The sequence below is a fragment of the Staphylococcus sp. GDB20D11A genome, from assembly GCF_016893255.1.
Classification (GTDB): Bacteria; Bacillota; Bacilli; order Staphylococcales; family Staphylococcaceae; genus Staphylococcus; species Staphylococcus aureus.
Window position 1 is genome coordinate 1 of the sequence record NZ_JAFEPJ010000018.1, and the last position, 57,671, is coordinate 57,671.

Annotated in this window: 57 protein-coding genes, 3 pseudogenes and 1 riboswitch; of the genes and pseudogenes, 44 read left to right on the forward strand and 16 right to left on the reverse strand. The window is 32.3% G+C overall.

The genetic code is table 11. The annotated features are described in order from the left end of the window. Nucleotides 1-13: 13 nt before the first annotated feature. A pseudogene (locus JV528_RS10575) lies at nucleotides 14-1,966 on the forward strand (DUF1542 domain-containing protein); the annotation flags it as partial. Nucleotides 1,967-2,024: 58 nt separating this feature from the next. Here JV528_RS10575 and JV528_RS10580 read toward each other — a convergent pair. Further along, nucleotides 2,025-2,426 (reverse strand): ribonuclease HI family protein, encoded by a 402-nt coding sequence (locus JV528_RS10580; protein ID WP_001062939.1) that lies wholly within the window; start codon nucleotides 2,424-2,426, stop codon nucleotides 2,025-2,027. Nucleotides 2,427-2,666: 240 nt separating this feature from the next. Then, the gene (locus JV528_RS10585; RefSeq protein WP_000282171.1) at nucleotides 2,667-3,371 is read right to left on the reverse strand and encodes a queuosine precursor transporter; all 705 of its coding nucleotides are present in this window, start codon (nucleotides 3,369-3,371) and stop codon (nucleotides 2,667-2,669) included. Nucleotides 3,372-3,615: 244 nt separating this feature from the next. Here JV528_RS10585 and JV528_RS14800 point away from each other — a divergent pair, with 244 nt between their 5' ends. The 26 genes and pseudogenes from JV528_RS14800 (at nucleotide 3,616) to brnQ3 (ending at nucleotide 28,304) form a co-directional block, all read left to right on the forward strand. Next, nucleotides 3,616-3,810: a zinc-finger domain-containing protein gene (locus JV528_RS14800; protein ID WP_001824522.1), complete on the forward strand. Its 195-nt coding sequence runs from the start codon at nucleotides 3,616-3,618 to the stop codon at nucleotides 3,808-3,810. A gap of 11 nt (nucleotides 3,811-3,821) precedes the next feature. Further along, on the forward strand, nucleotides 3,822-4,073 hold the full coding sequence (locus JV528_RS10595) for a NifU N-terminal domain-containing protein (protein ID WP_001165814.1): 252 nt from the start codon (nucleotides 3,822-3,824) through the stop codon (nucleotides 4,071-4,073). A 37-nt stretch (nucleotides 4,074-4,110) separates the two neighbouring features. Beyond that, entirely contained in the window at nucleotides 4,111-5,235 is a 1,125-nt protein-coding gene (locus tag JV528_RS10600) for a virulence factor (protein WP_000404622.1), read from the forward strand. A gap of 15 nt (nucleotides 5,236-5,250) precedes the next feature. Continuing rightward, nucleotides 5,251-5,688 carry a bacilliredoxin BrxA gene (gene brxA, locus JV528_RS10605; RefSeq protein WP_000995280.1) on the forward strand — a complete coding sequence of 146 codons (438 nt, stop codon included), beginning with the start codon at nucleotides 5,251-5,253 and terminating at the stop codon, nucleotides 5,686-5,688. A 423-nt stretch (nucleotides 5,689-6,111) separates the two neighbouring features. Next, entirely contained in the window at nucleotides 6,112-7,068 is a 957-nt protein-coding gene (locus JV528_RS10610) for a thymidylate synthase (protein ID WP_000934891.1), read from the forward strand. A 199-nt stretch (nucleotides 7,069-7,267) separates the two neighbouring features. Beyond that, on the forward strand, nucleotides 7,268-7,747 hold the full coding sequence (locus tag JV528_RS10615; protein ID WP_000175746.1) for a dihydrofolate reductase: 480 nt from the start codon (nucleotides 7,268-7,270) through the stop codon (nucleotides 7,745-7,747). A 14-nt stretch (nucleotides 7,748-7,761) separates the two neighbouring features. After that, nucleotides 7,762-8,601, forward strand: a complete 840-nt coding sequence (fakB2, locus tag JV528_RS10620) for a fatty acid kinase binding subunit FakB2 (RefSeq protein WP_000166049.1) — start codon at nucleotides 7,762-7,764, stop codon at nucleotides 8,599-8,601. Between the two features lie 85 nt (nucleotides 8,602-8,686). Continuing rightward, a complete protein-coding gene (gene msrA, locus JV528_RS10625; RefSeq protein WP_000159902.1) occupies nucleotides 8,687-9,220 on the forward strand; it encodes a peptide-methionine (S)-S-oxide reductase MsrA in 534 nt (177 codons plus the stop codon). After that, complete coding sequence (msrB, locus tag JV528_RS10630) at nucleotides 9,213-9,641, forward strand: peptide-methionine (R)-S-oxide reductase MsrB (protein WP_000913315.1); 429 nt, start codon at nucleotides 9,213-9,215, stop codon at nucleotides 9,639-9,641. The genes msrA and msrB overlap by 8 nt, the downstream gene beginning before the upstream one ends. An 11-nt stretch (nucleotides 9,642-9,652) precedes the next feature. Continuing rightward, on the forward strand, nucleotides 9,653-10,153 hold the full coding sequence (locus JV528_RS10635) for a PTS sugar transporter subunit IIA (protein ID WP_000473654.1): 501 nt from the start codon (nucleotides 9,653-9,655) through the stop codon (nucleotides 10,151-10,153). After that, on the forward strand, nucleotides 10,153-10,374 hold the full coding sequence (locus JV528_RS10640) for a YozE family protein (RefSeq protein ID WP_000801007.1): 222 nt from the start codon (nucleotides 10,153-10,155) through the stop codon (nucleotides 10,372-10,374). Before JV528_RS10635 ends, JV528_RS10640 begins: the two co-directional genes overlap by 1 nt. A 181-nt stretch (nucleotides 10,375-10,555) precedes the next feature. Then, nucleotides 10,556-12,046 carry a S41 family peptidase gene (locus JV528_RS10645; protein ID WP_000342149.1) on the forward strand — a complete coding sequence of 497 codons (1,491 nt, stop codon included), beginning with the start codon at nucleotides 10,556-10,558 and terminating at the stop codon, nucleotides 12,044-12,046. Between the two features lie 399 nt (nucleotides 12,047-12,445). After that, on the forward strand, nucleotides 12,446-12,955 hold the full coding sequence (locus JV528_RS10650) for a GNAT family N-acetyltransferase (protein WP_000620194.1): 510 nt from the start codon (nucleotides 12,446-12,448) through the stop codon (nucleotides 12,953-12,955). 11 nt (nucleotides 12,956-12,966) lie between these two features. Continuing rightward, a complete protein-coding gene (locus JV528_RS10655; protein WP_000160907.1) occupies nucleotides 12,967-14,037 on the forward strand; it encodes an undecaprenyldiphospho-muramoylpentapeptide beta-N-acetylglucosaminyltransferase in 1,071 nt (356 codons plus the stop codon). Between the two features lie 16 nt (nucleotides 14,038-14,053). Further along, a complete protein-coding gene (locus tag JV528_RS10660; protein ID WP_000084773.1) occupies nucleotides 14,054-14,668 on the forward strand; it encodes a phosphatase PAP2 family protein in 615 nt (204 codons plus the stop codon). 116 nt (nucleotides 14,669-14,784) lie between these two features. Further along, nucleotides 14,785-14,985, forward strand: a complete 201-nt coding sequence (locus JV528_RS10665) for a hypothetical protein (RefSeq protein ID WP_000184337.1) — start codon at nucleotides 14,785-14,787, stop codon at nucleotides 14,983-14,985. 532 nt (nucleotides 14,986-15,517) lie between these two features. Continuing rightward, a pseudogene (locus JV528_RS14680) lies at nucleotides 15,518-15,607 on the forward strand (hypothetical protein); the annotation flags it as partial. A gap of 261 nt (nucleotides 15,608-15,868) precedes the next feature. After that, complete coding sequence (gene arlR, locus JV528_RS10670) at nucleotides 15,869-16,528, forward strand: response regulator transcription factor ArlR (RefSeq protein ID WP_000192137.1); 660 nt, start codon at nucleotides 15,869-15,871, stop codon at nucleotides 16,526-16,528. Then, nucleotides 16,525-17,880: a sensor histidine kinase ArlS gene (gene arlS, locus JV528_RS10675; protein ID WP_000166793.1), complete on the forward strand. Its 1,356-nt coding sequence runs from the start codon at nucleotides 16,525-16,527 to the stop codon at nucleotides 17,878-17,880. The genes arlR and arlS overlap by 4 nt, the downstream gene beginning before the upstream one ends. Nucleotides 17,881-18,162: 282 nt before the next feature. Beyond that, entirely contained in the window at nucleotides 18,163-20,961 is a 2,799-nt protein-coding gene (locus JV528_RS10680; RefSeq protein ID WP_204177677.1) for a 2-oxoglutarate dehydrogenase E1 component, read from the forward strand. A gap of 13 nt (nucleotides 20,962-20,974) precedes the next feature. Then, complete coding sequence (sucB, locus tag JV528_RS10685) at nucleotides 20,975-22,243, forward strand: dihydrolipoyllysine-residue succinyltransferase (RefSeq protein WP_001115454.1); 1,269 nt, start codon at nucleotides 20,975-20,977, stop codon at nucleotides 22,241-22,243. Between the two features lie 578 nt (nucleotides 22,244-22,821). Next, nucleotides 22,822-23,631 carry a VOC family protein gene (locus JV528_RS10690; RefSeq protein ID WP_000334507.1) on the forward strand — a complete coding sequence of 270 codons (810 nt, stop codon included), beginning with the start codon at nucleotides 22,822-22,824 and terminating at the stop codon, nucleotides 23,629-23,631. Between the two features lie 28 nt (nucleotides 23,632-23,659). Beyond that, nucleotides 23,660-23,863, forward strand: a complete 204-nt coding sequence (locus JV528_RS10695; protein WP_124779953.1) for a DUF6501 family protein — start codon at nucleotides 23,660-23,662, stop codon at nucleotides 23,861-23,863. Nucleotides 23,864-24,043: 180 nt separating this feature from the next. After that, on the forward strand, nucleotides 24,044-24,835 hold the full coding sequence (locus JV528_RS10700; RefSeq protein ID WP_001185421.1) for an ATP-binding protein: 792 nt from the start codon (nucleotides 24,044-24,046) through the stop codon (nucleotides 24,833-24,835). A gap of 13 nt (nucleotides 24,836-24,848) precedes the next feature. Continuing rightward, entirely contained in the window at nucleotides 24,849-26,735 is a 1,887-nt protein-coding gene (locus JV528_RS10705; protein ID WP_001283654.1) for a nitric oxide reductase activation protein NorD, read from the forward strand. Nucleotides 26,736-26,960: 225 nt separating this feature from the next. Further along, complete coding sequence (gene brnQ3, locus JV528_RS10710) at nucleotides 26,961-28,304, forward strand: branched-chain amino acid-like transporter carrier protein BrnQ3 (RefSeq protein WP_001039276.1); 1,344 nt, start codon at nucleotides 26,961-26,963, stop codon at nucleotides 28,302-28,304. Nucleotides 28,305-28,377: 73 nt separating this feature from the next. On the opposite strand, the gene JV528_RS10715 is transcribed toward brnQ3, so the two are convergent. Genes JV528_RS10715 through JV528_RS10725 form a run of 3 tightly spaced genes read right to left on the reverse strand, consistent with a single transcriptional unit; the run spans nucleotide 28,378 to nucleotide 30,463 of the window. Then, nucleotides 28,378-29,514: a toxic anion resistance protein gene (locus tag JV528_RS10715; RefSeq protein ID WP_000138410.1), complete on the reverse strand. Its 1,137-nt coding sequence runs from the start codon at nucleotides 29,512-29,514 to the stop codon at nucleotides 28,378-28,380. Nucleotides 29,515-29,545: 31 nt separating this feature from the next. Next, a complete protein-coding gene (locus JV528_RS10720) occupies nucleotides 29,546-30,175 on the reverse strand; it encodes a 5-bromo-4-chloroindolyl phosphate hydrolysis family protein (RefSeq protein WP_001788788.1) in 630 nt (209 codons plus the stop codon). Between the two features lie 18 nt (nucleotides 30,176-30,193). After that, entirely contained in the window at nucleotides 30,194-30,463 is a 270-nt protein-coding gene (locus tag JV528_RS10725; RefSeq protein ID WP_001215907.1) for an acylphosphatase, read from the reverse strand. A gap of 162 nt (nucleotides 30,464-30,625) precedes the next feature. Here JV528_RS10725 and msaA point away from each other — a divergent pair, with 162 nt between their 5' ends. From msaA to JV528_RS10745, 4 genes are all read left to right on the forward strand, one after another. Next, a complete protein-coding gene (msaA, locus tag JV528_RS10730) occupies nucleotides 30,626-30,934 on the forward strand; it encodes a DUF1033 family protein (protein WP_204254831.1) in 309 nt (102 codons plus the stop codon). Nucleotides 30,935-31,104: 170 nt separating this feature from the next. Then, a complete protein-coding gene (gene cspA, locus JV528_RS10735) occupies nucleotides 31,105-31,305 on the forward strand; it encodes a cold shock protein CspA (protein ID WP_000809131.1) in 201 nt (66 codons plus the stop codon). A 196-nt stretch (nucleotides 31,306-31,501) separates the two neighbouring features. Beyond that, nucleotides 31,502-31,903, forward strand: a complete 402-nt coding sequence (gene msaC, locus JV528_RS10740; protein WP_000876213.1) for a sarA expression modulator MsaC — start codon at nucleotides 31,502-31,504, stop codon at nucleotides 31,901-31,903. Nucleotides 31,904-32,036: 133 nt separating this feature from the next. Further along, a complete protein-coding gene (locus JV528_RS10745; protein ID WP_000558410.1) occupies nucleotides 32,037-32,654 on the forward strand; it encodes an FMN-binding negative transcriptional regulator in 618 nt (205 codons plus the stop codon). A gap of 93 nt (nucleotides 32,655-32,747) precedes the next feature. On the opposite strand, the gene lysA is transcribed toward JV528_RS10745, so the two are convergent. From lysA to JV528_RS10790, 9 genes are all read right to left on the reverse strand, one after another. Further along, complete coding sequence (gene lysA / locus JV528_RS10750) at nucleotides 32,748-34,013, reverse strand: diaminopimelate decarboxylase (RefSeq protein ID WP_204254832.1); 1,266 nt, start codon at nucleotides 34,011-34,013, stop codon at nucleotides 32,748-32,750. Continuing rightward, nucleotides 34,003-35,088, reverse strand: a complete 1,086-nt coding sequence (locus JV528_RS10755) for an alanine racemase (RefSeq protein ID WP_204177676.1) — start codon at nucleotides 35,086-35,088, stop codon at nucleotides 34,003-34,005. The genes lysA and JV528_RS10755 overlap by 11 nt, the downstream gene beginning before the upstream one ends. 4 nt (nucleotides 35,089-35,092) lie before the next feature. Then, on the reverse strand, nucleotides 35,093-36,244 hold the full coding sequence (locus tag JV528_RS10760) for an amidohydrolase (protein ID WP_001003796.1): 1,152 nt from the start codon (nucleotides 36,242-36,244) through the stop codon (nucleotides 35,093-35,095). A 142-nt stretch (nucleotides 36,245-36,386) separates the two neighbouring features. After that, nucleotides 36,387-37,106, reverse strand: a complete 720-nt coding sequence (dapD, locus tag JV528_RS10765) for a 2,3,4,5-tetrahydropyridine-2,6-dicarboxylate N-acetyltransferase (protein ID WP_000249845.1) — start codon at nucleotides 37,104-37,106, stop codon at nucleotides 36,387-36,389. A 26-nt stretch (nucleotides 37,107-37,132) separates the two neighbouring features. Then, complete coding sequence (dapB, locus tag JV528_RS10770; protein ID WP_000698239.1) at nucleotides 37,133-37,855, reverse strand: 4-hydroxy-tetrahydrodipicolinate reductase; 723 nt, start codon at nucleotides 37,853-37,855, stop codon at nucleotides 37,133-37,135. Further along, on the reverse strand, nucleotides 37,852-38,739 hold the full coding sequence (gene dapA, locus JV528_RS10775) for a 4-hydroxy-tetrahydrodipicolinate synthase (protein WP_000149268.1): 888 nt from the start codon (nucleotides 38,737-38,739) through the stop codon (nucleotides 37,852-37,854). The genes dapB and dapA overlap by 4 nt, the downstream gene beginning before the upstream one ends. Before the next feature lies 1 nt (nucleotide 38,740). Beyond that, nucleotides 38,741-39,730, reverse strand: coding sequence for an aspartate-semialdehyde dehydrogenase (locus JV528_RS10780; protein ID WP_000163539.1), 990 nt, complete (start codon nucleotides 39,728-39,730; stop codon nucleotides 38,741-38,743). Between the two features lie 63 nt (nucleotides 39,731-39,793). Continuing rightward, the gene (locus JV528_RS10785) at nucleotides 39,794-40,999 is read right to left on the reverse strand and encodes an aspartate kinase (protein WP_000258727.1); all 1,206 of its coding nucleotides are present in this window, start codon (nucleotides 40,997-40,999) and stop codon (nucleotides 39,794-39,796) included. Nucleotides 41,000-41,080: 81 nt separating this feature from the next. Further along, nucleotides 41,081-41,256: riboswitch (Lysine riboswitch) on the reverse strand. Nucleotides 41,257-42,061: 805 nt separating this feature from the next. Further along, entirely contained in the window at nucleotides 42,062-43,663 is a 1,602-nt protein-coding gene (locus tag JV528_RS10790) for an ABC-F family ATP-binding cassette domain-containing protein (protein ID WP_000942303.1), read from the reverse strand. Between the two features lie 146 nt (nucleotides 43,664-43,809). Here JV528_RS10790 and cvfB point away from each other — a divergent pair, with 146 nt between their 5' ends. The 6 genes from cvfB to phoU all read left to right on the forward strand — a co-directional run bounded on the left by cvfB (nucleotide 43,810) and on the right by phoU (nucleotide 49,589). Next, complete coding sequence (gene cvfB, locus JV528_RS10795) at nucleotides 43,810-44,712, forward strand: RNA-binding virulence regulatory protein CvfB (protein WP_001162363.1); 903 nt, start codon at nucleotides 43,810-43,812, stop codon at nucleotides 44,710-44,712. 311 nt (nucleotides 44,713-45,023) lie between these two features. After that, nucleotides 45,024-46,007 (forward strand): phosphate ABC transporter substrate-binding protein PstS, encoded by a 984-nt coding sequence (locus JV528_RS10800; RefSeq protein WP_000759232.1) that lies wholly within the window; start codon nucleotides 45,024-45,026, stop codon nucleotides 46,005-46,007. 190 nt (nucleotides 46,008-46,197) lie between these two features. Continuing rightward, a complete protein-coding gene (pstC, locus tag JV528_RS10805) occupies nucleotides 46,198-47,124 on the forward strand; it encodes a phosphate ABC transporter permease subunit PstC (RefSeq protein WP_204177675.1) in 927 nt (308 codons plus the stop codon). A 1-nt stretch (nucleotide 47,125) separates the two neighbouring features. Then, nucleotides 47,126-48,043: a phosphate ABC transporter permease PstA gene (gene pstA, locus JV528_RS10810; protein ID WP_000450304.1), complete on the forward strand. Its 918-nt coding sequence runs from the start codon at nucleotides 47,126-47,128 to the stop codon at nucleotides 48,041-48,043. Nucleotides 48,044-48,089: 46 nt separating this feature from the next. Continuing rightward, on the forward strand, nucleotides 48,090-48,941 hold the full coding sequence (pstB, locus tag JV528_RS10815) for a phosphate ABC transporter ATP-binding protein PstB (protein WP_000079452.1): 852 nt from the start codon (nucleotides 48,090-48,092) through the stop codon (nucleotides 48,939-48,941). 6 nt (nucleotides 48,942-48,947) lie between these two features. Continuing rightward, entirely contained in the window at nucleotides 48,948-49,589 is a 642-nt protein-coding gene (gene phoU, locus JV528_RS10820; protein WP_204254833.1) for a phosphate signaling complex protein PhoU, read from the forward strand. Nucleotides 49,590-49,730: 141 nt separating this feature from the next. On the opposite strand, the gene pepF is transcribed toward phoU, so the two are convergent. Further along, nucleotides 49,731-51,545 (reverse strand): oligoendopeptidase F, encoded by a 1,815-nt coding sequence (pepF, locus tag JV528_RS10825; protein ID WP_000077557.1) that lies wholly within the window; start codon nucleotides 51,543-51,545, stop codon nucleotides 49,731-49,733. A 204-nt stretch (nucleotides 51,546-51,749) separates the two neighbouring features. On the opposite strand from pepF, the gene JV528_RS10830 reads away from it, so the two are divergent. The 7 genes from JV528_RS10830 (at nucleotide 51,750) to JV528_RS10860 (ending at nucleotide 56,257) form a co-directional block, all read left to right on the forward strand. Beyond that, nucleotides 51,750-52,094 (forward strand): 6TM ABC transporter family protein, encoded by a 345-nt coding sequence (locus tag JV528_RS10830; protein WP_000171798.1) that lies wholly within the window; start codon nucleotides 51,750-51,752, stop codon nucleotides 52,092-52,094. Next, nucleotides 52,042-52,227 (forward strand): hypothetical protein, encoded by a 186-nt coding sequence (locus JV528_RS10835; protein WP_031927640.1) that lies wholly within the window; start codon nucleotides 52,042-52,044, stop codon nucleotides 52,225-52,227. The genes JV528_RS10830 and JV528_RS10835 overlap by 53 nt, the downstream gene beginning before the upstream one ends. A 170-nt stretch (nucleotides 52,228-52,397) precedes the next feature. After that, nucleotides 52,398-53,384, forward strand: coding sequence for a nickel ABC transporter permease (gene nikB / locus JV528_RS10840; protein WP_000469940.1), 987 nt, complete (start codon nucleotides 52,398-52,400; stop codon nucleotides 53,382-53,384). Then, nucleotides 53,377-54,207 (forward strand): nickel transporter permease, encoded by an 831-nt coding sequence (gene nikC, locus JV528_RS10845; protein WP_000548929.1) that lies wholly within the window; start codon nucleotides 53,377-53,379, stop codon nucleotides 54,205-54,207. The genes nikB and nikC overlap by 8 nt, the downstream gene beginning before the upstream one ends. After that, complete coding sequence (locus JV528_RS10850; RefSeq protein ID WP_000052326.1) at nucleotides 54,194-54,967, forward strand: ATP-binding cassette domain-containing protein; 774 nt, start codon at nucleotides 54,194-54,196, stop codon at nucleotides 54,965-54,967. The genes nikC and JV528_RS10850 overlap by 14 nt, the downstream gene beginning before the upstream one ends. Further along, on the forward strand, nucleotides 54,960-55,661 hold the full coding sequence (locus JV528_RS10855; protein ID WP_000571248.1) for an ABC transporter ATP-binding protein: 702 nt from the start codon (nucleotides 54,960-54,962) through the stop codon (nucleotides 55,659-55,661). The genes JV528_RS10850 and JV528_RS10855 overlap by 8 nt, the downstream gene beginning before the upstream one ends. A gap of 122 nt (nucleotides 55,662-55,783) precedes the next feature. After that, nucleotides 55,784-56,257, forward strand: a complete 474-nt coding sequence (locus JV528_RS10860) for an SWIM zinc finger family protein (RefSeq protein WP_000523666.1) — start codon at nucleotides 55,784-55,786, stop codon at nucleotides 56,255-56,257. Between the two features lie 47 nt (nucleotides 56,258-56,304). Here the strand turns inward: JV528_RS10860 and JV528_RS10865 are convergent. After that, nucleotides 56,305-57,072: pseudogene (locus tag JV528_RS10865) on the reverse strand (Cof-type HAD-IIB family hydrolase). Nucleotides 57,073-57,671: the final 599 nt, after the last annotated feature.

Below are 57,671 nucleotides of genomic sequence, written 5' to 3' on the forward strand. Positions count from 1 at the left end.
CTAGACTGGGTGCAGTTCAAAGCGTGATCAAATCAATTCAAATCCAGATTTAACACCTGAGCAAAAAGCAAAAGCGCTCAAAGAAATTGACGAAGCTGAAAAACGAGCACTACAAAACGTTGAGAATGCTCAAACTATAGATCAATTAAATCGAGGATTAAACTTAGGTTTAGATGACATTAGAAATACGCATGTATGGGAGGTTGACGATCAACCTGCTGTAAATGAAATTTCTGAAGCAACACCTGAACAATTGCTTGTTAATGGTGAACTAATCGTACATCGTGATGACATCATTACAGAGCAAGATGTTTTAGCACACATTAACTTAATAGATCAGCTTACAGCAGAAGTTATCGATACACCATCAACTGCAACGATTTCTGATAGCTTAACAGCAAAAGTTGAAGTTACATTGCTTGATGGATCAAAAGTGATTGTTAATGTTCCTGTAAAAGTTGTAGAAAAAGAATTGTCAGTAGTCAAACAACAGGCAATTGAATCAATTGAAAATGCGGCACAACAAAAGATTAATGAAATCAATAATAGTGTGACATTAACACTAGAACAAAAAGAAGCAGCAATTGCCGAAGTTAATAAGCTTAAACAACAAGCAATTGATCATATTAACAATGCACCTGATGTTCATTCAGTTGAAGAAATTCAACAACAAGAACAAGCGCATATTGAACAATTTAATCCAGAACAATTTACGATTGAACAAGCAAAATCAAATGCAATTAAATCGATTGAAGATGCAATTCAACATATGATTGATGAAATCAAAGCTCGTACTGATCTAACAGATAAAGAGAAGCAAGAAGCAATTGCTAAGTTAAATCAATTAAAAGAACAAGCAATTCAAGCGATTCAACGTGCGCAAAGCATCGATGAAATAACTGGGCAATTGGAACAATTTAAAGCTCAAATGAAAGCAGCTAATCCAATAGCAAAAGAACTAGCTAAACGCAAGCAAGAAGCTATTAGTAGAATTAAAGACTTTTCAAATGAAAAAATGAATAGTATTCGAAATAGTGAAATTGGCTCATCTGATGAAAAACAAGCAGCAATGAATCGAATTAACGAAATTGTGCTTGAAACAATTAGAGATATTAATAATGCGCATACATTACAGCAAGTTGAGGCTGCATTGAACAATGGTATTGCTCGAATTTCAGCAGTACAAATTGTAACATCTGATCGTGCTAAACAATCATCAAGTACTGGAAATGAATCTAATAGCCATTTAACAATTGGTTATGGAACTGCAAATCATCCATTTAACAGTTCGACTATTGGACATAAAAAGAAACTTGATGAAGATGATGACATTGATCCACTTCATATGCGTCACTTTAGTAATAATTTCGGTAATGTTATTAAAAACGCTATTGGTGTGGTGGGTATCTCTGGCTTACTAGCTAGTTTCTGGTTCTTCATTGCCAAACGTCGTCGTAAAGAAGATGAAGAGGAAGAATTAGAAATAAGAGATAATAATAAAGATTCAATAAAAGAGACTTTAGACGATACAAAACATTTACCACTTTTATTTGCGAAACGTCGAAGAAAAGAAGATGAAGAAGATGTTACTGTTGAAGAAAAAGATTCGCTAAATAATGGCGAGTCACTCGATAAAGTTAAACATACGCCGTTCTTCTTACCAAAACGCCGTCGTAAAGAAGATGAAGAAGATGTGGAAGTTACAAATGAAAACACAGATGAAAAAGTGTTGAAAGATAACGAACATTCACCACTCTTAATCGCAAAACGACGCAAAGATAAAGAGGAAAATGTTGAAACAACAACTAGTATTGAATCTAAAGATGAGGACGTTCCTTTATTATTGGCTAAAAAGAAAAATCAAAAAGATAACCAATCCAAAGGGGAAAAGTCGGCATCAAAAAAACCTTCTAAAAAGGTAGCAGCTAAAAAGAAGAAAAAGAAATCTAAAAAAAATAAAAAATAATTTGTTTCTTCGATAAAAAGAGGAGCACCGATTGAAAATATATCAGTCGGTGCTCCTTTTATTTGTTCTTTTTAATTAATTTGTACAATGCTTGCTGTGCGTGTTGATTCGCTTCTTTGTTTTGTTCTCTCGGAATCCATTTAACAAATAATAAATCAAAATCTTGTTCAAATATTTCCAATTGATCAAAATAAGGTTTGAATTTGGCATTTTTTACATAACCAGCGTTAACACTATCCGCAATTAACTTAGAGTCAGTGTACAACAACGCATTACTAACATTTAATTCACGTGCATGTTCTAGTGCATAAATACATGCTGCCCATTCTGCTGTGTGATTATCCATTTCACCTAACTCATGTGTATATGTATAATGCTGCTCATCTTCTTTGATTACAATGGCACAAGTACTTATGCCTGGATTTCCTTTCGTCGCGGCATCAAAATTTATTTTCGCCATAATAAACCTACTTTCTATTCAATACTTAGTTAAAGTTACTATTACTGTAATACAAAATACGTTGGGTAATCCATAAAAAAACACGCATCACTTAAATAAGTAACACGTGTTTAAAATACTCGCTGAGTCAAAAATGATTTTCTAATACGTAGTACTGTAATATACTTCCTAAAAAAATCATCTTGATAAAATTTTCTCAAATATCAGCCTTAATACTTATTCTATTATGTAGTAAGTGCTTTAATAGCCTTGATCTAACTTATCAATCTTACCTTTACGATAAAATGATTTAGCAATATATCCAAATGGTACATTGAAAACTGTTGAAGCTAATTTTAGTACGTACGTTGTAATAAATATTTCAAATACAACTGTACCAGGTAAACTTCCGATGAATGCGATAGCTACAAATAAAGCTGTATCAATTATTGAGCTTAAAAATGTACTACCATATGCACGGATGAAAAATGTTTTATCAGAACTAAATACTTTTTTAATTAGTGAAAAGATAAATACATCAATATGTTGACCAATAATATATGCGACGATTGAGCCTAAAGCAATGCGTGGCACAACATCAAAGATTGCGTGTAATGCTTTTTGTGCCATATCTTCTGGTGCAGGAATAAAATGTAATGACAATTGCATAACAATAATCATAATTAATGTTGATGAGAAGCCTAACCAAACTGCTCTTTTTGCAACTCTACGCCCATAAATATCGTTTAATATATCTGTTGCTAAATAAATAGAAGCAAACATGACATTACCTAAAGTTGCTGAAATACCAAAGATTTCTACAGTTTTAATCACTTGTATGTTGGCAATGATTGTGCCAATTGCAACCCATGCAATTAAACCTTGTTTACCAAAAAAGCGATACATAAGTACCATAAGCACGAACGTTGCAATAAACGTAACTAGTCCTAAAATTTCATTATACATATTAAAATGTCCTCCTAAATTTTGATCATGCGGGTGTTTAGAAACCGCTCAATAAATAACTTACTCATTTTACTGAAAAATCGTTTGCGATGCAATAGTATTTGAATATAAATACATTTTACGTATAGAATTGTAAAAGGTTTCATTCAAATCTTAGGGTCAAAAATGTTATAATATTTTTATGTCAAATTTAAAACAGTAACACTTATTTACAAGGTTGCAATATTTTGAAGTAATAAAGGAAGTGTCGCGTATTTTAACTTTTTCAGAGCAAAATGCACTCGCGAAAATAGATAATTTAATGAATACTTATTGCAATCAATGTCCAATCAAAACTCGTCTGCGTAAATTAGAGGGGAAAACGAAGGCGCATCATTTTTGTATCAATGAGTGTTCAATAGGGAAAGAAATAAAACAATTAGGAAATGAACTTCAATAGGAGGAAGTCAAATGCAAATTATATCAATATCAGAAACACCGAACCACAACACAATGAAGATTACACTTAGTGAAAGCAGAGAAGGTATGACATCAGATACGTATACTAAAGTTGATGATTCACAGCCAGCATTTATTAATGACATCTTAAAGGTTGAAGGTGTTAAATCAATTTTCCATGTTATGGACTTTATTTCAGTTGATAAAGAAAATGACGCAAATTGGGAAACAGTATTGCCAAAAGTAGAGGCTGTATTCGAATAAATTTTTCATCAACTAGTATTCGGGGGGGATAAAGTATATGGAAATTTTACGTATAGAGCCAACGCCAAGTCCAAATACAATGAAAGTTGTTTTGTCATTTACAAGAGAAGACAAGTTATCTAATACTTATAAAAAAGTAGAAGAAACACAACCAAGATTTATAAATCAGTTGTTATCTATAGACGGTATCACTTCTATTTTTCATGTCATGAACTTCTTAGCTGTTGATAAGGCACCAAAAGCTGATTGGGAAGTCATATTACCTGATATTAAAGCTGTTTTTTCTGATGGGAATAAGGTTTTAGAATCTGTAAATGAACCTCAAATTGACAATCATTTTGGTGAAATTAAAGCTGAACTATTAACTTTTAAGGGGATACCGTATCAAATTAAGCTAACTTCTACTGACCAAGAATTAAGAGAACAATTACCACAAACATATGTTGATTATATGACTCAAGCGCAAACAGAACATGACAATATTGTTTTTATGCGTAAATGGCTAGATTTAGGAAATCGCTATGGAAATATTGAAGAAGTAATGGATGGTGTCCTAGAAGAAGTGCTAGCTACCTATCCAGAATCACAGTTACCTGTATTGGTAAAGCATGCTTTAGAAGAAAATCACGCAACTAATAATTATCATTTCTATCGACATGTCTCTTTGGATGAATATCATGCGACTGATAATTGGAAGACTCGATTACGAATGTTAAACCATTTTCCAAAGCCGACTTTTGAAGATATACCGCTGCTTGATTTAGCTTTATCTGATGAAAAAGTACCGGTTAGACGTCAAGCGATTGTATTATTAGGTATGATTGAAAGTAAAGAAATTTTACCGTATTTATATAAGGGGCTTCGTGATAAAAGTCCTGCTGTAAGAAGAACAGCAGGGGATTGCATAAGCGATTTAGGGTATCCAGAGGCACTACCAGAAATGGTGCTACTATTAGATGATCCACAGAAAATCGTTAGGTGGCGTGCTGCTATGTTTATCTTTGATGAAGGTAATGCAGAGCAGCTTCCTGCACTTAAAGCGCATATTAATGACAGTGCGTTTGAAGTTAAATTACAAATTGAAATGGCCATATCTCGTATTGAAAACGGAGATGAAGCACTTGGTTCAGTATGGAAACAAATGGCAAACAGAACAATTTAATTGGAGGAATTAAATATGAATGCATATGATGCTTATATGAAAGAAATTGCGCAACAAATGCGTGGCGAATTAACTCAAAATGGTTTTACAAGTTTAGAAACGAGCGAAGCAGTATTAGAGTATATGAACCAAGTAAATGCTGATGACACAACTTTTGTAGTTATTAACTCTACATGCGGCTGTGCAGCTGGATTAGCAAGACCAGCTGCAGTAGCAGTAGCAACACAAAATGAACATAGACCTACAAATACAGTTACAGTTTTTGCTGGGCAAGATAAAGAAGCAACTGCTACAATGCGAGAATTCATTCAGCAAGCACCATCTAGTCCTTCGTATGCTTTATTCAAAGGTCAAGATTTAGTTTATTTTATGCCTAGAGAATTTATCGAAGGCAGAGATATTAATGACATTGCAATGGACTTAAAGGATGCCTTTGACGAAAATTGTAAATAGTACACATAAATAAATATAAAGGTTAACACATTTTATAATATTAAAAATGGTGTCTGTCATTGAAAATAGAGAATATAGTTGTATTCCATTTGTTATATAAAGTCCGTTCTTACCAACTATATTTTTTAGAAATTCAACTGTTTTAATAGGACATCAAACATAATATTCAAATCATGTGTTAACCTCTTTTTTAAAATTTTTTAGCATTAAAGTTATAGATTTGGGTAAACAATTAGCAATTGGAAACATATATCACGTTACAATGTGGTAGGTACTTAATCAGCATTTTATAAATAAAGTAACGGAATCCATGATATTAATATCACATTCCTAAAATGAGTGATAACAAAATGCTACATAAAGTTAAATTATGTCGAACTAAATATACATACTATAAATAATGAAAATGAGGTGTTATCGCATATGTTGAATTCATTTGATGCAGCATATCACAGTCTTTGTGAAGAAGTTTTAGAAATAGGAAATACACGAAATGATCGCACAAATACAGGTACGATTTCGAAATTTGGTCATCAACTTCGCTTTGACTTATCTAAAGGATTTCCACTATTAACGACAAAGAAAGTTTCTTTTAAATTAGTAGCAACCGAATTATTATGGTTCATTAAAGGAGATACAAACATCCAATACTTATTAAAATATAATAATAATATTTGGAACGAATGGGCTTTTGAAAATTATATCAAATCAGACGAGTATAAAGGTCCAGATATGACAGATTTCGGGCATCGTGCATTGAGTGATCCTGAATTTAACGAACAATATAACGAACAAATGAAACAATTTAAGCAACGTATTCTTGAAGATGATACATTTGCGAAGCAATTCGGTGATTTAGGAAATGTTTATGGTAAACAATGGCGAGATTGGGTTGATAAAGATGGTAATCATTTTGATCAACTTAAAACAGTAATTGAGCAAATTAAGCATAATCCAGATTCAAGACGACACATCGTATCTGCATGGAATCCAACAGAAATTGACACAATGGCACTTCCGCCTTGTCATACCATGTTCCAGTTTTATGTCCAAGATGGTAAGTTAAGTTGCCAGTTATACCAACGTAGCGCAGATATCTTTTTAGGTGTGCCATTTAATATCGCAAGCTACGCTTTATTGACACACCTTATTGCCAAAGAATGTGGACTTGAAGTAGGAGAATTTGTGCATACTTTTGGAGATGCACATATTTATTCAAATCATATTGATGCGATTCAAACACAATTAGCACGTGAAAGCTTCAATCCTCCAACATTAAAAATTAACAGTGATAAGTCTATTTTCGACATAAATTATGAAGATTTGGAAATTGTTGGCTATGAATCACATCCAGCAATAAAAGCTCCAATAGCAGTGTAGTCGTTGCATAGTTAGCTAACCATATAGACATCAAAATGACATCATAGTATTTTCAAGTGCAAAAAAGTACTTTTTTGTGTTAAACGTTTTCATAAATTATGCAAAATCATTATTTCTATCACACTTTATGATAAAAATTGTGTTAAATTAAAGATAACTTAGTAATAAAAAATGAAATGATAGAAGAAGGAGGATAATCATGACTTTATCCATTCTAGTTGCACATGACTTGCAACGAGTAATTGGTTTTGAAAATCAATTACCTTGGCACCTACCAAATGATTTGAAGCATGTTAAAAAATTATCAACAGGTCATACTTTAGTAATGGGTCGTAAGACATTTGAATCGATTGGTAAACCACTACCGAATCGTCGAAATGTTGTACTTACTTCAGATACAAGTTTCAACGTAGAGGGCGTTGATGTAATTCATTCTATTGAAGATATTTACCAACTACCGGGCCATGTTTTCATATTTGGAGGGCAAACATTATTTGAAGAAATGATTGATAAAGTGGACGACATGTATATTACTGTTATTGAAGGTAAATTCCGTGGTGATACGTTCTTTCCACCTTATACATTTGAAGACTGGGAAGTTGCCTCTTCAGTTGAAGGTAAACTAGATGAAAAAAATACAATTCCACATACCTTTCTACATTTAATTCGTAAAAAATAAGGGGGAAAATGACCATGACAAAACAGATTATTGTGACAGACTCAACATCCGATTTATCTAAAGAATATTTAGAAGCAAACAACATACATGTAATTCCTTTAAGTTTAACTATTGAAGGAGCTTCATACGTTGACCAAGTAGATATTACATCAGAAGAATTTATTAATCATATTGAAAATGATGAAGATGTAAAGACAAGTCAACCAGCCATAGGCGAATTTATATCTGCTTATGAAGAACTAGGAAAAGATGGCGCTGAAATCATAAGTATTCATCTTTCTTCAGGATTAAGTGGTACATTTAACACTGCTTACCAAGCAAGTCAAATGGTAGATGCTAATGTAACTGTTATTGATTCAAAATCTATTTCTTTTGGTTTAGGGTATCAAATACAACACCTAGTAGAGCTTGTAAAAGAAGGTGTCTCAACTTCTGAAATAGTTAAAAAGTTAAATCATTTAAGAGAAAACATTAAATTATTTGTAGTTATAGGGCAATTGAATCAATTAATTAAAGGTGGCAGAATTAGTAAAACAAAAGGTTTGATTGGTAATCTTATGAAAATCAAACCAATTGGTACACTAGATGATGGTCGCTTAGAGCTTGTGCACAATGCGAGAACTCAAAATTCTAGTATCCAATACTTGAAAAAGGAAATTGCTGAATTTATAGGAGATCATGAAATCAAATCCGTTGGTGTCGCACATGCTAACGTTATTGAATATGTTGATAAATTGAAGAAAGTTTTTAATGAAGCTTTTCATGTGAATAATTACGATATAAATGTAACTACACCAGTTATTTCTGCACATACTGGTCAAGGTGCGATTGGCCTCGTAGTCCTTAAGAAGTAAATTTAATCTTTTCAGTGTTAATTACTTCCATTTCAATCCTTTATAGACTAAATTTATAATTAGATAGATAGAGGAGGTAATTCATATGACAAAAGAATATGCAACATTAGCAGGAGGATGTTTCTGGTGCATGGTTAAACCATTTACATCATATCCAGGCATCAAGTCAGTCGTATCTGGTTATAGTGGCGGTCATGTTGACAACCCAACTTATGAACAGGTATGTACGAATCAAACCGGCCATGTCGAAGCAGTACAAATTACGTTTGATCCAGAGGTTACTTCCTTTGAAAATATATTAGACATATATTTCAAAACATTTGACCCAACTGATGATCAAGGGCAATTTTTCGATAGAGGCGAAAGCTATCAACCAGTCATTTTCTATCATGATGAGCATCAGAAAAAGGCTGCTGAGTTTAAAAAGCAACAATTAAATGAACAAGGTATTTTCAAGAAACCAGTGATTACACCTATTAAACCATATAAAAATTTCTATCCAGCTGAAGACTACCATCAAGATTATTATAAAAAGAACCCGGTACATTATTACCAATATCAACGTGGTTCAGGTAGAAAAGCGTTTATAGAATCACATTGGGGGAATCAAAATGCTTAAAAAAGATAAAAGTGAACTAACAGACATAGAATATATTGTTACACAAGAAAATGGCACTGAACCACCATTTATGAATGAATATTGGAATCATTTTGCTAAAGGAATTTATGTAGATAAGATTTCTGGTAAACCTTTATTTACATCTGAAGAAAAGTTTCATTCTGAATGTGGATGGCCTAGCTTTTCCAAAGCGCTTGATGACGATGAAATTATAGAATTAGTCGACAAATCTTTTGGTATGTTGAGAACTGAAGTGCGTTCAGAAGAATCAAATAGTCATTTAGGACATGTCTTTAATGATGGACCTAAAGAAAGTGGCGGCTTAAGATACTGTATCAATTCCGCTGCAATTCAATTTATTCCATATGAAAAATTAGAAGAATTGGGTTATGGCGATTTAATATCACATTTTGATAAGTAGGAGTGGAAAGTATGTTTAAAAAATTATTCGGAAAAGGCAAAGAAGTTCAGAAAGATATCGCAATTTATGCACCATTAACTGGAGAATACGTGAAAATTGAAGATATTCCAGATCCTGTATTCGCACAAAAAATGATGGGCGAAGGTTTTGGTATTAATCCAACTGAAGGAGAGGTTGTGTCTCCAATTGCAGGACGTGTTGATAATGTCTTTCCAACTAAGCATGCGATTGGTTTAAAAGCAGATAACGGATTAGAATTATTAGTTCATATCGGTTTAGACACAGTTCAATTAGACGGTGAAGGATTTGAAGTGTTAGTTTCTAGTGGTGACGAAGTTAACGTCGGAGATCCATTAGTAAGATTCAACCTTGAATATATTAATAATAACGCTAAATCTGTTATTTCACCAATTATTATTACTAACACAGATCAAGCGGCATCAATTAATATTTATGATGAAAATGCTGTGATTAAAGGTGAAACAAAAGTGATTGATGTGACAATGAACTAATGAAAAACTATTCGTTTTATCAATTTGTCATGACAGTTCGTGGACGACACGACGATAAAGGTCGTCTAGCAGAAGAGATATTTGACGATCTTGCTTTCCCAAAACACGATGATGATTTTAACATACTGTCTGATTATATTGAGACACATGGTGATTTCACATTGCCAATGTCTGTATTTGATGATTTATATGAAGAATATACGGAATGGCTAAAATTTTAATATAATAATAGTTAGAACCAGGGTGATGCAAGTTGTTATCCTGGTTTTAATTTAAAATAAACTAAGTTGTGACTAAAAATTAATCAATTATAGTGAAATATGGTGCGCTATCTTGCATAAATTGATATGATTAACTACACAGAATTTAAAAGTACATAATACATAATAAGGAAGTGATACAATGGATGATAAGCAACACACATCTTCATCCAATGATGAACGCGCCGAAATTGCAACAAGCAATCAAGACCAACAAACTAATTCATCGAAACGCGTTCACTTAAAACGTTGGCAATTCATATCAATTTTAATTGGTACAATCCTAATAACAGCTGTCATCACAGTTGTTGCATATATTTTTATAAATCAAAAAATAAGTGGTTTAAACAAAACTGATCAAGCAAACTTAAATAAAATTGAAAATGTGTATAAAATCTTAAATAGTGATTATTATAAAAAACAGAACTCTGACAAGTTGAGTAAAGCTGCAATTGATGGCATGGTCAAAGAATTAAAAGATCCTTATTCTGAATATTTAACAAAAGAACAAACTAAATCCTTTAATGAAGGTGTTTCAGGTGATTTTGTAGGTATTGGTGCAGAAATGCAAAAGAAAAATGATCAAATTATGGTTACTAGCCCTATGAAGGGTTCTCCAGCAGAACGTGCTGGCATCCGTCCTAAAGATGTCATTACTAAAGTAAATGGAAAATCAATTAAAGGTAAAGCATTAGATGAAGTTGTCAAAGATGTTCGTGGTAAAGAAAACACTGAAGTAACTTTAACTGTTCAACGAGGCAGTGAAGAAAAAGACGTTAAGATTAAACGTGAAAAAATTCATGTTAAAAGTGTTGAGTATAAGAAAAAAGGTAATGTTGGAGTTATTACTATTAATAAATTCCAGAATGATACATCAGGTGAATTGAAAGATGCAGTTCTTAAAGCTCACAAAGATGGTTTGAAAAAGATTGTTTTAGATTTAAGAAATAATCCAGGTGGACTACTAGATGAAGCTGTTAAAATGGCAAATATTTTTATCGATAAAGGAAAAACTGTTGTTAAACTAGAAAAAGGTAAAGATACTGAAGCAATTCAAACTTCTAATGATGCGTTAAAAGAAGCGAAAGACATGGATATATCCATCTTAGTGAATGAAGGTTCAGCTAGCGCTTCTGAAGTGTTTACTGGTGCGCTAAAGGACTATCATAAAGCTAAAGTTTATGGGTCAAAAACATTCGGCAAAGGTGTCGTACAAACTACAAGAGAGTTTAAGGATGGTTCATTGTTAAAATATACTGAAATGAAATGGTTAACGCCAGATGGTCATTATATTCACGGTAAAGGCATTAAACCAGACGTAACTATTGACACACCTAAATATCAATCTTTAAATGTCATTCCTAATACGAAAACATTTAAAGTTGGAGACGATGATAAAAATATTAAAACTATTAAAATTGGTTTATCAGATTTAGGTTATAAAGTTGATAATGAAACAACGCAATTTGATCAAGCTTTAGAAAATCAAATTAAAGCTTTCCAACAAGCGAATAAACTCGAGGTAACTGGTGAATTTAATAAAGAAACGAATAATAAATTTACTGAGTTATTAGTTGAAAAAGCTAATAAACATGATGATGTTCTCGATAAATTGATTAATATTTTAAAATAAGCGATACACACTGCTAAAATTGTATTATTATTATGTTAATGACACGCTTCCTAAATTTGCAAAGATAGCAATTTAGGAGGCGTGTTTATTTTTATTGACGTCTAACTCTAAAAGATATAAATTAGACATTTACAAATGATGTAAATAAAGCAATTTCTATCATCGCTGTTAACAATTCATGCTTTAATATACTATGAGCATATACTTTTTAAATAGTATTATTCACTAGTTTTAACAATCAATTAATTGGTATATGATACTTTTATTGGTTATTTTTATCCCATAGTGTGATAATTACTATTTTTCATTCATAATAAAGGTTTAAAGCATGTTAATAGTGTGTAAGATTAACATGTACTGAAAAACATGTTTAACATAACGATATAAGGAGTGACGTACATGATCCGTCTAGGTAAAATGTCAGATTTAGATCAAATCTTAAATCTAGTAGAAGAAGCAAAAGAATTAATGAAAGAACACGACAACGAGCAATGGGACGATCAGTACCCTCTTTTAGAACATTTTGAAGAAGATATTGCTAAAGATTATTTGTACGTATTAGAGGAAAATGACAAAATTTATGGCTTTATTGTTGTCGACCAAGACCAAGCAGAATGGTATGATGACATTGACTGGCCAGTAAATAGAGAAGGTGCCTTTGTTATTCATCGATTAACTGGTTCGAAAGAATATAAAGGAGCTGCTACAGAATTATTCAATTATGTTATTGATGTAGTTAAAGCACGTGGTGCAGAAGTTATTTTAACGGACACCTTTGCGTTAAACAAACCTGCACAAGGTTTATTTGCCAAATTTGGATTTCATAAGGTCGGTGAACAATTAATGGAATATCCGCCATATGATAAAGGTGAACCATTTTATGCATATTATAAAAATTTAAAAGAATAGAGGTAATATTAATGACGAAAATCGCATTTACCGGAGGGGGAACAGTTGGACACGTATCAGTAAATTTAAGTTTAATTCCAACTGCATTATCACAAGGTTATGAAGCGCTTTATATTGGTTCTAAAAATGGTATTGAAAGAGAAATGATTGAATCACAACTACCAGAAATTAAGTATTATCCTATTTCGAGTGGTAAATTAAGAAGATATATTTCTTTAGAAAATGCCAAAGATGTATTTAAAGTATTGAAAGGTATTCTTGATGCTCGTAAAGTTTTGAAAAAAGAAAAACCTGATCTATTATTTTCAAAAGGTGGATTTGTATCTGTGCCTGTTGTTATTGCAGCCAAATCATTAAATATACCAACTATTATTCATGAATCTGACTTAACACCAGGATTAGCGAATAAGATAGCACTTAAATTTGCCAAGAAAATATATACAACATTTGAAGAAACGCTAAACTACCTACCTAAAGAGAAAGCTGATTTTATTGGAGCAACAATTCGAGAAGATTTAAAAAATGGTAATGCACATAATGGTTATCAATTAACAGGCTTTAATGAAAATAAAAAAGTTTTACTCGTTATGGGTGGAAGCTTAGGAAGTAAAAAATTAAATAGCATTATTCGCGAAAACTTAGATGCATTATTACAACAATATCAAGTGATACATTTAACTGGTAAAGGATTAAAAGATGCTCAAGTTAAAAAATCAGGATATATACAATATGAATTTGTTAAAGAAGATTTAACAGATTTATTAGCAATTACGGACACAGTAATAAGTAGAGCAGGGTCAAATGCGATATATGAGTTCTTAACATTACGTATACCAATGTTATTAGTACCATTAGGTTTAGATCAATCCCGAGGCGACCAAATTGACAATGCAAATCATTTTGCTGATAAAGGTTATGCTAAAACGATTGATGAAGAACAATTAACAGCACAAATTTTATTACAAGAGCTAAATAAAATGGAACAGGAAAGAACTCGAATTATCAATAATATGAAATCGTATGAACAAAGTTATACGAAAGAAGCTTTATTTGATAAGATGATTAAAGACGCATTGAATTAATGGGGGGTAATGCTTTATGAGTCAATGGAAACGTATCTCTTTGCTCATCGTTTTTACATTGGTTTTTGGAATTATCGCGTTTTTCCACGAATCAAGACTAGGGAAATGGATTGATAATGAAGTTTATGAATTTATATATTCATCAGAGAGCTTTATTACGACATCTATCATGCTTGGGGCTACTAAAGTAGGTGAAGTCTGGGCAATGTTATGTATTTCATTACTTCTTGTGGCATATCTCATGTTAAAGCGCCACAAAATTGAAGCATTATTTTTTGCATTAACAATGGCATTATCTGGAATTTTGAATCCAGCATTAAAAAATATATTCGATAGAGAAAGACCTACATTGCTGCGTTTAATTGATATAACAGGATTTAGTTTTCCTAGCGGTCATGCTATGGGATCAACTGCATATTTTGGAAGTGGTATCTATCTATTAAATCGATTAAATCAAGGTAATTCAAAAGGTATTCTTATAGGGTTATGTGCAGCTATGATTTTATTGATTTCCATATCACGTGTATATCTAGGTGTACATTATCCAACAGATATTATTGCCGGCATTATTGGTGGCGTATTTTGCATTATTTTATCAACGTTATTACTTAGAAATAAATTAATCAATTAAATAGTAAAAAAACAAAAGCAGTAAACCTAAAGTGTCGTAAGGGTTTACTGCTTTTATAAAACGTTGTTATAACGTATATTGTCTTTTACGGGCATATAAAAGGGGAATATTTGAAAATGACCAATCCAACAAGAACGAAACGTTGTGGGGGGGATGTTCTATGTGGTATTGATAATCATTTTCAACTACTATTATACATTAGTGAGAATCATTGTCAATTAGAAACTAAAACTTTTTTTGAATATTTTTTAAGAATAGTAAATAAAACGCATGATTACGCTATTTTAGAAAATAAAAAAATTTGTATTTCTCAGTAGAATTAGAATATTTAAAACTGATGAAGCTTAAAAATTATATTGTTTACATACTCCTTTTGAATTCATACATTAAGAAATGTTACTTGCAAGTTCAAACAGGCTGGGAAATAAATCAATGTTCTATGATCTACGAAGTTATATTGGCAGTAGTTGACTGAAAGAAAATGCGATTGTAACAAGCTTTTTTCAATTCTAGTCAGGGGCCCCAACACAGAGAATTTCGAAAAGAAATTCTACAGGCAATGCGAGTTGGGGCGGGGCCCCAACACTGAAGCTGACGAAAATCAGCTTACAATAATGTGCAAGTTGGCGGGGCCCCAACAAAGAGAAATTGGATTCCCAATTTCTACAGACAATGCAAGTTGGGGTGGGACGACGATAAAGAAATACTTTTTCTATAGAAATTAGTATTTCTTATGCATGAGTTTTACTCATGTATTCCTATTTTTAAGTACACATTAGCTGTGGCTAATGTGTAAGAACCACTACATAATAAATCATTAGTGGCTCTTTATCATTTCTGTCCCACTCCCAAATGTTTAAACTACGGTCATTTTGTGAAAATAAAGATAATAACTATTCATTTTACATTAGTGAAAAGTCAGTATACGACAACAATTGATATTGCGGTAAGACCTTGTGTTACAGTATTCTATATTTAAGTACTGCAATCAGAAATAACAGAATTCCATTAACTGATTATTAAATATTTGAGTTAATAAATAATTAATGATTGTAGCTTGAAAATTTTAAAACATGGTTATTGATTTGTGATAAAATTTAAACGTAAACAAACTAATTTAAAAAGCAACTATTGTATAGAAAAATACAAAATTTAAAATATATTACCTTATTAGAAAAAGTCGTAATATGAGGTGTACAAATGACGCAAATTTTAATAGTAGAAGATGAACAAAACTTAGCAAGATTTCTTGAATTGGAACTCACACATGAAAATTACAATGTGGACACAGAGTATGATGGACAAGACGGTTTAGATAAAGCGCTTAGCCATTACTATGATTTAATCATATTAGATTTAATGTTGCCGTCAATTAATGGCTTAGAAATTTGTCGCAAAATTAGACAACAACAATCTACACCTATCATTATAATTACAGCGAAAAGTGATACGTATGACAAAGTTGCTGGGCTTGATTACGGTGCAGACGATTATATAGTTAAACCATTTGATATTGAAGAACTTTTAGCAAGAATTCGTGCGATTTTACGTCGTCAGCCACAAAAAGATATCATCGATGTCAACGGTATTACAATTGATAAGAATGCTTTTAAAGTGACGGTAAATGGCGCAGAAATTGAATTAACAAAAACAGAGTATGATTTACTATATCTTCTAGCTGAAAATAAAAATCATGTTATGCAACGGGAACAAATTTTAAATCATGTATGGGGTTATAATAGTGAAGTAGAAACAAATGTCGTAGATGTTTATATAAGATATTTACGAAACAAGTTAAAACCATACGATCGTGATAAAATGATTGAAACAGTTCGTGGCGTTGGGTATGTGATACGATGACAAAACGTAAATTGCGCAATAACTGGATTATTGTTACCACGATGATTACGTTTGTCACGATATTTTTGTTTTGTTTAATTATTATCTTTTTCTTGAAAGATACACTGCATAATAGTGAGCTTGATGATGCAGAACGAAGCTCAAGCGATATTAATAATTTATTTCATTCTAAGCCTGTTAAAGATATATCTGCATTAGACTTGAATGCATCTTTAGGTAATTTTCAAGAGATTATTATTTATGATGAGCATAATAATAAATTATTTGAGACATCGAATGATAACACAGTGAGAGTTGAACCAGGTTATGAACACCGGTATTTTGACCGCGTAATAAAAAAACGTTATAAAGGCATTGATTATTTAATTATTAAAGAACCAATCACAACGCAAGATTTCAAAGGGTATAGCTTGTTAATTCATTCACTAGAAAATTATGATAACATCGTAAAATCATTGTATATCATTGCGCTCGCATTTGGAGTGATTGCAACAATTATAACTGCCACAATCAGTTATGTATTTTCAACTCAAATAACTAAACCGCTTGTCAGTTTATCAAATAAAATGATTGAGATTCGACGAGATGGTTTTCAAAATAAATTGCAATTAAATACAAATTATGAAGAAATAGATAATTTAGCAAATACGTTTAATGAGATGATGAGCCAAATTGAAGAATCATTTAATCAACAAAGACAATTTGTTGAAGATGCGTCACATGAATTACGAACACCATTACAAATTATTCAAGGTCATTTAAATTTGATTCAGCGATGGGGAAAAAAAGACCCGGCAGTATTAGAAGAATCGTTAAATATTTCTATTGAAGAAATGAATCGTATCATAAAATTAGTCGAAGAATTACTTGAATTGACTAAAGGAGATGTAAATGACATTTCTTCTGAAGCGCAGACCGTGCATATTAATGATGAAATTCGCTCGCGAATACACTCATTAAAACAATTGCATCCTGATTATCAATTTGATACGGATCTGACATCTAAAAATCTAGAAATCAAAATGAAACCTCATCAATTCGAACAATTATTTTTAATCTTTATTGATAATGCAATTAAATATGATGTGAAGAATAAGAAAATTAAAGTTAAGACAAGGTTAAAAAATAAGCAAAAAATAATTGAAATTACAGATCATGGAATTGGTATTCCAGAGGAAGATCAAGATTTCATTTTTGATCGCTTTTATCGAGTGGATAAATCTCGTTCAAGAAGTCAAGGCGGTAATGGACTCGGATTATCTATTGCGCAAAAAATCATTCAATTAAACGGTGGATCGATTAAAATTAAAAGTGAAATTAACAAAGGAACAACGTTTAAAATCATATTTTAATCATGTCTGAGACGTCAATTAAAGTCATAGGATCAATTTTTAAGTACACATTAGCTGTGACTAATGTATAAGAACGACTATAAAACAAATAAACAATGGTTCTTTATCATTTCTGTTGTACTCCCAAAATTTACAATAAAATACATCTATAAACCTAGAAGAATCAACGCTTTTGTTGATTCTTCTTTTTAGCAGATAAATAGGTGAATCTACTTTAACAAATAACTAAATAGTGATATTATTACATTGTAAGCGTTTCAACATTTTTGTGGAGGGTGTAAAATGACTAACGAAAGAAAAGAAGTTTCAGAGGCTCCTGTAAACTTCGGTGCGAATTTAGGTCTAATGTTAGATCTATATGATGACTTTTTACAAGATCCATCATCTGTACCAGAAGATTTACAAGTCTTATTCAGCACAATTAAGAATGATGACTCAATTGTACCAGCTTTAAAAAGTACAAGTAGTCAAAATAGCGACGGCACAATTAAGCGTGTCATGCGTTTAATTGATAATATTCGCCAATACGGGCATCTTAAAGCCGATATTTATCCTGTAAATCCTCCGAAAAGGAAACATGTACCTAAATTAGAGATTGAAGACTTTGATTTAGATCAACAGACTTTGGAAGGTATATCAGCAGGAATTGTTTCAGATCACTTTGCCGACATTTATGATAATGCTTATGAAGCAATTTTAAGAATGGAAAAACGTTACAAAGGACCGATTGCATTTGAGTATACGCATATTAATAACAATACCGAACGTGGTTGGTTAAAAAGAAGAATTGAAACGCCATATAAAGTAACGTTAAATAATAACGAAAAAAGGGCACTATTTAAACAATTAGCGTATGTTGAAGGGTTTGAAAAATATCTTCATAAAAACTTCGTTGGTGCAAAGCGTTTTTCAATTGAAGGGGTAGACGCACTTGTACCGATGTTACAACGTACTATTACGATTGCTGCGAAAGAAGGTATTAAAAATATACAAATAGGCATGGCTCACCGTGGACGTTTAAACGTTTTAACGCATGTCTTAGAAAAACCGTACGAAATGATGATTTCAGAATTTATGCATACAGATCCAATGAAATTCTTACCTGAAGATGGTAGTTTGCAGTTAACTGCTGGATGGACTGGTGATGTGAAATATCACCTTGGTGGCATTAAAACTACTGATTCATACGGTACAATGCAGCGTATTGCACTGGCTAACAATCCAAGTCACTTGGAAATTGTTGCACCTGTAGTTGAAGGGCGTACAAGAGCAGCACAAGATGATACACATCGTGCTGGGGCTCCGACGACTGATCATCATAAAGCAATGCCAATTATTATACACGGCGATGCTGCTTATCCTGGTCAAGGAATTAACTTCGAAACAATGAACTTAGGAAACTTGAAAGGCTATTCTACGGGTGGCTCATTGCATATTATTACTAACAATAGAATTGGATTTACTACAGAACCAATTGATGCACGTTCAACAACTTATTCTACAGATGTGGCCAAAGGTTATGATGTGCCAATATTCCATGTCAATGCTGATGACGTTGAAGCTACTATTGAAGCAATTGATATTGCAATGGAATTTAGAAAAGAGTTTCATAAAGACGTCGTTATTGATTTAGTAGGTTATCGTCGTTTCGGACATAACGAAATGGATGAACCATCAATTACTAATCCAGTTCCTTATCAGAATATTCGCAAACATGACTCTGTTGAATATGTGTTTGGTAAAAAGCTTGTTAATGAAGGTGTCATTTCAGAAGATGAAATGCATTCATTTATAGAACAAGTCCAAAAGGAACTAAGACAAGCTCATGATAAAATTAATAAAGCTGATAAAATGGATAATCCAGATATGGAAAAGCCTGCAGATCTTGCATTACCGTTACAAGCAGACGAACAATCATTTACGTTTGATCACTTGAAAGAAATAAATGATGCATTGTTAACATATCCGGATGGCTTTAACATTTTGAAAAAGTTAAACAAAGTTCTTGAGAAGCGCCATGAGCCGTTTAATAAAGAAGATGGTTTAGTTGATTGGGCACAAGCAGAACAACTTGCATTTGCGACAATTTTACAAGATGGTACACCGATTCGTTTAACTGGTCAAGATAGTGAACGTGGTACATTCAGTCATAGACATGCCGTGTTACATGATGAGCAAACAGGTGAAACATATACACCTTTACATCATGTTCCTGGTCAAAAAGCGACATTTGATATACACAATTCTCCGCTTTCAGAAGCAGCAGTAGTTGGTTTTGAATACGGCTATAATGTGGAAAACAAAAAAAGCTTCAATATTTGGGAAGCACAATATGGTGATTTTGCAAATATGTCACAAATGATTTTTGACAACTTCTTATTCAGTTCTCGCTCAAAATGGGGAGAACGTTCAGGATTAACATTATTCTTACCTCATGCATATGAGGGTCAAGGGCCTGAACATTCATCAGCAAGATTAGAGAGATTTTTACAATTAGCTGCTGAAAATAATTTCACAGTTGTCAACTTATCTAGTTCAAGTAATTATTTCCACTTATTGCGTGCACAAGCGGCTAGTTTAGATTCTGAACAAATGCGACCATTAGTTGTTATGTCACCAAAAAGCTTACTGAGAAATAAAACAGTTGCAAAACCAATTGATGAATTTACTTCTGGTGGATTTGAGCCAATTTTGACAGAATCATATCAAGCGGATAAGGTTACAAAGGTTATTTTGGCAACTGGTAAAATGTTCATTGATTTAAAAGAAGCATTAGCTAAAAATCCAGACGAATCAGTATTACTCGTTGCGATTGAAAGATTGTATCCATTCCCAGAGGAAGAGATTGAAGCATTACTAGCACAATTGCCAAACCTTGAAGAAGTGTCATGGGTACAAGAAGAACCTAAAAATCAAGGTGCCTGGTTATATGTTTATCCATATGTTAAAGTGCTAGTTGCAGATAAATATGATTTAAGTTATCATGGCAGAATTCAAAGGGCTGCTCCAGCTGAAGGCGATGGAGAAATTCATAAACTTGTTCAAAATAAAATTATAGAAAATGCATTAAAAAATAACTAGGGGGAAATAAGTCATGCCAGAGGTTAAAGTTCCAGAATTAGCAGAATCTATTACAGAAGGTACCATTGCAGAATGGTTGAAAAACGTAGGGGATAGCGTAGAAAAAGGTGAAGCTATTCTTGAATTAGAAACTGATAAAGTTAATGTCGAAGTTGTATCTGAAGAAGCAGGTGTATTATCTGAACAACTTGCCAGTGAAGGCGACACTGTAGAAGTTGGACAAGCAATTGCTGTCATCGGCGAAGGTAGTGGCAATGCTTCTAAAGAAAATAGTAACGACAATACTCCACAACAAAATGAAGAAACAAATAATAAAAAAGAAGAAACAACAAATAAATCGGCAGATAATGCTGAAGTCAATCAAACAAATGATGACAATCAGCAGCGTGTTAATGCTACACCTTCTGCGCGTCGATATGCTCGTGAAAATGGTGTGAATCTTGCTGAAGTAAGTCCGAAAACAAATGATGTTGTTCGTAAAGAAGATATTGATAAGAAACAACAGGCACCGGCATCAACACAAACAACACAACAAGCACCTGCAAAAGAAGAGAAAAAATACAATCAATATCCTACAAAACCAGTGATTCGTGAAAAAATGTCACGCAGAAAGAAAACAGCTGCTAAAAAATTATTAGAGGTATCTAATAATACAGCTATGTTAACAACTTTTAACGAAGTTGACATGACAAATGTTATGGAATTGCGTAAACGTAAGAAAGAACAATTTATGAAAGATCATGATGGTACTAAATTAGGATTTATGTCATTCTTTACTAAAGCTTCTGTAGCAGCTTTGAAAAAGTATCCAGAAGTTAATGCAGAAATCGACGGCGACGACATGATTACGAAACAATATTATGATATTGGTGTAGCTGTTTCTACAGATGATGGATTATTAGTACCATTCGTAAGAGATTGTGATAAAAAGAATTTTGCAGAAATCGAAGCAGAAATTGCTAATTTAGCAGTTAAAGCACGAGAGAAAAAACTTGGCTTAGATGATATGGTTAATGGTTCATTTACGATTACAAATGGCGGTATTTTTGGATCAATGATGAGTACGCCAATTATCAATGGTAATCAAGCTGCAATCTTAGGCATGCATTCAATTATTACAAGACCAATTGCGATTGATCAAGATACAATCGAAAATCGTCCAATGATGTATATTGCATTAAGCTATGATCATAGAATTATTGACGGTAAAGAAGCAGTTGGATTCTTAAAAACAATTAAAGAATTAATTGAAAACCCAGAAGACTTATTATTAGAATCTTAATCCACAACACAAAATAGTTTACTATTCCTAAAAAAGGGATTAAATCAATAACAAACAGCAGTAAGATTATTTTCTAGTCGAAATATCTTACTGCTGTACTTTATTTTTATAATGCTTCGTATTAAAATGTCAGTTTAATTTTGACTACTTAAAAAATATATCATTTCTATTGAAATAGACTCACAATAGAAATATAGGTAGAATAGCGTGTTTCAATATGCTAATGAAATCATTTTAGATAATAACAAGCGATGAAATTTATGAATTTTATAAGCGCCTTTAGTTAATTTAAAATCATCTGAACAAGATGTACATTCACTTTATGGACACGACATATATATGTTTTTATGTACTACAAAAAACGAAATATTCAATTGCTATATACAGATACTCATTAATGACACACTCAATAGCAACCATAACAATATTATGTTATCTATTCAAATGAAATAGTTCTTTTAAAGAAATACATTTTTCACATATTAATCTATAATCAAAATCAACTGACCGATATTCTATAATTTATGATTAAAATAAGTTATAATATAATAGTAAAGATAAAGATAGAGGTGGCTATAATGTGTGGACTTAGAAGTATAACATTAGGTACAACAAATATAGAACAGACAAAACATTTCATGGTTGACATATTAGGATTAAATTGTGAAGAACTTCTTGAAAACTCAATTCGTTTCGGCGATGCAGATATAAGCCCAGGAACAAGACTTCAATTTATACAAGTTCCAAGTGAGCAATTAGAAGAATCTCACTTTGTGGGTATTGGATTACGTACACCAACTGACTCAGGTTTAGAGGAGTATGCGGAAATATTATCGAGTAAGGATATTCCATTTACAACAGTTAAAGAATTAAATGGCAATAAATATTTCAGTCTCGAAGATAACAACGGTCATATTTTCTCAATATATTCAAATGAGAATAATTATGGCGTTGGTTTAGGCATGCCTTCTTTCGAAAGTGCGGTCAATCCGTTACATCAAGTGCAAGGTTTAGGGCCAGTGATTCTTAAAGTGAATCATGTAGATATTACAGGTCAAATTTTAACAAATATATTCGGACTTGAAGTATTTGCAGAATACCAACCCTTCGACAATGCTGATTATCATGTCCAAGTATTCAAAATCGGAACGGGTGGTCTAGGTGGCGAAATACATTTAATGCCTGTAGAAACCGAAATGACAATGCCGGAATATGGCGCAGTCGATCAAGTTGAGTTTGAAACGAAAGATGCAGATTTCTTTAATCAAGCGAAATCGCGCTTAGATGAAGTAGAAATACCATATCAAACACTTGAGCAAGATGATATTGAATCAATTAGAATTACTGAAAACAGTGGATTATCGTTTATATTCACTTTACAAAAATAATTTTTTTACGATAGTGAGGACAAAATTTATGTTACATGAAACTTGGAAAGAACATACACCAATCAAGAAAGTAGAAGTCATTAATACAGATGCAAAGAAATTTACAGTTTCTGACATGTTAACTGTAGGCAAACAATATGATGTTATCAACGAAACTGAAGAATATTATCAAATAATAGATAATTCAGGATTAGTTGGCGGTTACTATAAAACATATTTCAAAGAAGTTTAAACACATAATTATTGAAATGAAGCCTAATATGAGATTTTCAATTAGTAAATTTGGTAAAATATAAACAATTCGCATACTAAGCATTGCGTTTTATATCAGAATAGAATAGTAAACTAAGGCATTTGGAGAACTTATTCCATGTCTTAGTTTTTTAATTTATTTAAAGGAGAACGTTTTAAAATGGCACTAAAACATTATAAGAATTCAGATTCAACAGTTTTCAATGATGCGAAGGCATTATTTGATTTAAATAAAAATATTTTACTTAAAGGTCCAACAGGTTCAGGGAAAACGAAGTTGGCAGAAACATTAAGTGAAGTTGTTGATACACCCATGCATCAAGTCAACTGTTCTGTTGATTTAGATACAGAAAGCTTATTAGGCTTTAAAACAATTAAAACAAATGCGGAAGGACAACAAGAAATTGTCTTTGTAGATGGTCCAGTTATTAAAGCTATGAAAGAGGGGCATATTTTATATATAGATGAAATAAATATGGCTAAACCTGAAACATTGCCTGTATTAAATGGGGTCTTAGATTATCGTCGTCAAATTACGAATCCATACACTGGTGAAGTAATCAAAGCTGTACCAGGATTTAACGTTATTGCAGCGATAAATGAAGGTTATGTTGGTACATTGCCAATGAATGAAGCACTAAAAAATCGCTTTGTTGTTATTCACGTTGACTATATTGACGGGGACATTTTAAAAAATGTAATTAAAGAGCAAAGTTTATTACAAGATGATAAACAAATCGAACAAATTATTAAGTTTAACGAAGATTTACGTACTATGTCTAAGCAGGGACAAATTTCTGAAGAAGCCGCTAGTATCCGTGCATTATTAGACTTGTGTGATTTAATAACTGTAATGCCAGTTGAACGTGCAATTAAACGTACAATTATTGATAAATTGGAAGATGAACGTGAACAACAAGCAATATATAATGCTGTAGAACTAAACTTTTAAAGAGGGATAAAACATGAGTGATCGTTTCATAAAATTTAACGACGAACAGTTGGATGCCAAGCAAGTAATGATGTTGCAAGACTTAGCTCGACTCTTATTAAAAAATGAACAAACACAAGTTAAAATCCAAAAATTCCCTTACTATAATCCTGTTCAAAATATTTTGATTACGAGTTGGTTTTGGTCACATCGACCAAGCCATATCGAAATGGCTGGTTTAAAAACAGATGTTATGTTAGCTGCTTACGGTTATCATATGATGGATGTACAAATTGTAAATGAAGTAGTACAAGATAAAACTTTTAAACACCCTAAATTTTATCAACAACTTTTTAAATTATTAGAAGATATGCGCGTATTAAATTCTATTAAAATTGAGCGCCCAAGTACTGCTAAATTAATTGATCTTCGCTTAGATACACGGATATCATATACGGAATCTCAAATTAAAGTGTATCGTACTAAAACACAATATACAGATTTATTATTTTTGTATTTAGAACATGCATTTTTAAGTCAAGATTTCTTTGATATACCATCTATACATTCAGATTTAGATGATATTTTAGTTAATATGTTCTTATATTTACCTAATTTTTTCCAAAATCAAAATTCTGAAGATAATATGTATCTGGCTCAAAGAATTATGTATCAAGTAGATGATATTTTAAAAGAAGATATGCTAAACGAATATTATTACTTACCTAAAACACTATATAATACATTAGCTAGTTCAGAGTTTGAAGATTTAAAGAGAACTGATGCAAGTCAAGTTGATGGGGAAGATGATACTTCAGAAGATGATGATAACGAAAGTGAAAAAGCTGATTCTAAATCTGCAGATAGTGAGTCAAAAGGTGGCGCTTATTTAGAAATGGAGCTTCACGAAGGACAAAATAGTGAAACATTGGGTAATGATGAAGCACGTGAAGGCGATTCTACAGACGATATGACTGATATGATGACCAAAAAGGGCAAAGGATCAAACGATACGCTAAATCGTGAAGAAGGCGATGCTGTTGGTCAAAGCCAGGCATTTCAACTTGATGGTGTGAACAAAAATGTAGAAATAAAATGGCAAATTCCTGAAATTGAGCCACAATATGTTTTAGAATATCAAGAATCGAAACAAGACGTACAATATGAAATCAAAGACTTAATTCAAATTATAAAGAAAACGATTGAACGAGAACAACGAGATGCACGTTTTAATTTAACAAAAGGGCGATTACAAAAGGATTTAATTAATTGGTTTATCGACGATCAATATAAATTGTTTTACAAAAAACAAGATTTAAGTAAATCATTTGATGCGACGTTTACATTGTTAATTGATGCGTCAGCAAGTATGCATGATAAAATGGCTGAAACGAAGAAAGGTGTAGTGTTATTCCACGAGACGTTAAAAGCATTGAACATTAAACATGAAATTTTATCATTCAGTGAGGATGCCTTTGATTCAGACGAGCATGCACAACCAAATATCATTAATGAGATTATTAACTATGATTACTCAACCTTTGAAAAAGATGGCCCACGTATTATGGCGCTTGAACCTCAAGATGATAATCGTGATGGTGTTGCTATTAGAGTTGCAAGTGAACGATTACTGCGTCGAAATCAACATCAACGATTTTTAATCGTATTTTCTGACGGTGAACCGTCTGCATTTAATTATAGTCAAGATGGTATTATTGACACGTATGAAGCTGTAGAAATGTCACGTAAATTTGGCATTGAAGTATTTAATGTATTTTTGAGTCAAGATCCAATAACTGAAGATGTTGAACAAACAATTCATAATATTTATGGTCAATATGCTATTTTCGTTGAAGGTGTTGCGCATTTACCTGGACATCTCTCTCCATTATTAAAAAAATTACTACTTAAATCTTTATAAATAAGTTTAAAATATGAGTTTATATGAAATTGTGAATAAAAGTCATCAGTTACTATTTAAAAAGTAAATTTGAAGAATTTTATTTTCTGTCATAATTTGATTTAAACAACACATGTGTTTTGTTTCTGCTATGTACAACATATTTCATATAGACTCTTTATTATTTTTTGTGCTAAAATATTTACTTGTAAATTATTTCGTGTTTTAAAAAAAAGGAGTAACTCTATGAATAAAAATACATGGGTCATTGGGTTTACGCTCTTCGCTATGTTTTTTGGCGCAGGCAATCTAATTTTTCCTCCTAATCTCGGATTGGATAGTGGTCAATTTTTCTGGCCCGCCATTTTAGCGTTTGTTCTAACTGGGATTGGTTTACCATTATTAGGTGTGATTGTAGGTGCACTTGATAAAGAAGGATATATTGGCGCATTAAATAAAATTTCACCTAAATTTTCAATATTGTTCTTAATCATCATTTATTTGACTATAGGGCCACTTTTCGCAATACCTAGAACTGCATCTACATCTTTTGAAATGACAATTACACCAATTATACATAGCAATAGTAGTATCGCTTTATTTATATTTACGATTATCTACTTCATAGTCGTTTTGTATATTTGTTTAAATCCATCTAAGTTAATCGATCGTATTGGTTCATTATTAACACCATTATTATTGATTACTATTTTAGCGATGATTATTAAGGGATACTTAGACTTTAGCGGTAATAGTGCTGGAAAGGGCAATGAAGCACTATATCATTCTAATTTTTCAAGTTTTGCTGAAGGTTTTACACAAGGCTATTTAACAATGGATGCCATTGCAGCAATTGCTTTTTCAATGATTGTTGTTAATGCAGTAAAACTTACAGGTATTACTAAAACAAATCAAATATTCAAACAAACTTTGACTGCTGGTTTAATTGCAGCCGTTGCTTTAATTTTCATATATATTTCATTAGGTTATATTGGTAATCATATGCCAGTAAGTGATATGACGTTAGATCAATTGAAATCCAAAGATCGAAACATTGGGACATATTTATTAACGACAATGGCTTCAACAGGATTTGGTTCATTCGGAAAATATTTATTGGGCATCATTGTGGCGTTGGCATGTCTAACTACAGCATGCGGACTTATTGTTGCAGTTTCTGAATATTTCCATAGAATCGTACCTAAAGTATCATACAAAGCATTTGTATTAGTTTTCATTTTAATGAGTTTTATTATTGCTAACCAAGGTTTAAATGCTGTTATCTCAATGTCAATTCCGGTATTAAGCATTGTATACCCAGTAGCAATAACTGTTGTGTTATTAATTTTAATTGCCAAATTCATACCGACAAAACGCATTTCACAACAAATTCCAGTTATTATCGTATTTATATTGTCGATTTTCAGTGTTATGAGTAAGTTAGGTTGGCTGAAAATTAACTTTATAGAATCATTGCCTCTAAGAGCGTATTCTTTAGAGTGGTTCCCAGTAGCAATTATTGCAACGATATTAGGCTATCTAGTCGGCATATTTGTAAAACAAGATCCAATTAAATATCAACAGGAATAACGAATAATATAAAAGGAAGCATCTCCAATTTAATCTTAGGATGCTTCCTTTTTTGTTATATCTAATTCGTAATTTATGATTGTTTATTCGGTCCTTTGATGTTCACTAAATGTGACTTTAAATCTTGTTCTATTTGTTGTAATTCTTTTTCAGCTAATTGTCGTTCTTCGCGACCGTGTTGTTGAATAATTAATGTTTCTTCAATTGTTTCAATAATGTTACGCTGTGTACGTTTCAATGTATCAAGGTCAACAATGCCACGCTCATTTTCTGTTGCAGTTTCAATCGCATTTTGTTTCAACATTTCAGCATTTGCTGTTAATAAATCATTAGTTGTATCAGTGACAGCTCGCTGTGCAGCAACTGCATTACGCTGTCTCATTAATGTAAGCGCAATGGCCATTTGATTTTTCCATAGTGGAATACTTGTCAAAATTGAACTTTGTATCTTCTCGGCAAGGGCTTGATTAACATTTTGAATCATACGAATTTGTGGCGCAGTTTGCAACGCTATTTGTCTTGAAAGCTGTAAGTCATATATGCGTTTATCTAGTCTATCTATAAATTGCTGCATATCTGCAACTTGTTGAATATCCATTTGATTAGTGGATTGCTGCGCTTGCTGTTGCAATTGTGGTAGCTTTTCATTTTCTAATTGCAACTTTTTTTGCTGTGCAGCAATGATATGCAATGATAAGTCATCAAAGTATTGTTTGTTTTTATCATATAGCGTATCTAATAATTCAATATCTCTTGTTAAATGTGTTTGATGTTTCTGCAGTTGAATCGTTATGCGATCGACTTGAGCACTAACTGATTGCATTCTTGAAAAGATTTCATTGATAGACGACTTTGCTCTGCTAAAAATTCTTTTTAACATAGATGGTTTATCAGTATTTAACTCATTTGGATTAACTGACTTTAGTTTTGACATTAGATCTGACAAAGTATCTCCAATAGGACCAACATCTTTACTTTGTACTTCATCCAACATTTGATGTGAAAATTGAGACATTTGTTTCTGTAAATCAGAACCAAACGCTAATAAACCTTCATTGTCTAAAGGGTTAATTTGTTTACTGATTGTGTCTACCTGTTTTTGTTGTTCAATTGTTAACTTTTCTTTTTGAATAGTAGTATTCGATAATTCTTTATCGCTTATAAAATCATCTAGTGGATGGCTTTCTTTGAAACTTTTATTTTCAGTCATCAATCATCTCTCCAATAGTTGCTATTTTACATCAATCTTGATGATGCTTTTGATGTAACTTATTTAATTCCATTTCAATATCTAAACGTTCATAATCATCTTCGTTGAGACGTTTTAAATCAGCGATTAATGTTCGTTTGACCTCATCCAAAGTAATTCGTGTTTGTTCTAATTTTTGCTGTTCATTAATTGATTTTTTGGGCATTTTTGCTAGACGTGTATATGCATCAACCAAATTTAATGCATTATCAATATGAGAATAAAAAAAGCCTTCAACTTTATAAAATGATGCAGGTCTCTGTCTAACTGTCGTATAAATAGAACGTGAAATTTGGTATATATCATTAATCTGCCTAAAATCTTTAATTGATCTTATATTGACATATGTTTTTAAAATACCTCTAAGTTTTTGGTGTGTATGATTTAACTGATTTCGAATATAGCGATAGTCTTTTCTAGTCAAACCAATTTCGTTTAAATATTTGCGTGAAGTGAGTTTTTGTATCGGTAGGTATGTCATTAAAAAGCCAACAATACCAATAGACATATCAATTAAAAAAGATACATCAAGTGCAATCATCCCAAATATGCTTGTTAAAAACGCTACAGGAATTCCCACTAACACCCCAAATATATGAGAAATATTATATCTCACTGTCATCTTCCTTTATTTAGCATTTTATATTGATCGAAAATCCGATAATTTTTGATTTAGTTCTAACTCTTCAAGTTGATGGCTCGTTACATTTGATGCTGGTGAGGCACCTTCAATTACACCTTGAATAAATCTCTCTATATCTGCGTCATCCCCTTGTGCATATATCTCTACATAGTCATCTACATTTTGAACAGTACCGACAATGTTATAGTTCATTGCAATGCGTTGTGTAAAATATCTAAATCCGACGCCTTGAACGCGTCCGAATACTTGTAAATGTATATGTCTCATTTTTACCACCTCATAATGTTATTATACGTAGTTTTACTTAAAAAAACTAATAATTACTATAGTTGCTACTTTGTTTGTTTCAAGTCGTCAAACTTGATTTTCAGAGGATAAAGGTATAAAAATAAGTATAGAGTTTTTGAAGCATGGAAGGGGTCTTTAATAATGTGGACAGTTACCAAAATTAGAGCCGATTATGAGGGATGGTGGTTATTCAGTGACTGGCCAGAAAACATTGTTGAAAAATATCAATATCAAGATTTTGATGACATGTTTAAGCACTATCAACAATTGATTAATCAATATAAAGTTCAGTTCGATAATTATGTCACAGGCAAATATAATATTTATGCATTTTATAATAATTGTGACATGAACTATTGCGAAGATTGTGAAGAGGATTTACAAATATTTTATAGTTTCATTGTTTTACAAAATAATGAAGTATATTATAAACTACCAATAATTGATTAAATGAATATTTTTTATTATTGTATTGCAATTTGGTAATAACTGCACTATAATACAAGTTAAGCAGATGATTATTCCATATTGCAAAGAATATTTGAGTGAAATTTGCATGTATTTTTTGTAATATGCGAATAAGCATATTGAATGAATTTTAGTCTTGGAGGTTTCAGATTATGAAACAAGGTACAGTTAAATGGTTTAACGCTGAAAAAGGATTCGGCTTTATCGAAGTTGAAGGAGAAAATGACGTATTCGTACATTTTTCAGCAATTAACCAAGATGGTTACAAATCATTAGAAGAAGGTCAAGCTGTTGAGTTTGAAGTAGTTGAAGGCGACCGCGGTCCACAAGCTGCAAACGTTGTTAAACTATAATTCTTAGATTTGAATCATTGATTTTAACTAACACCTTACCAAGAAGTAAGGTGTTTTTATATGCTTATTACAAATACTTAACGCGATGAGTTTCTCAACCAAATTGAGAACTCTTTTTTTATATCACCAACATTGTTTGCAATAGAAAATTATATTTATATAATATAATTATGGTGTACAACGACGAGGTGATTTTATGAAATATCTTATCCTTAGTTTAGTTGCTAATTTATTAGTTTTCGGTGTATTATCTGCAATTGGTTTAAATATTAATATTTTAGCAGCAATGATGATGATTCTAGTTATTCCAATTACGATATCAGGAATATTATTCTTTAAAACTAATTTAGATAAGACATACATATTTTTTAACATACTTTTTATAGACTTTTATTACTATATTTACAATGTACATTTAATGGCCTTACCAAGATTTAACAGTTATATTAAAGCAGAGATGATGGAATTAGAACATATTGATGTATTAATTACAAGTAAAGATTTTGGATTTGATGAAATTTTATTTTTTACACTGTATTTGTTATTAATCCTTATCATTTTATATTATTTAAAAAAGCAAGTTAAAAGTAAAAGTTAAAGCCTAATTATTTTTGTTTCATAGTTTATTTTATAAACGAGTGATACTATGGCATTACTCTAACTTATTTATCCTTAGATTTTTTAATGATAAAATACATTAAAATGTATTGTTATTCACAGGGGGAGATTATATGCATGTGCCAAAGTATTTTCAAGTAGATGATTTTAAAGAAATCGAAAAGTTTATTCAAAGTAATTCTTTTGGAATGATTGTAACTGTGGATCAAGGAAAGCCTATAGCTACCCATGTACCATTAGTTTTAGATAAAAAAGGGGACGACTATTATATTAGTGGGCATCTAGCTAAAACTAATCCTCAATGTAATACATTAAAAGATAATCAAAATGTATTAATCATATATCAAGGTGCACATTCTTACGTTTCTTCAGCGTGGTATGAAAAAGAAAATGTACCTACATGGAATTATCAAGCAGTTCATTTATATGGTGAATCAAGTATATTAAGTGAGGAAGAAACAATAGATGACTTGAAAAGACTATTGGTAAAGTATGAAAGGCATCGTGAAGACCCAGTATTATGGGACAATATTTCTGAAAATACCAAAATGCAGGCCAAAGGTATTGTAGGCTTTAAAGTCAAGATACACAAGATAGAGGCTGCATACAAAATGAGTCAGAATCGTAATGAAAAGGATTATAATAATATAATTGAAAAGCTTGAAGATGAATCTAATGCAAGCAGTGTTGCTGTAGCTGAAGTAATGAAAAATATTCATCCATATTCATAAACCAACAAGCAATAAACTCTTAATTAAATAATCTTAAAAATTCCCCGAGTCACAGTATAATTTTCTGTTCTTCGGGGATTACTTTATTTATTTTTATTTTGTATCATTAATAATGAGTTGTCTTAACGATTGTCGCTTTATAACTTCACGTGCTTTGCCATCTTTTAAGAAAAACACAGAAGGCTTTTGCATTTGATTGTAATTGGATGCCATAGAGTAATGATATGCACCAGTTGATAATATAGCAAGATAGTCTCCACGTTTGACTGATGAAGGTAATTTAGCGTCTTTAATAATGATATCACCAGACTCACATAATTTTCCAGCTATAGTTACACTGTCATCTGCTTTTTCATTTCTATTAACAAGCAATGCTTGATACTTTGCGTCATAAAGTGCAGTTCTGATATGATCACTCATACCGCCATCGATTGAAACATATTTATTAATCTCTGGAATTTCTTTAATGGTTCCAACTTCATATAAAGTAACGCCAGCTTCACCTACAATAGATCGTCCCGGTTCAATACCTATTTCTGGTGCATCTATACCTAGAACTTTAATTTCAGATTTTATTGCGTCTGTAATATCTTTAATACCACTTTCGATAGGGAAACTTTCGTCACCTTCAACATATTTAATACCAAAGCCACCTCCAAGGTTTAATAATTCAACTTGAATATCTTGCTCTTTAAGCCAACGTAAAACAATTTTAGCAGTTTCAATAAATGCTTCTGTACCTTCAATCTGTGAACCAATATGACAATGTACACCTTTTAATTTAAGATATTTAGATTGTTGCACTTTGTCAATTGCTTTTTTAGCCAAGCCATATTGAATTGATAATCCAAACTTACTATCTTCTTGACCAGTTTGAATAAATTCGTGTGTATGTGCTTCAACACCTGGATTAACTCGTAATACAACTTGAACCGTATCATTAGCATAGCGGTCTATTAATTCAATTTCTTCTAATGAATCTATAACAAAATAACCGATATTATTTTCTAAAGCATACCTAATTTCATGTTTCGTTTTATTGTTACCATGGAAATGGATGCGACTCGATTCAAAACCTGCTTCTAAAGCTGTGTATAATTCACCTTCAGAAACAACATCTAACTGTAAATCTTCCTCAGCTACAAGTTTGACCATTTGAATGCAAGTAAATGCCTTTGAGGCGTATGAAATATTGTATTTTAATCCACTATCTTTAAATGCGCGATGGTAACGGCGCATCTGTTCTCTAATTTGCAGTTCATCATAAACAATGGTAGGTGTACCAAAGCTTTGCGCAATCGTTTTTAAACTAATACCATCCATTGTTAATTCGCCATTTTGATTATATTTAACAGTCATTTGAAATGTACTCCTTTTTTAAAGAATCATGATTCATAGCACTTAATTGTTCAGAATTTGCACCAACACCTTTAAAGGTATATTCATCGATGCGGATATCATTATTATAAAGAATAACTTCATCTTGTGCATGTACATTGCCATCTACTTCAACAAACATATGGCTCATCATTAATACACGTATCGGGTAGCGTTTACCATTGATAAGTGCTTCATGTTTAGCACGAGTTCTTAAAATTCCATCGCCATAACCGATATCAACTACAGCTAATTTTGTATTGTTTTTAGTCACTTCAAAGGCAAAGCTATAACCGCAATAATCACCAGCTTGTACTTCGCGCACTTGAATAACATGTGCTTTTACAGTCAATGACTGAACTATTTCATGTTGATTCAGTGAACTATATGGTCTTGAACCGTATAACGCAATACCTACACGGGCATGTGTATGGTGGGGTAGTAATATTTGTCCTTCCCGATAAAAACTCGCACTATTTTGAGCATGGATTAGGTCGAACTGATAACCTTCAGATAAGAGTGCTTCAACAATTTCCATCCATTGTGAACGTTCAATATTATAATCTGACACATCGAATTCATCAGCATATCCAAAATGGGTCCATAAACCACTAATAATCATTTTTGCATTTTGATTTTGATGGTGATCTTTCAATACTTCTTTAATTTCGTTTAAATCTTTAAATCCAGACCGATGTAATAAATTTTCAAATTCTAAGTGAACATGAATACCAGCTAAATCATTTTTATGGTTATAGTAATATGTCAACGACGGCAAAGTCATGTGTATTTGATGTTCACGGACTAAATCAAACTCGTAAACTGCATTCATTAAAAAGATTGTTGCATTTGGAGCAAGTTGTCTAATTTGAATTGCTTCTCGTAGTGATGTTGTGCTAAATGTATCTATACCTGCATGGATAAACTGAGTTACAGCAAATTCTAGGTCATAGTGATATGCATTATTTTTAACAACTGCCATTAATGGCTGATTGTTTTTGACTGTGATTGCATTTTGTAAAAATATTTTCTTATTTACAGACCATGTTGCTGTCAATGTATTACACCTCTTTGTAATTATTTAATAAATTTTCGTAAAAATTAGCCACGTTTATTAACACTTTTTCATCAAAATTTAAATGTGATGTGTGCAAACCAGTTACAAAACCTTTATCTTCATTTCGTGTTCCTATAAAAACAAAGTAAGCTGGAGCTAGTTGTTGACCATAAAAACTAAAATCTTCCCCAAATAAGAATGGCGTTGGTTTGTCATAGACATTTAAATCAGCTTTTATTAAGGCGTCCTCTATTTGAGTACGTAATTTCGGACTATTGATTGTAGGGGGATAACCTTCTGCAAATTTAACTTCACAGTCTACATTAAACAGAAGCTTGACACTTTCTGCTATCTTTTGCATTTGATTTTTAACGATTGTTAAATCATCAATATCATATGTACGAATTGTACCTTCTAAATAACCATTACTTGGTACAGTATTAATCGCTTCACCAGCTTTAAAATGACCAATATGAACAATATTTCGTTTCAAACCGTTAAGGTGAAATTGTTGAATTTGTGATATTTGAGTTAATACATGTTGTAATGCTTCACCACAAGAATGACCTTGTTCTTTATCAGCAACATGACTTGACAGGCCTGTTAAGAAAAAGCGATACTCTGTTGCACTGGCCGTAATTTCTTCATCTCTTATCACTGCAATGCCTTCATCAGCAAATGGGTTAACATGAATACCAAATACCGCTTCAATTGGATACTTATCAAAGGCACCGGCTTTTATTAATCGATTTGCACCGCCACCAGTTTCTTCTGCAGGTTGGAAAATGAAAACGACATTTTGCGGTAATTGACCCGCATCTTGCATGTCTTTGCAACGTTGTACAAAAAGCATTAATGCAGTTGTATGACCATCATGTCCACAAGCATGCATCACATGATCAGATTGACTGCGATAAGGCACATCATTTTCCTCTAAAATAGGTAATGCATCAATATCAGCTCTATACGCTATCGTATGTGAGCCATTACCTTCTAAGTATGCAATGACGCCAGTTTCCAATGGGCAATCGTATTTAATATTTAAACTATCTAAAAACGCTTTAATATAAGCAGTTGTTTCAAATTCATGTAAACTTAATTCAGGATGTTGATGTAAATGACGGCGATGTTTCGTAACAAATTCTAATTCATTCATAATTATCAATCCTTTGTGTTAAATTACTATATAAATAGTGTAACGTATTTCGAAATTTGTGATCATAAGTTTATTCAATGATAAACAATAAGGTTGAGACATAATCGTATCTCAACCTTGAAATTATTATACGTTGACGTCACTAGTCATTCAGTTTTCTTAATGCTGCTACAATCTCTTTTTTAGTATCTTGTACTTCAGAAGCTTGCTTAATCACTTTCGCAGGTGTACCAGCAACAACTGCACCAGCTGGTACATCTTGTGTCACAATCGCGCCAGCTGCAACAATAGCACCTTTACCAACACGTACACCTTCTAAAATAACTGCATTTGCACCGATTAATACATCATCCTCGATTATAACTGGTGAAGCACTAGGGGGTTCAATCACGCCTGCTAATACTGCGCCAGCCCCTACATGTACATTTTTACCAGTTGTAGCACGACCACCGAGAGTAGCATTCATATCAATCATCGTACCTTCGCCAACGACTGCGCCAATATTAATTGTTGCACCCATCATAACGACAGCACCATCTTCAATAATAGCTTGTTCTCTAATAAATGCACCTGGTTCAATACGTGCATTAGTATTTGTTAAGTCTTTTAATGGAATGGCAGAATTGCGACGATCCATTTCAATTTCTATATCTTCGAATTGACTACCATATGTTTCGTAAAAAGGTTTCCAATCATCTGCTTCACAAAAGATTACTTTAGATTGTTCTGAACCAAATACTTTAAAACTTTCTGGATATGTGATGCCTTCAAAATTACCATTTAAATATACTTTTATTGGTGTAGACTTTTTAGCATCACTTATATATTGAATAATTTCTTCAGCTGTTAAATGTTGTACCATAAAATAATCGATCTCCTTTAATATGTTTATAGGTTGTCAAACGTATAAAAGCCGTTTGGTTTATTAACTAAGCGTTCTGCTGCTTGTATTGCACCATTCGCAAAAATATCTTTTGATTGTGCACGATGCGTGATTTGAATCGTTTCATCAGTGCCGGCAAATAGAACTTCATGTTCACCGACAATCGTACCTCCACGAATAGAATGAATACCAATATCTTGTGGCTGGCGTTTTTCATTTAATTCATGTCTATCATAAACAGGAGTTACATTTTCTTTCAAAGATACAATCACGTCATATAATTTTTCTAACGTACCACTTGGTGCATCTACTTTTTTATTATGATGTGCCTCAGTCAATTCGATGTCGAAATCATCAAGTAGGGGAACAGCAGCTGCTAAAATTTTAGTCAGTGCATGAACGCCATAACTCATGTTCGCGCTGAAAAATACAGGCATATTTTGACTCAATTCATCTAACTTATTAAGTAGTTTTTCTTTCTCGCCAGTTGTTGCCACAACTAATGGCAAATGAAACTCTTCATCTAATAAAGGGAAAAGCAGATTTGGATTTGAAAAATCTATTGCAACATCGGCATCTTTAACATCAGCAATATGTTGGTATTGTTGATATGGCGTTGTTGCTTTCGGTGTAGGTTCGATTACCCCCACAATTTCATGGCCTTTTTCTTCTGCTAATCTAGCAACGCGTTGATTCATTGCGCCATAGCCAATTAGTAATATTTTCACTCATTTTCACCCGCTTTAAATATGTTATATGCTTCACGAAGCACTTTAGTATCTGTATCTTCTAGTGTAATTAATGGCAGACGTAATTCATAGTTTCCAAATCCTAAATAACTTGTTAAAGCTTTAATAGGAATTGGGTTAATATCAACTGATAGGGCTGATAACAGTATGCCGATTGGTTTAAATTGATCTTGAATATCTAATCCGCTTTGTTGAGCATCGTATAACGCTTGAAATTCTTTAGGAATGACATTGGCAATAACAGAGATAACCCCTTGACCACCACGTTCATAGTATTCTACAACATTGTCATCATTGCCACTATATAATGCAAATGAATTTGTATCAATGCGCTTTTTCACTTCTTCTAAATACTCAAAATCATTCGTAGCATCTTTTAAAGCTACAATAGAAGGATGTTGACTTAATATTTCTACAGTTTCTGGTTCAATTGTCATGTTCGTTCTTGAAGGAACATTGTACAGCACGACTGGTAATTTCACAGCATTTGCAATCGCTTCAAAATGTTTTACTAAACCACGTTGATTCGTTTTGTTGTAGTAGGGCGTAATTAACATAATTGCATCAGCCCCTAAGGCTTTAGCTTGGATTGAAGCTTGGATTGACTTTTCAGTATCATTAGTTCCAGTTCCTGCTATGACAGGAACACGTTTATCTACAAGATCAATAACTGTTTTTAGAATGAGTTCTTTTTCATCTGTTGTTAAAGTAGGGCTCTCAGCAGTAGTTCCATTAACGATGATTGCTTGGGCATTATTTTCTAGTAAAAAATTAACGTGTGCTTTCAAAGCTTCAAGATTAACTTTGTTATTTGTAAAAGGGGTTGTAAGTGCAACGCCAACACCCTCAAATAAATGTGTCATTTTAATTCGCTCCTTTTAAACGCATAACTTGTTCCAATACTTGTACAGCATTTAATGCAGCACCTTTTAATAAATTGTCTGATGTACACCATACATGGAAAGTATTTTCTAATGAATCATCTCTACGTATACGGCCAACAAATACTTCATCTTTATTAGTAGAATTGATTGCCATTGGATATTCATTGTTCTCTGGATTGTCTACTAAAACAACGCGGTCATCTTGATCAAATAATGCTTTAATATCTTCTGCAGTCGCTTCTTTTTCAAGCGTTACATCAATTTCAACACTATGACTATCTTGAACAGGAACACGTGCACATGTTGCTGTTACTTTTAAGTCTGGTACATTTAAAATCTTTCTAGTTTCATCAATCATCTTTTGCTCTTCTTTTGTATATCCATTTTCTAAAAACACATCAATATGCGGTAATACATTATTATAAATTGGATGTGGATATGCTTCAGGTGCCTTACCGTTAATGCCCTCAGCTAAATCTTTTTTACCTTTCATCCCTGAACCTGATACCGCCTGATATGTTGTATATGCCACTCGTTTTAATCCATAGGCATCTTGTAATACTTTTAGAGGTACAACAGATTGAATCGTAGAGCAGTTTGGATTGGCAATGATACCTCTTGTAAATGTAGGTTCATTGACTTCCGGAACGATTAAATCAATATCTTCTGCCATACGCCATTGACTTGAATTGTCTATAACGATTGCACCAGCTTTTTCAAAGAGTGGGGCAAAGTGTTCGCTTGTACCGCCACCAGCACTCATTAATACATAATCGAAATGTTCACTTGCACGAGCCTCAGTTAATTCTTGAACTGTATATGTTTTTCCTTGAAATTCAACTTCTTGCCCTGCAGAACGTGCTGATGAAAATAATACTAATTCATCGAAAGGAATATTTTTACGATTTAATGTCTCTAACATTTTTGTACCTACTAATCCTGTTGCACCCACAACTGCTAATTTTGTCATAACTTGTCACTCCATTTTATAATAATTTCCAATTTTTAGAATATTTTAACAATCATTTTACCATTAAATGTTAAATGCGTCATATAGTTTTTCTACCGCTTGTGGCCCATTAAAATCATCAATGACGTATGAAATACTTATTTCAGATGTTGTTGTTTGGTAGAAAGGTATATTATTTTCAATTAATGTCAAAAATGCTTTTGATGCCACACCTGACATATCACGCATGCCTGAGCCAATTAATGAAATTTTGACATAATGCTCATTGATTTTATAAGCTAATGCTTCATATTGATTCTTTAATGTTTCAAGAATCATAGAAATTTGATGAAAATCACAATCTTTAATCGTGAAGGATAGTTGTAGTCCATCCAAGTTGACGATTTGTGAAATCATATCAACATTTACAGCACCTTCTTCAAGTTCCGTAAATAGTTGTGTAAGTAGCTGATTGTCAGGTAGGGGATAACTAATTGTTACATGCATCATATGTTTATCCAAAGCCACACCAGTAACTGCTTTTTTCTCTAATATTTCTTCATTTGACATAATCCATGTTCCTTTCACGTTCGATAAAGTTTTTCCTAAATATAAAGGGATATTATAGTTTTTAGCTAATTCAACACTTCTTGTTTCAAGTACACCAGCACCTAAAGCGCTCATTTCCATCATTTCTTCATATGAGACGATGTCTAGTCGTTTAGCTTTTGGTAAAAGTCTTGGGTCAGTGGCATACACACCATCAACGTCGGTATAAATTTCACAAGGTATTTGATTACTAACAGCAAGTGCCACAGCGGTCGTATCAGAACCACCTCTGCCTAAAGTTGTTAATTCCTGATGTTCATTGATGCCTTGAAATCCAGCAACTACTAAAATATCGTTTTCTTGAAAGGCTTGTTCAAATGTTTGAGGATTAATTTGAGCAATTTTACTTTTTAAATGATGGCCAATGGTTTTAATACCCGCTTGATAGCCAGTCATTGCTTTGGCATTCACACCGATATCATTTAATACCATTGATAAATAAGATACAGTTTGTTGCTCTCCGGTTGTCAATAATAATGCCAGTTCTTGTTGTTTTGGTGTTTTAGTCAATGTCGATACATTCGTCATTAATTGATCTGTTGTGTTACCCATAGCACTTACAACGACAATTAATTGTTCATCTTGATTGACCCGCTCCTTTAACATTTCAGCGATCCTTTTTATTTTTGTAAAATCACTGACGGATGATCCGCCAAATTTCAACACACTTCTTGTTACCATATAATCCTCCTAATTGTTAGGAAGGGCACACAATAATAAAAAAAGAACAAGTTCGGAATGCGAACTTGCTCTTAATCTATATACAAGTGATGCACTCCATTATTTTTAAATAATGACAAACTCTCAGCTCTTAACCAAAAAGTCCAACAAATTATAACTGCTATTATAATCGCTTCGGCATCGCACCCTTTCAAATTTAGCTGTTAGCAGACAGTAATCTAAAGTTTACTCATGATTGATGCGCCTCATCAAAATATTATTAAATTGGTATGTGTTCATTATACATATGACAAATATGAATGTAAACCGATAATTTAGATTTTTTTGGAATAACCTGAAAATTCAAGTTATAGCGTTGCTTATATTATAAAAGGTGGTGATAATGAGACTTTTTGAAAAATAAAATCCAAAATACTTATAGCATACCCAATATGCACATTAAATAAATGTACTCTTTTAATGCGTTGATAACTGTATTTGTAATTTAGAGAAGGGGTGTTCACTGTGCTGATGTGTTAAAAAATAAAATAAAAAGGACACGAGGCTGGGACATTAAGTTCTTAGGCAATGTAAAAAGAGGCTGAAACGGCACCCTAGGAAGGGATCCGTCATCAAAAATTCTATTTATAGAATTTTACAGTAATGTGCCAGACGGGCAAAGTGAAGCCATTCAATACGTAGTATTGTATAAATAGAGAACAGCAGTAAGATATTTTCTAATTGAAAATTATCTTACTGCTGTTTTTTTAGGGATTTATGTCCCAGCCTCACGCCCAGTTAAAGTCTATTAAATTGAATATAGTCTCGGACATGAATCAATGCCCTAGACCCTGCAATGTTATATTGACAGTAGTTGACTGAATGAAAATGACTTTGTAGCTAGCTTTTTTCAACCCTTGTCGGCGCCACGCATAGAGAAATTGGATTCCTAATTTCTACAAACAATACGAGTTGGGGAATAAGTCCCAATATAGAAGGTGACAGTAAGTCAACTTACAAAAATGTGCAAGTTGGCCGGGCCTCAACACAGAGATTTTCGAAAAGAAATTCTACATATTATATTTATTTTAAAACGCCGATTTCTTGCAAGTATTCTTCATATGGAATTTCTTTTGAAACGCCGCCTTGTTTATTTAAATCGATAACACGGTTTGCAATCGTGTTGATAAATTCGAAGTCATAAGAAGTAAAGATGATAGAACCTTTAAATGATTTAAGACCATCATTGACAGCTGTAATACTTTCTAAGTCTAAGTGGTTAGTAGGTTCGTCAAGTAAAAGTACATTCGCACTTGATAACATCATTTTACTTAGCATACAACGTACTTTTTCTCCACCTGAAAGCACACTAGCTTTTTTCTTAACTTCTTCACCGCTAAATAACATACGACCTAAGAAACCACGTAAAAATGTTTCTGTTTGTTCATCTTCAGGAGCATATTGTCTTAACCAATCAACGAGATTCATATTTACACCCTCAAAGAACTCTGAGTTATCTTTAGGGAAGTAACTTAATGATGTAGTAACACCCCATTTAAATGAACCTTCGTCTGGTTCCATTTCGCCAGCTAATATTTTAAGTAATGTTGTTTTTGCAATTTCACTATCTCCAATTAAAATCGCTTTATCATTTGGATTCATTGTGAATGATACATTATCTAATACTTTTTCGCCGTCAATTGTTTTAGAGAGATTTTGAACTATTAATAAGTCGTTACCAATCTCACGCTCAGGCGTGAATTTAACGAAAGGATATCTTCTTGATGATGGTTGAATATCATCTAATTCAATTTTCTCAAGTTGTTTTTTACGACTTGTTGCTTGTTTAGATTTGGAAGCGTTAGCTGAGAAACGAGCAATAAAGTCCTGTAACTCTTTCATTTTTTCTTCTTTTTTCTTGTTTTGTTCTTGAGCCATCTTTTGAGCTAACTGACTAGATTGATACCAAAAATCATAGTTACCAACATAAACTTTAATTTTACCAAAGTCCAAATCAGCGATATGAGTACATACATTATTTAAGAAATGACGGTCATGTGATACTACGATAACAGTATTATCAAAGTTAATTAAGAAATCTTCTAACCAACTGATTGCTGGAATATCCAGACCGTTAGTAGGCTCATCCAGTAATAGTACGTCTGGTTCACCGAATAAACTTTGCGCTAATAATACTTTAATTTTTTGGTTGTTTTCTAATTCAGCCATTTTTTTATCGTGTAAAGTTGGATCGATACCTAAACCAGATAAGAGGTTAGCTGCATCAGCCTCAGCATTCCAACCATTCATTTCTGCAAATTCACCTTCAAGTTCAGCAGCACGGATACCATCTTCATCACTGAAATCTGGCTTCATATAGATTTCATCTTTTTCTTTCATAACCTCATAAAGACGTTCGTGACCTTTAATTACAACATCAAGCACGCGTTCATCTTCATAAGCATAGTGGTCCTGTTTTAAAACAGCTAGACGTTCATTTTTACCTAATGAAACATGTCCTGTTTGAGAATCTAATTCACCAGATAATATTTTTAAGAATGTTGATTTACCTGCACCATTCGCACCAATTAATCCATAACAATTACCTTCTGTAAATTTAATATTTACATCTTCAAATAGTTTACGATCTCCAAAACGTAAACTCACATCAGTTACTTGTAACATGCATTTTCTCCTTTTTTTCATTCGATATTCTAACGGAAGAATTATATCATATTATCGTCACAGTTTCGACCTCATATAAGTTGTAATGATAGAATGACTCACACATGTTATAATAATAAAGAATACAAGAATCGAAGGAGAATAACATGGCATTAGACAAAGATATAGTAGGTTCTATAGAATTCCTTGAAGTAGTAGGGTTACAAGGCTCAACTTACCTTTTAAAAGGACCAAACGGTGAAAACGTAAAGTTAAACCAATCAGAAATGAACGATGATGATGAATTAGAAGTAGGTGAAGAATATAGTTTCTTCATTTATCCAAACCGTTCAGGTGAATTACTTGCAACTCAAAATATGCCTGATATTACGAAAGATAAATATGATTTTGCTAAAGTACTTAAAACGGATCGCGATGGGGCACGTATAGATGTTGGATTACCCCGTGAAGTGTTAGTACCATGGGAAGATTTACCAAAAGTGAAATCACTATGGCCACAACCAGGTGATCATTTGCTAGTTACATTGCGAATTGACCGTGAGAATCATATGTATGGACGTTTAGCGAGTGAATCTGTTGTAGAAAATATGTTTACACCTGTACACGACGATAATTTAAAAAACGAAGTCATTGAAGCCAAACCTTACCGCGTATTACGAATTGGTAGCTTCTTATTAAGTGAATCAGGTTACAAAATATTCGTACATGAATCAGAACGTAAAGCTGAACCGAGACTAGGTGAATCTGTTCAAGTTAGAATTATCGGTCATAATGATAAAGGTGAGTTAAATGGTTCATTTTTACCACTTGCACATGAACGTTTAGACGATGACGGTCAAGTCATCTTTGATTTACTAGTTGAATATGACGGTGAATTACCATTCTGGGACAAATCAAGCCCTGAAGCGATTAAAGAAGTATTCAATATGAGTAAAGGTTCATTCAAACGTGCAATCGGTCACTTATATAAACAGAAGATTATTAATATAGAAACAGGTAAAATCACTTTAACTAAAAAAGGTTGGAGTCGAATTGACTCAAAAGAATAATCATTTTTACACGTATCGTAGGATGCGTGTTTTTTATATTCAATATTAAATCGGACAGATGAAGTAGTTTTTTAATTTCATCTGTCCATTTTTTGTGTTCATATTTAAATTTCGATAATTTTTCAGGAAGTATTTTACTTTTACTAATGAAGCAATATTTTTCAGATTAACAAAAAATAATATTTACACTTTCTTAACAAACATTTATGTAACATTTACAGTTTCTAAAAATGAGGTTAATAATTCAAGGTTAAGATAAAGATGTAATCAATACAAATACTATTTGTTGTTCATACAGGGAGGATATTTCAATGAAAAAATGGCAATTTGTTGGTACTACAGCTTTAGGTGCAACACTATTATTAGGTGCTTGTGGTGGCGGTAATGGTGGCAGTGGTAATAGTGATTTAAAAGGGGAAGCTAAAGGTGATGGCTCATCAACAGTAGCACCAATTGTGGAGAAATTAAATGAAAAATGGGCTCAAGATCACTCTGATGCTAAAATCTCAGCAGGACAAGCTGGTACAGGTGCTGGTTTCCAAAAATTCATTGCAGGTGATATCGACTTCGCTGATGCTTCTAGACCAATTAAAGATGAAGAGAAGCAAAAATTACAAGATAAGAATATTAAATACAAAGAATTCAAAATTGCGCAAGATGGTGTAACGGTTGCTGTAAATAAAGAAAATGATTTTGTAGATGAATTAGACAAACAGCAATTAAAAGCAATTTATTCTGGAAAAGCTAAAACATGGAAAGATGTTAATAGTAAATGGCCAGATAAAAAAATAAATGCTGTATCACCAAACTCAAGTCATGGTACTTATGACTTCTTCGAAAATGAAGTAATGAATAAAGAAGATATTAAAGCAGAAAAAAATGCTGATACAAATGCTATCGTTTCTTCTGTAACGAAAAACAAAGAGGGAATCGGATACTTTGGATATAACTTCTACGTACAAAATAAAGATAAATTAAAAGAAGTTAAAATCAAAGATGAAAATGGTAAAGCAACAGAGCCTACGAAAAAAACAATTCAAGATAACTCTTATGCATTAAGTAGACCATTATTCATTTATGTAAATGAAAAAGCATTGAAAGATAATAAAGTAATGTCAGAATTTATCAAATTCGTCTTAGAAGATAAAGGTAAAGCAGCTGAAGAAGCTGGATATGTAGCAGCACCAGAAAAAACATACAAATCACAATTAGATGATTTAAAAGCATTTATTGATAAAAATCAAAAATCAGACGACAAGAAATCTGATGATAAAAAGTCTGAAGACAAAAAATAATAAGACGCAATTTCAAATGTGTCTTGAAACATGATTTTGATGGTGAATCATTATTTAGAGTACAAAGCTTGATTTATCGAGACGCTGATTTTGACATTCAGTTAGTCTACAAGCTTATCAACTTAAAATAGTGGTTCATCATTATTTTACAAATCTAATTATTTTGGGAGTAATAGAAAGAGGTTTGATTATGACTTCATCTACTAATGTTAAAGATTTAATTGAAAAAAATAATAATAAAAAAGGGAAGCATAATGACAAAATTATACCAGTTATTTTAGCCGTAATTTCAGCGATTTCCATTTTAACAACACTAGGTATATTAATCACATTGCTTTTAGAAACCATCACTTTTTTCACCAGAATTCCAATAACTGAATTTCTATTTTCTACTACTTGGAATCCTACCGGTTCAGACCCTAAGTTTGGAATCTGGGCATTGATAATAGGGACTTTAAAAATCACAGTTATTGCGACTATATTTGCAGTTCCTGTCGGGCTTGGTGCAGCAATTTATTTAAGTGAATATGCAAGTGATCGTGCACGACGCATAATTAAACCGATATTAGAAATTTTAGCAGGAATACCAACAATTGTGTTTGGTTTCTTTGCATTGACCTTTGTTACACCAGTATTAAGATCTTTCATACCAGGTCTTGGAGAGTTTAATGCTATAAGTCCCGGCTTAGTTGTCGGTATTATGATTGTCCCTCTCATCACAAGTTTGAGTGAGGATGCAATGGCATCTGTACCAAATAAAATTCGAGAAGGTGCCTATGGACTTGGAGCAACTAAATTAGAAGTAGCAACTAAAGTCGTACTTCCTGCGGCAACATCAGGTATTGTAGCTTCAATCGTTCTCGCGATTTCAAGAGCAATTGGAGAAACGATGATTGTATCATTAGCGGCAGGTAGTTCGCCAACAGCTTCATTAAGTTTAACAAGTTCGATTCAAACAATGACTGGATATATTGTTGAGATAGCGACAGGTGATGCAACATTTGGATCAAATATTTATTACAGTATTTATGCTGTAGGATTCACACTATTTATCTTTACCTTAATCATGAATTTACTTTCTCAATGGATTTCTAAGCGTTTTAGGGAGGAGTATTAATATGGAAACGACAGATAGTAATAGACAATCACTCGTCGATCAACAACTTGTCCAAAAACATTTATCATCCAGAACGGTTAAAAACAAAGTGTTCAAACTCATATTTTTAGCATGTACATTATTAGGACTAGTCGTACTTATTGCGTTGTTAACTCAAACATTGATTAAAGGGGTAAGTCATTTAAATTTACAGTTTTTCACTAATTTTTCTTCTTCAACACCATCTATGGCTGGCGTTAAAGGCGCGTTAATCGGTTCACTTTGGTTAATGTTAAGTATCATTCCATTATCAATCATCCTAGGAATAGGTACAGCTATATACTTAGAAGAATATGCGAAAAACAACAAATTTACTCAGTTTGTTAAAATCAGTATTTCCAATTTAGCTGGTGTACCATCAGTTGTATTTGGGTTATTAGGTTACACTTTGTTCGTTGGTGGTGCAGGGATTGAAGCCTTGAAAATGGGTAACAGTATATTGGCAGCAGCGCTAACAATGACCTTACTGATATTACCAATTATTATTGTTTCAAGTCAGGAAGCAATTAGAGCTGTACCTAACTCAGTACGCGAAGCTTCTTACGGCTTAGGTGCTAATAAATGGCAAACGATAAGACGTGTTGTCTTACCAGCAGCGTTACCTGGTATTTTAACTGGATTCATTTTGTCTCTTTCAAGAGCACTGGGAGAAACAGCACCACTTGTGCTTATCGGTATACCGACTATATTATTGGCAACACCTAGAAGTATATTGGATCAATTTTCAGCATTACCTATCCAAATATTTACTTGGGCGAAAATGCCTCAAGAAGAATTCCAGAATGTTGCATCGGCAGGCATTATCGTTTTACTAGTTATCTTAATCTTAATGAATGGCGTTGCGATTATTTTACGTAACAAATTTAGTAAAAAATTCTAATTTAAACAATCAATCTCATTTATCTATTAAAAAGGGAGTTTTAAATATGGCGCAAACACTTGCACAAACTAAACAAATTTCTCAAAGTCATACGTTTGATGTCTCACAAAGTCATCATAAAACACCAAATGATACAAACTCACATTCTGTTATATATTCAACACAAAATTTAGACTTATGGTATGGCGAAAATCATGCATTGCAAAATATTAATTTAGATATTTATGAAAACCAAATTACTGCCATTATAGGTCCATCTGGTTGTGGCAAATCAACATATATTAAAACTTTGAATCGAATGGTTGAGTTAGTACCCACAGTCAAAACAGCTGGTAAAATACTATATCGCGATCAAGACATATTTGATCAAAAATATTCTAAAGAACAATTACGTACAAATGTGGGCATGGTCTTTCAACAACCTAATCCATTTCCAAAATCAATATACGATAATATTACTTACGGTCCAAAGATTCACGGTATTAAAAATAAAAAAGTTCTTGATGAAATCGTTGAGAAATCATTACGTGGCGCTGCAATTTGGGATGAATTAAAGGATAGGTTGCACACAAATGCATATAGTTTATCCGGTGGGCAACAACAGCGTGTTTGTATTGCGCGTTGTTTAGCAATTGAACCTGAAGTCATTTTAATGGATGAACCGACATCAGCATTAGACCCAATCTCAACATTAAGAGTAGAAGAGTTGGTCCAAGAACTAAAAGAAAAGTATACAATTATTATGGTTACACATAATATGCAACAAGCAGCTCGTGTATCAGATAAAACTGCATTTTTCTTAAATGGTTATGTCAATGAATATGATGACACTGATAAAATTTTCTCTAACCCATCAAACAAGAAAACAGAAGATTATATTTCAGGAAGGTTTGGTTGATATATAATGGCAATAATTAGACAACGATATCAGGAGCAACTTGATGATTTAATAAAAGAATTACGTCGGTTAGGTGCAAATGTCTATGTGAGTATTGAAAATGGTATAAAATCATTAAGTATTGACGATAGAGGCTTTGCACGACAAACAGTTAAAAACGATAAACATATCAATCAATTAAATTATAATATTAATGAGCGAGTTATCATGTTAATTACAAAGCAACAGCCCATTGCGAGTGATTTGCGTATGATGATTTCTTCATTAAAAATCGCCTCCGATTTAGAAAGAATAGGAGATAATGCATCGAGTATTGCCAATATTCGATTGCGTACGAAGATTACAGATGATTATGTGTTAACCTGTTTAAAGACAATGGGTAAATTAGCTATGTTAATGTTAAAGGACTTAGATCAAGCATTTAAAAAGAAAGATACCGTATTAATAAGAGAAATAATTGAGCGTGATGAAGATATCGATGACTTATATAGTCATATTATTAACGCAACGTATCTTATTGATAACGATCCATTTGTCGCTGCACAAGCACATTTAGCAGCAAGACATTTAGAACGTATTGGTGATCATATTATTAACATCGCTGAAAGTGTTTATTTTTATTTAACAGGTACACATTACGAACAATAACTTAAAGTTATTACTATAAAATCTCTTACGATAAATATATATATTTCTATTATTCATAAACCCTCAAAAAAAACAAGATTCTCACAATTAGTAATGTGAAAATCTTGGTTTATATTGTTCTACTATAAATTGTCTCGCATCTTAGTTATTTGTTTGCTCAATTTCATCTGTTAATTTTTCAACTTCATCCACTAAATCAGAAATATATTGAATTGTAGATTTAAGTGGCTGTTCTGTAGTAATGTCTACACCCGCAATGTTTGCAAGTTCGACAGGTGATACACTACCACCTTTTTTCAATGTTTCTAACCAAGCATCAACAGCTGGTTGGCCTTCATTTTTAATCTTTTGAGAAACGACAGTTCCGATTGTTAAGCCAGCAGAATACGTATACGAATATAATCCCATATAGTAATGAGGTTGACGCATCCATGTTAATTCAGCACCCTCAGTCATGTCTACTGCATCTCCGAAAAATTGTTTATAAACATTTAGCATTATTTCATTTAATGTCGGCGCATTTAAAGATTCACCTTGATCTACTTTGTGATACACTTCACGTTGATAAGCAGCTTCTAATAAATGGGTAACCATATTATGATAATATGTTCTAGATAAAATTGAGCCAATAACCCAACGCTTAAATCTTGGATTATCACTTGTGTTAAATAAATAATTGGCCATCAACATTTCATTCATTGTAGAAGGGGCTTCAACAAAGTACATTGATGCTTCTGATTCAAGATATGGTTGATGTTTTTGAGCTAATGTAAAATGACCTGCATGACCTAATTCATGTGCTAAGACAAATGCTTCAGCCATTTTACCAGTCCAAGAAATGAACACATATGAATGTGTAAAGTATGGACTTGCACAAAATGCGCCTGTATCTTTACCTTTATTTTGTGCAAAATCAATCCATCGCTGATCGTATGCTTCACGTAACATGTTTGTATAGTCATCACCTAAAACACTTAACGCACCGAAAATATAATTTTTTGAGTCTTCAATTGAAATCTCTGGTTCATAATCAGGGTCTACAGAAATCTTCAAGTCTTCAAAACGCATGTTATCTAATCCGTGAATACGTTGTAAAAGTTTAGCATATTTCTGCATAACTGGTGCCAAGTCACGCATAATCATATCGATTTGACGGTCAAACATATCACGCGTTACTTCTTGACTATGTAATAAATAATCGATGACCGATTCAAATCCTCGTAAATCAGCTTCAATTTTTTCTTGTTGTACTTGTATATTATATGTTGCCGCGGTAGTATGCTGATATTTTCGAATCCCATCGCTAAACGATTTGAAACTTTTACGTCTAAACTCAGGATCTTTATTATCTTCATAATCATTTTCAAACGTAGCATAGTCGACAGGGTACGTTGTACCATCATGTTCAAATGAATCGAATGTAATATCTAGCATTTTTGTCGTGCCGTATAAATCGTAAGGACTGTTTAGCGTAGGTGATAAAGTTGCTAATACTTGTTCTACCGACGCAGATAATTGGAATGGCTTTTGTTTAATTAACTGTTTAATATAGTGTTGATATGGACATGCTTCTTCTAATTGTTGAAGTATTTCTTCTGGTAATTCAAGTATTTCTGACTCTACAAATGATAATTGGCTAACAATTTTACCGTATGTAGTAGATAATTTAGCACTCAATACTTGTGCCTCAATATTACTAGTATCTACACTTAAACGTAGTTCTGCATAATTACTTAAGCGATCTAAGGCAATTAAAATATTTTCTAATTCAGCTAAAGCAGTATTAATTTGTTCGATTGAATTTAATGTTGTTGCATATGTATGATGAAATTGATTTGCTTGTTGTACTAGAGCGTCAATACTTTCATAATATTGTTGATCATCTTTAAATAAGTCTACTAAATCCCATGTTTCTGAAACAGGAACATCTTCTCTTAAAGGTAAACCTTGAGACATATAATCACTCCTTTGGTATAATACATTCATTATACATAATTTTGTCTCCTAAACGATAATGTTACGATTTCCATGTCGCAAGGAACAATGTTTATTCTAATAGTAAATAGAATATTGCTTGAAACTGACTGCTATTGTTTAAGTTTTTAAAAATTTATAATAAAATGTATACAAGGAAAGTAATGAAATAAAAGGAGAATGAATATGACATTATTCGATATGCCTAATTATTTATGGATCACAACATTAATAATGATTTTATTAACAATATTCTGTTGCTTAGTTTTAAATAAATGGTTTGTATCAGCAGTAATTACATTTGTTATATTAGGTGTGCTTGCATTTTTTATTCCAAATTTTCAAGATATAAAATATCAACCATTATTAGGATACGCTGCATTTTTAGCGATTATGAGTTTATTAATTAGTTTTCTATTATGGTATTTTACTAGAAATTGGCGTAAAGAAAGAAAAGCGCGTAAATTAGAAAAGCAAATTGAAAAATACGGCTATGAAGGCGCTGAACTTCGCCGTAAAGATAAAAAATAATATTCGACAACTATATGCACAAAATCATCGACTTTTAAGTTACACTGCAGTAACAATTATTTCGAAAGAGATGGAATACAGTGCTATAGTTGTTTTTGTTTTGACTTTTTTATATTTTACATGGTTGACTTGATTCAAAATATTATATTTTATAATGATTTTGTTAAAAAATTAAATATACTTCAATTTCTTTTCGGATAATACTATAATGAACGTTGGTTCTTAATATGTAAGTTGCATATACATGCGCCATTCTCATGTAAAAAGAAAGTGTTAGTAACTTACACAAGGAGGGGGACTATTATGTTCATAATAAAGTCTATGTTGTATAGACTGATGCATATGATAGTTGTTTTATTTGTTATTTCTACACTTACATTTATTTTAATGAAATTATCACCAGGCAATCCTGTTGATAAAATATTACATCTTGATGTAGCACAAGTGTCGACGGAACAAATAAATGCAACCAAAGATAAATTGGGATTAAATGATTCTTTATTGGTACAGTGGTGGCATTGGATGAATCATTTATTACATTTTAATTTAGGAAAAAGTTTTGAATCAAAAGAACCGGTAACACAGATATTATTCAACTATGCACCCATAACATTACTCATATCTTTTTCAACATTAGTAGTGTCGTTATGCATATCTATACCGCTCGGCATTATATCAGCCAAACGATTTCATAAGTTATCTGACAAAGTGATTAGAGTGATCTCAACTCTATCAATTAGTTTACCAGCGTTCTTTATCGGTATTATTTTATTATTTATTGTCACAAATTTAATGAATATAGATAGCGTTATACTAAGTCAGTTTGTATTGCCTGTATTCACGCTATCTTTAGGTATGTGTGCATACATCATTCGTTTAGTGCGCTCTAATTTATTGACGTTATTGCAAAGTAATATCGTACAAGCATCAAGATTACGAGGTATGAATGAACGTTATATTTTAATTCATGATTTACTAAAACCAACAATTTTGCCGATTATCCCATTATTAGGGATTTCACTTGGTAGTCTAATAGGTGGTACTGTAGTGATTGAAAATTTATTTGATATACCTGGTATTGGTTATCTATTAATGGATAGTATTAAATCTCGAGATTATCCTGTTATTCAAGGATGCGTGTTATTTATTGGCTTCTTCGTTGTTATTATTAATACGATTGCTGATTTATTAACGTTATTACTTGATCCGAAGCAGCGTTTACAATTAGGAAATCCAAAAAACAAAACCAATACACCATTGATATCAGAAAGTAGTGACCGTCATGCATAAAATATTTTCAAAGAATAACCTTATCTTTTTTGTATTCGGCGCATTTATATTTGTGATGATTGTACTACAATTCTTTGTCAGTAGTGAAAATGCAACCAAAGTCAATTTATCACAAACTTTTGAACCTATTAGTTGGTTGCATTTATTAGGAACTGATGATTATGGGAGAGATTTATTTACCCGAATTATTATCGGTGCACGTTCAACATTGTTTGTTACTGTTTTAACATTAATAGCTATCGTTGTCATAGGTGTTACACTAGGTCTATTTGCCGGATATAAAAAGGGGTGGATTGAACGATTAGTGTTAAGGTTTATTGATGTTGGTCTAAGTATTCCAGAATTTATCATCATGATTGCTTTAGCAAGCTTTTTCCAACCATCTTTATGGAATTTAGTTATTTCAATTACAGTAATAAAATGGATGAATTACACAAGGTTGACTAGAAGTATAGTTAATAGCGAAATGAATAAGCCTTATATAAAAATGGCACAATTATTTCATGTACCTACAAGAACAATATTAATACGTCATTTAACACCTAAAATTATACCGGTTATTATCGTTTTGATGGTCGTTGATTTCGGTAAAATTATTCTATATATAAGTTCTCTATCATTTATTGGGTTAGGTGCACAACCGCCAACACCAGAGTGGGGCGCTATGTTGCAACAAGGTCGTGATTTTATTTCGTCTCATCCAATTATGTTGATTGCACCTGCTTCAGTCATTGCTATAACTATTTTATTTTTTAATTTAACCGGTGATGCGCTAAGAGATAGATTGCTGAAACAACGAGGTGAATATGATGAGTCTCATTGATATACAAAATTTAACAATAAAGAATACTAGTGAGAAATCACTTATTAAAGGGATTGATTTGAAAATTTATAATCAACAGATTAATGCCTTGATTGGAGAGAGCGGCGCTGGAAAAAGTTTGATTGCTAAAGCCTTACTTGAATATTTACCATTTGATTTAACCTGCACGTATGATTCGTACCAATTTGATGGGGAAAATGTTAGTAGATTGAGTAAATATTATGGTCATACAATTGGCTATATTTCTCAAAATTATGCAGAAAGTTTTAACGACCATACTAAATTAGGTAAACAGTTAACCGCGATTTATCGTAAGCATTATAAAAGTAGTAAAGAAGAGGCATTGTCCAAAATTGACAAGGCTTTGTCGTGGGTTAATTTACAAAGCAAAGATATATTAAATAAATATAGTTTCCAACTTTCTGGGGGCCAACTTGAACGCGTATACATAGCAAGCGTTCTCATGTTGGAGCCTAAATTAATCATTGCAGACGAACCAGTTGCATCATTGGATGCTTTGAACGGTAATCAAGTGATGGATTTATTACAGCATATTGTATTAGAACATGGTCAAACATTATTTATTATCACACATAACTTAAGTCATGTATTGAAATATTGTCAGTACATTAATGTTTTAAAAGAAGGTCAAATCATTGAACAAGGCAATATTGATCATTTCAAGTATGAGCATTTGCATCCGTATACTGAACAGCTAATTAAATATAGAACACAATTAAAGAGGGATTACTATGATTGAGTTAAAACATGTAACTTTTGGTTATAATAAAAAGCAGATGGTGCTACAAGATATCAATATTACTATACCCGATGGAGAAAATGTTGGTATTTTAGGCGAAAGTGGCTGTGGTAAAAGTACGCTCGCTTCATTGGTTCTTGGCTTATTTAAACCTGTTAAAGGAGAAATTTACTTAAGTGACAATGCTGTGTTACCGATTTTCCAACACCCTTTAACTAGCTTTAACCCTGATTGGTCGATTGAGACCTCATTAAAAGAAGCGTTATATTATTACAGAGGCCTAACTGATAATACTGCTCAGGATCAATTATTAATACAACATTTATCTACTTTTGAGTTGAACGCGCAATTATTGACTAAATTACCAAGCGAAGTGAGTGGTGGACAATTACAAAGATTTAATGTCATGCGTTCGTTATTAGCACAGCCTCGCGTTTTAATATGTGATGAGATAACTTCTAATTTAGATGTTATAGCTGAACAAAATGTAATAAATATATTAAAAGCGCAAACGATTACGAACTTAAATCATTTTATCGTTATTTCTCATGATTTATCCGTGTTACAACGCTTAGTTAATAGAATTATCGTTCTTAAGGATGGCATGATAGTCGATGATTTTACAATAGAGGAATTATTTAATGTTGATAGACACCCTTATACAAAAGAATTAGTGCAAGCATTTTCATATTAGTTATTTAAGAATGCGATAATTCTAGACTTGTTATAAAATATAGATAAATCAAGTATATTAATCTAGACACTTATCGATTTTATTTTCTTTATCTAAAAATAATAATAAAAAGGAGTATCATCATGGGATTACTTGATATTGCAAGTATTCGTTCTATAGAAAGAGGCTTTAATTATTATCAAAGTGAATGCGTCATTAACTTAAAATCATTTTCAGAAACGCAGCATGAGGCTGAAGTAAAAGGCAGTGGTAACAAAGTATATCGTTGTTATATTGATATGGAACATCCTAGAAAATCCAAATGTAATTGTCCTCATGCTGATGGAAGACGAGTGATATGTAAACATCTGATTGCATTACTCTTTACAGCTAGTCCAGAAGCAGCAAATAAACATATAACCATGTTAAACGAAGTTGAAGAAGACTATCACTTACGCAGAAATATGTGGATTGATTCTCTTAAAGAAATGATTAATGATATGAGTGAAGAAGAACTCCGCGATGCATATTTAAACATGTTAATTGAACATGGAGAAATGGCAGAATTATTTGGATTAGATGAAGAGGAAGAAATGTTCGAGGACGAATTTTATTAAAATAGCCCCTATCGATTGATAATGGTTATCATTTGATAGGGGTGTTTTTATTTATATGATTTTAAGACTTTGCAAATAGCTTGTGCATTATTATCGATGTGTTTGATTTTATCAAGTTTCAATATTGCTTGTGTGTATGCTTCTGATGGTCCTATAATATAGCCACTACTAGCATGTTGTAACATGACAATATCATTGTGGTCATTACCAAATGCTATATATTTAACATCTGCATCAAATATATATTGTAATGCAGTATATTTATTAATATTTTGCGCTGTTATATCAATGTTATACTCATTTGAATGGTGAATCATTTCCAATTCTTGATGATATTTATTTAACTCGTCTAATATAGTTGTAATTTGTGCCGCGTCTATATTTAATAAAATAATCTTGATTGGCGTGTCGATATTTGCAACATCAATACAACTGGCCAGCTTATGTGGATCTAAACGCTCAAAAATAGCGTTCTCAGCGTCAAGTTGTGCAGCATAATTCCAATCATCATCAATAATATAATCTAACTCATACTTTTGAATTATTTTTAAGATATGATGATATGTATCTGTATGAATTGGTTTGATAACAGAAATCTTTGATTACTGTGAAATCATAGCACCATTTGCGCCAATTAATGTGTGCTGATGAAATACTGATGGTAAAACTGGCAACAAATCATGAATCGGACGTGCTGATGCAAATATAAGTTCATGACCAGCATGTTGTAATTGTAACAATGTATCGATAATAGTCTGGTCAATTAATCGGCCGTCAAAACAAAGCGTACCGTCAATATCAAAGACAAATCTTATCAAATCACTCCAAACAATATAATACCATGATTATAGCATAAGTAAGTTATGTGACGATATTAGATAATGATTATGATGTAGGGTACCTTTTGCATTATAGACATATAACTTCCTATAATATATATTATGTAAACTAGAATTTGAAATTCCATAAGGTGACTTATATAACTATATGTTTGTGTAGTGTTTATATCAGTAAGCTAAATTTATATTCATGTTATGTTTGATTAAACTAATACTCATCACGTTTTGGTGCATATTAAATCTTTGTATCGATCATATATCTATCATCATTTTTATTTCTAATATAAAAACTGATTACTTTGATAGAATTTGTTACAGCAATCATTGCTCATGCATTTTATAAATTACAATGAGACAAATATGACATTTGATATCACGCACTTGCAAACACACACATATATAATCAGACATAAATTGTTATGCTAAGATTTATTCACGAAAAATATAATACATATTGACTTGTTTTGAGTCATATTGAATGAATTAAAACGTATACTCAACTCAATCATTTACAAATAGGTTGTGCAATGCATATTTATATTTATTGCAGTCACTTGTTAAACTTGTCATTTAAT

Excerpts from the sequence above, each read along its gene's own strand:
- JV528_RS10580 (WP_001062939.1), bottom strand. The coding sequence starts at position 2,426 with ATGGCGAAAATAAATTTTGATGCCGCGACGAAAGGAAATCCAGGCATA.
- JV528_RS10585 (WP_000282171.1), bottom strand. The coding sequence starts at position 3,371 with ATGTATAATGAAATTTTAGGACTAGTTACGTTTATTGCAACGTTCGTG.
- JV528_RS10595 (WP_001165814.1), top strand. The coding sequence starts at position 3,822 with ATGCAAATTATATCAATATCAGAAACACCGAACCACAACACAATGAAG.
- JV528_RS10600 (WP_000404622.1), top strand. The coding sequence starts at position 4,111 with ATGGAAATTTTACGTATAGAGCCAACGCCAAGTCCAAATACAATGAAA.
- brxA (WP_000995280.1), top strand. The coding sequence starts at position 5,251 with ATGAATGCATATGATGCTTATATGAAAGAAATTGCGCAACAAATGCGT.
- JV528_RS10610 (WP_000934891.1), top strand. The coding sequence starts at position 6,112 with ATGTTGAATTCATTTGATGCAGCATATCACAGTCTTTGTGAAGAAGTT.
- JV528_RS10615 (WP_000175746.1), top strand. The coding sequence starts at position 7,268 with ATGACTTTATCCATTCTAGTTGCACATGACTTGCAACGAGTAATTGGT.
- fakB2 (WP_000166049.1), top strand. The coding sequence starts at position 7,762 with ATGACAAAACAGATTATTGTGACAGACTCAACATCCGATTTATCTAAA.
- msrA (WP_000159902.1), top strand. The coding sequence starts at position 8,687 with ATGACAAAAGAATATGCAACATTAGCAGGAGGATGTTTCTGGTGCATG.
- msrB (WP_000913315.1), top strand. The coding sequence starts at position 9,213 with ATGCTTAAAAAAGATAAAAGTGAACTAACAGACATAGAATATATTGTT.
- JV528_RS10635 (WP_000473654.1), top strand. The coding sequence starts at position 9,653 with ATGTTTAAAAAATTATTCGGAAAAGGCAAAGAAGTTCAGAAAGATATC.
- JV528_RS10640 (WP_000801007.1), top strand. The coding sequence starts at position 10,153 with ATGAAAAACTATTCGTTTTATCAATTTGTCATGACAGTTCGTGGACGA.
- JV528_RS10645 (WP_000342149.1), top strand. The coding sequence starts at position 10,556 with ATGGATGATAAGCAACACACATCTTCATCCAATGATGAACGCGCCGAA.
- JV528_RS10650 (WP_000620194.1), top strand. The coding sequence starts at position 12,446 with ATGATCCGTCTAGGTAAAATGTCAGATTTAGATCAAATCTTAAATCTA.
- JV528_RS10655 (WP_000160907.1), top strand. The coding sequence starts at position 12,967 with ATGACGAAAATCGCATTTACCGGAGGGGGAACAGTTGGACACGTATCA.
- JV528_RS10660 (WP_000084773.1), top strand. The coding sequence starts at position 14,054 with ATGAGTCAATGGAAACGTATCTCTTTGCTCATCGTTTTTACATTGGTT.
- JV528_RS10665 (WP_000184337.1), top strand. The coding sequence starts at position 14,785 with ATGACCAATCCAACAAGAACGAAACGTTGTGGGGGGGATGTTCTATGT.
- arlR (WP_000192137.1), top strand. The coding sequence starts at position 15,869 with ATGACGCAAATTTTAATAGTAGAAGATGAACAAAACTTAGCAAGATTT.
- arlS (WP_000166793.1), top strand. The coding sequence starts at position 16,525 with ATGACAAAACGTAAATTGCGCAATAACTGGATTATTGTTACCACGATG.
- JV528_RS10680 (WP_204177677.1), top strand. The coding sequence starts at position 18,163 with ATGACTAACGAAAGAAAAGAAGTTTCAGAGGCTCCTGTAAACTTCGGT.
- sucB (WP_001115454.1), top strand. The coding sequence starts at position 20,975 with ATGCCAGAGGTTAAAGTTCCAGAATTAGCAGAATCTATTACAGAAGGT.
- JV528_RS10690 (WP_000334507.1), top strand. The coding sequence starts at position 22,822 with ATGTGTGGACTTAGAAGTATAACATTAGGTACAACAAATATAGAACAG.
- JV528_RS10695 (WP_124779953.1), top strand. The coding sequence starts at position 23,660 with ATGTTACATGAAACTTGGAAAGAACATACACCAATCAAGAAAGTAGAA.
- JV528_RS10700 (WP_001185421.1), top strand. The coding sequence starts at position 24,044 with ATGGCACTAAAACATTATAAGAATTCAGATTCAACAGTTTTCAATGAT.
- JV528_RS10705 (WP_001283654.1), top strand. The coding sequence starts at position 24,849 with ATGAGTGATCGTTTCATAAAATTTAACGACGAACAGTTGGATGCCAAG.
- brnQ3 (WP_001039276.1), top strand. The coding sequence starts at position 26,961 with ATGAATAAAAATACATGGGTCATTGGGTTTACGCTCTTCGCTATGTTT.
- JV528_RS10715 (WP_000138410.1), bottom strand. The coding sequence starts at position 29,514 with ATGACTGAAAATAAAAGTTTCAAAGAAAGCCATCCACTAGATGATTTT.
- JV528_RS10720 (WP_001788788.1), bottom strand. The coding sequence starts at position 30,175 with ATGACAGTGAGATATAATATTTCTCATATATTTGGGGTGTTAGTGGGA.
- JV528_RS10725 (WP_001215907.1), bottom strand. The coding sequence starts at position 30,463 with ATGAGACATATACATTTACAAGTATTCGGACGCGTTCAAGGCGTCGGA.
- msaA (WP_204254831.1), top strand. The coding sequence starts at position 30,626 with ATGTGGACAGTTACCAAAATTAGAGCCGATTATGAGGGATGGTGGTTA.
- cspA (WP_000809131.1), top strand. The coding sequence starts at position 31,105 with ATGAAACAAGGTACAGTTAAATGGTTTAACGCTGAAAAAGGATTCGGC.
- msaC (WP_000876213.1), top strand. The coding sequence starts at position 31,502 with ATGAAATATCTTATCCTTAGTTTAGTTGCTAATTTATTAGTTTTCGGT.
- JV528_RS10745 (WP_000558410.1), top strand. The coding sequence starts at position 32,037 with ATGCATGTGCCAAAGTATTTTCAAGTAGATGATTTTAAAGAAATCGAA.
- lysA (WP_204254832.1), bottom strand. The coding sequence starts at position 34,013 with ATGACTGTTAAATATAATCAAAATGGCGAATTAACAATGGATGGTATT.
- JV528_RS10760 (WP_001003796.1), bottom strand. The coding sequence starts at position 36,244 with ATGAATGAATTAGAATTTGTTACGAAACATCGCCGTCATTTACATCAA.
- dapD (WP_000249845.1), bottom strand. The coding sequence starts at position 37,106 with ATGGTACAACATTTAACAGCTGAAGAAATTATTCAATATATAAGTGAT.
- dapA (WP_000149268.1), bottom strand. The coding sequence starts at position 38,739 with ATGACACATTTATTTGAGGGTGTTGGCGTTGCACTTACAACCCCTTTT.
- JV528_RS10780 (WP_000163539.1), bottom strand. The coding sequence starts at position 39,730 with ATGACAAAATTAGCAGTTGTGGGTGCAACAGGATTAGTAGGTACAAAA.
- JV528_RS10785 (WP_000258727.1), bottom strand. The coding sequence starts at position 40,999 with ATGGTAACAAGAAGTGTGTTGAAATTTGGCGGATCATCCGTCAGTGAT.
- JV528_RS10790 (WP_000942303.1), bottom strand. The coding sequence starts at position 43,663 with ATGTTACAAGTAACTGATGTGAGTTTACGTTTTGGAGATCGTAAACTA.
- cvfB (WP_001162363.1), top strand. The coding sequence starts at position 43,810 with ATGGCATTAGACAAAGATATAGTAGGTTCTATAGAATTCCTTGAAGTA.
- JV528_RS10800 (WP_000759232.1), top strand. The coding sequence starts at position 45,024 with ATGAAAAAATGGCAATTTGTTGGTACTACAGCTTTAGGTGCAACACTA.
- pstC (WP_204177675.1), top strand. The coding sequence starts at position 46,198 with ATGACTTCATCTACTAATGTTAAAGATTTAATTGAAAAAAATAATAAT.
- pstA (WP_000450304.1), top strand. The coding sequence starts at position 47,126 with ATGGAAACGACAGATAGTAATAGACAATCACTCGTCGATCAACAACTT.
- pstB (WP_000079452.1), top strand. The coding sequence starts at position 48,090 with ATGGCGCAAACACTTGCACAAACTAAACAAATTTCTCAAAGTCATACG.
- phoU (WP_204254833.1), top strand. The coding sequence starts at position 48,948 with ATGGCAATAATTAGACAACGATATCAGGAGCAACTTGATGATTTAATA.
- pepF (WP_000077557.1), bottom strand. The coding sequence starts at position 51,545 with ATGTCTCAAGGTTTACCTTTAAGAGAAGATGTTCCTGTTTCAGAAACA.
- JV528_RS10830 (WP_000171798.1), top strand. The coding sequence starts at position 51,750 with ATGACATTATTCGATATGCCTAATTATTTATGGATCACAACATTAATA.
- nikB (WP_000469940.1), top strand. The coding sequence starts at position 52,398 with ATGTTCATAATAAAGTCTATGTTGTATAGACTGATGCATATGATAGTT.
- nikC (WP_000548929.1), top strand. The coding sequence starts at position 53,377 with ATGCATAAAATATTTTCAAAGAATAACCTTATCTTTTTTGTATTCGGC.
- JV528_RS10850 (WP_000052326.1), top strand. The coding sequence starts at position 54,194 with ATGAGTCTCATTGATATACAAAATTTAACAATAAAGAATACTAGTGAG.
- JV528_RS10855 (WP_000571248.1), top strand. The coding sequence starts at position 54,960 with ATGATTGAGTTAAAACATGTAACTTTTGGTTATAATAAAAAGCAGATG.
- JV528_RS10860 (WP_000523666.1), top strand. The coding sequence starts at position 55,784 with ATGGGATTACTTGATATTGCAAGTATTCGTTCTATAGAAAGAGGCTTT.